A 41,015-nucleotide genomic window follows, 5' to 3' on the forward strand; every position below is an offset into this window, starting at 1 on the left:
AGGAGAAGGGGACGCAGGCGCGGCTCGTTTCGCTGCTCCGGCGCGTCGGCCTGAAGGAGGAGCACCTTTCCCGCCATCCGCACGAATTCAGCGGCGGGCAGCGGCAGCGGATCGCGATCGCGCGGGCGTTAATTACGGATCCCTCCTTTCTCGTGCTGGACGAGCCGACATCGGCGCTCGACGTTTCCGTGCAGGCGCAGGTGCTCAATTTGCTCAAAGAATTGCAAAAAGAGCGCAACTTGACCTATTTGTTCATTTCGCACAATATGGCCGTCATTCGCTATATGTGCGACCGGGTGGCCGTCATGTACAAGGGCCATATCGTCGAAGTCGGCCCCGCCCGGCCGATGTTCCGCGAACCGGATCATCCGTACACCCGCATCCTGCTGTCTTCGCTGCCGAGCGTGTATGAACCGTCCGTGCCGGCCGGCGGATTTGCCGAACCCGCTGCGGACGGAGGCGCGAACGCCTGCTCGTTTTATTCCAGATGTCCTTCCCGCCAGAACGCATGCCTGCAAGCCCCCGCATTCGCTGAGAAGGAGACGGGCTGGAGCAGCGCATGCCATTTCCGAGGGGGGCGGGCGCATGTTTAACGGGGAACGGGTGCGGGAAATCCGCAAGCAAAAAAATTACACGCTGAAACAATTGGCGGAAAAAACGGGTCTCAGCATCGGCCTCCTTTCGCAAATCGAAAGGGGGCTTGTAGACCCTACGGTAGGAACGTTCTGGAAAGTTTGCACCGCTCTCGACATTCCGATCCATCACTTTTTTCAAGGCATCGAGGAAGAGCATATCGTCGTCCGCAAAGACCGGCGCCGGCTCATGGATCTGTCCGATTCCAAGGTGCGGTACCATATCCTGTCCCCGAGCGCTCGGGAAGATCGAGTATTTGCTTGTGGAAATCCAGCCCGGGGAGATGGCCGAAGCCGAGCTGGTCAGCCATCCGGGCGAGGAATGCGGGTATATTTTGCAAGGGGAAATGAAGGTGATCCTGGGCGGGCAGGAAATTTATTTATACGAGGGAGACAGCATTTGTTTTCCAAGCACGACTCCTCACCGCTACGTCAACACCGGGGACAAAACGGCGCTCTCCATATGGGCGATGGTGCATTGACCCCCGCCGGCCTGGCCGGACGGTGATTTCGGCAGGCGCCTCATTGAGTCCCCGGCCATGCGGGAGTTATACTGAAAGTGACCGGACGTAAACGCGGGGAACCCTTTGCCCGATCAGGCAAACGACTTCGTAGTTGATTGTATTCATGTGCGCAGCGACTTCATCGATCGCGATGAACGCTTGCTCCGTGCCGCCGAACAGAACGACCTCGTCGCCGGCTTGCACGTCCGGGACGGATGTCGCGTCCAGCATCGTTTGATCCATGCACACTCTGCCGATAATCGGAACCCGCGTATGTCCGATCAGGGCGAAGCCTTTGCCCGAAAGCTGCCTTGACAATCCGTCGGCATAACCGACCGGAATCGTGGCGACGGTGCAATCGCTTGCTGCGGTAAACGTGCGTCCGTAGCTGACGGACTGGCCTGCGGAGATGCGCTTGACGGCGGAAACCCGCGTTTTGAGCTGCATCGCCTGCCGGAGCGGAAAGCCGGGGTGGTCGATGTCGGCGGATGGCTTCAGCCCGTACAGGGCGATGCCTACCCGGACCATGTCCAGATGCATATCCGGAAAATGCATCGCTGCCGCGCTGTTGCAGCAGTGCTTGAGCGGAACGTCGATATGATGTTCGTGCAGAAATTCGATATAAGAGCGGAACGTTTCGAATTGGCGGCGCGTGTACGGCGATTCCGGGTTGTCCGCTTCCGCGAAATGGGTGAACATACCTTCCAGATCGACATGGCGGGAAGCGAGCGCTTGTTGCGCCAAGGCTAGCGCCGCCTCTTTGCTCGTGACGCCGATGCGGGACATGCCGGTATCGATTTTGAGATGAATGGCCGCACGCCGCTGCAGCCGTTCCGTGCAGGCGATGAGCTGGCCAAGAACGTCAGCGGAGTATACGGTTAACGTCACGCGGTTAAGGACGGCGGCTTCGACGGATCTGGGAGGCGTGTAGCCCAGAACGAGAATCGGCAGGTCGATGCCTGCGGCTCTTAATTGCAGCGCTTCGTCCAAAATGGCGACGCCGAGCCAATCGGCTCCCGCTGCGATCGCCGCTGCGGCGACTTCGGCGGCCCCATGCCCGTACCCGTTCGCTTTCACAACGGCCATCAGCCGGCATGAAGCGCCTATCGCGGTTTTGAACAGCTCGGCGTTATGAGAGATGGCGTCAAGCGAGATTTCGGCCCATGTATCGCGGTGGCCGATCCGATTCTCGGGCGATAGTTGCGTTATCATCGTTGAATCCCCCTTGCTGGTTCTTACTTTAGTATAAACGGAATCTGCAAACGCTTGTTTGTCGGATTCGAAGAAAAACGCAAATCGCCTTTGTGCGCTTGCACAAATCGTGCTTCACCTTGGATAGTGGGGGGCAAGAAAGAATGCTTATGGACGAAGACCCGTTCGACAGAAGCTTTGAAAGTCTGGAAGCTTTGGCGGAAACGATGAACGAAGTGCTCGGATGTCCCGTTACGATCGAAGATGCGAACCATCGGCTCATCGCGTACAGCTCTCACGATCCGCAAATGGATCCGGCCCGCATCGCGACCATTGTCGGCCGCCGCGTGCCGGAGAAAGTGATCGGCGGGTTGTGGCGTGAAGGCGTCATCCAGCGGCTTGCGGAAAGCGACGACCCGGTCCGCATACCGGCGATCCGGGATATCGGCTTGAATGACCGCGTGGCGATCGCCATTCGCAAAAACGCGGACGTTCTCGGCTACATTTGGGTCGTCGAGGATGACAAACGGCTTGACGCGCGCGAGCTGATCCTGCTGAAAAAGGCGGCGGAAGCGGCGAGAACGAAGCTGGTCCAGCTTCAGACGCAGCGGCGTAAAGTGGAAGAGGGACACAAAGATTTTTTCTGGCAGCTGCTGACGGGGCATTTGAAATCCGAAGCGCAAATCAAAGAACGGGCGGACAGAGCAGCGGCGGTGCTCCCGCCTTCGTTTCACGTGCTCATGCTGCAGTTCGGCTCGGAGATTACCGACAAAAGGTACCAGCAAATTCTGGACATGATGGCTGCGGCCGGGCAGCTTCGGTTCGTTTTCCACGTTGTCGTCGAGAGCCAGCTGATTTTGCTGGCATCGCCCCTTCACCGGCATCCGGCCAAGGACCAATTCAGCCGGCAAGCGGCGGATTTCGTCGCCCAGGCGGAGCGCCGGTTCGGCTCCGCTCTGGCGGCAGCGGGCAGCGGCTCTCTGTACGAGCAGTATACGATGGTGGAGCAAAGCTATCAGGAAGCGCTCATGGTGCTGCAAATCAAAAGGCAATTCCCGCACGAAACGAGGAACATCCTCTGTTATCCCGACCTCGGCTATTACCGCTTCCTGCCCTTGATCCTCGAAGAAAAACGGAAGCGCAGCTTCAAAAATCCGTGCCTGGAGAAGCTGAGGGAATACGACCGCGAGCACCACGGCGACCTGCTGCATACGCTCGAGGTGTTTTTGGCAAGCGACAGCAACGCGAAAGAGGCGGCGGACGTTCTTCACGTCCATACGAATACGCTGAACTACCGGCTGAAGCGAATCTCGGAAATCGGCGGCATCGATCTGGTGAACATGGATCAGAAAGTAACCCTCTACCTGGAATTGAAGACGGAGCGGCTCGGCGGCGGCTGACGCTTTGTCGATTTTCACAATCCGGGCGGCGGTTTTTCATATTTCCCGACAAACAAAAATATCGTTCTATCTCCTATACTTGGCTTACACACCATCACCGAGGAGGAAACGATATGCGAATCGGCATACCGAAGGAAATCAAAAACAATGAAAATCGCGTGGCCATCACCCCGGCGGGCATCATGGCTTTCGTCCAAGCAGGGCATGAAGTCGTCATCGAAAGCAATGCCGGTCTCGGCAGCGGCTTCCTGAACGAAGAATATGCGGCGGCCGGCGCGCAAATCATCGATGATGCTGCAGCCGTATGGGCCGCTGCGGATATGGTCATGAAAGTGAAAGAACCGCTCCCTGCGGAATACGGGTATTTGCGCGAAGGACTCGTTTTGTTTACGTATCTGCACTTGGCGGCCGAGCCGAAGCTCGCTCAGGCCCTTGTCGACAAAGGCGTGATCGCCATCGCTTATGAAACGGTCGAGGTGAACCGCTCGCTGCCGCTGCTGACGCCGATGAGCGAAGTGGCCGGTCGGATGGCCGCCCAGATCGGCGCGCAGTTTTTGGAAAAGCCGAACGGCGGCAAAGGAATATTGCTCGGCGGCGTTTCGGGAGTCCGGCGCGGCAAAGTGACGGTGATCGGGGGCGGCGTCGTGGGCACGAACGCCGCGAAAATCGCCGTCGGACTCGGCGCCGACGTCACCATAATCGACGTGAGCGCGGACCGGCTGCGCCAGCTCGAGGATATGTTCGGAGCAGGCGTGCAAACGTTGATGTCCAACCCGTTCAATATCGCCGAAGCGGTCGCCGAATCCGATCTCGTGATCGGCGCGGTGCTCATTCCCGGGGCCAAAGCGCCCAAGCTCGTGACCGAAGCGATGGTCAAAGCGATGAAGCCGGGATCGGTCATCGTTGACGTTGCCGTCGATCAAGGCGGCATCTTCGAGACGGTCGACCGGGTGACGACGCATGCCGAGCCGACGTATGCGAAGCACGGCGTCGTGCACTATGCCGTCGCCAACATGCCGGGGGCCGTGCCGAGAACGTCGACGATCGCTTTGACGAACGTGACGATCCCGTATGCGCTGCAAATTGCGAACAAGGGCGTGAACCAGGCGATCATGGATAACAAGGCACTGCTGCTTGGCGTCAATGTGGCGTGCGGATCGGTCACCTACGAAGCCGTGGCGAAAGATCTCGGCTACGAATACGTGCCGGCCGAAAAAGCGCTGGCCAAACAGAAGGCCTTATCGTAAAGCCTCGAGTGCTCGCATAGTGCGTACACCGCTTGCGCGGTCCGACTTTTCCAAGTCGGGCCGCGTTTTTTTATGGCGTTAAACATGGCAGCGGGTGGACGGCGGTCGTGCGTATTGGCGGAACTATAATGTTGCGAAATAGTCTAGGGGGCGTTTCGGAAGAAGGGGCTTCCGTGCAAATGGAAAAAGTATCCACCACCATCACCGGAGTGCGCCAAGCGGAGTTGATCGATGTGCCGACTCCTGTTCGAGATGGCACTTGTGAAAATTCTGGTGATTGCTCCGGGGCGGTACCCGCCCGCCGTGACGGTCATTGGCACATGTACATTTACTGGTAGCAGACAGGGATGTCTTACACGACACGGGGCGGGTGGAACGAATGAAGTGGAGCGACTGCGCGGGTACATATAAAGCGTTTGTCAGTTTAGGTTCAACTTGTCAAACCGCTTATCAGCTGAAAAGGTTAGGTCTGCGAAAATTTGCCGGACCGTTGGATTGGTTTGTCTCGCCTTCGGTTCCGGATGTAGCCCGGTTGATCCAGAACCGTTTTACTAATTTCTTCGAATTGAACAGGCTGCAGCTACTCGGTACGGACCTGGATTGCTACGTCGTCAGAGATGCCGGTTACGGTATCGTTTCTTATCACGATTTTCCGCTTAGTTTGCCGGAATACCGCTGGACCGATGCCTACTACCCTTTTAAGCAAAAGATGGATCGGCGTGTAAAAGCGTTTTTATCGATGGCAGCGGTCAAGCCAATCTGCCTGATCAGAACCCAAACATCTCGTTCGGAAGCGGAGCAACTTCGCGCAGCACTAAATAGCGTCATGCCCGGTAAGTTTCGGTTAATCATAGTCAACAATGCGGATGTTCATGAAGTGAGACACGAAGACTGGGGGCTAGCCGACGTCTGCTCTGTATCGGTTCCTAAAGGGGCGGATTGGAAAGGCTCCGATCGGGCGTGGGATGAAATCATGAAAGGTTTTAAGCTGGCTCCAGGACCTAGGTCATAAGGGTGTCGTAAAATGTAGTATACGGTCAGAATGTATTCTACTATAATAAGGTTGGTTGTAAGATATAGGCAACTAAGAGAGGAGTGGAGGCATTGAAATACAAAATCCTTACTTTAGTTTTCATAAGCCTGTTCATGTTGACAGGCTTCATCCAACCCGCAGCGTTCGCGGGAACTTTCAATATCAAGATCGAGGACCCGGCGCTGGAAAAGGCCATACGGGACGAATTGAAGTTGGATGCCGGCGCGGCGCTTGATTTTACTGCCTTACAGAAGCTGACCTCCCTATATCCGAAGGGGCAGGAAAAGATCAAAAGCCTGAAAGGACTGGAGATGGCATTTAATCTTCAGAGTTTGTTTTTGCCGAATCAGGAAATTTCGGATGTAAGTCCTCTCGGCGGGTTGTATAAATTAACGTTCCTTGCACTGAACCACAACCGCATCCAGAACGCATGCCCGCTCGGTAATCTGTTTCAATTACATAAGCTTGTGATCAGCGATAATCAAATCGAGGATATCAGCTGTTTCTCGCGACTGACCGGTCTGACCGACCTGCTGGCAAGCAATAATAAAATTCAAAGCATTGCTCCTCTTGCGAAGCTTAAACTTGGCTGGCTGGATGTTGCAAAAAACCCTGTTGCCGACCTGGCTCCTGTTGGTTCTATGAAAAAGCTTCATCATATTTTCGTTGATCAAGATACGTTGAACGACCCGTCTAAATTACTGCAGGAGAAGCTCGGGCAATCAGGCGTAGCGGTGAATCGCGCTTCAGCCGCGTCGGATGGCATATCCGGAATATCGGTTCTCGTGAATAACGATAGGGTTTTGTTCGACCGGGCTCCAGTGGTGGAGGAAGGAACGACTTTGGTCCAGTTCCGGCCTTTGTTTGAAAAATTGGGGTTCGTCATTCATTGGGATGAAAGTACACGGACGATTCAAGCGGAGAAAGACCATGTGCAAATTTCGCTGCAGGTCGATAATCCGAGCGCCAGTTTGAACGGTACTCCGTATACTCTGCCTGTTGCGCCCAAAGTCGTTGACGGCAATGTGTTTGTGCCGATTCGTTTTGTAGCGGAAGCGTCGAAATACGATGTAACGTGGGAGAGTCAAACAAAGACCATTTATCTTATGCCCGTACATACGGTTATTAGCCCGGACGGACGATCCAAGTTAACCGTTGGCGGAAAATGGCTAAGCAAAACGCCGCCGTCGTCGACTGCTTTTCAAATTTATGTGGAAAATGGAAACAACTCAATCTTATCCATGACGGATTCTAAAGCAAGAATCGGCAAAGCGATGACAATCGAAGATTATGAAGCTGCCGTTAAGAAGGCGATGGAACCTCAAAACATAGCCGAATATTCCGCAGACCAAACTATGAAAATCAACGGCATGGAGGCCCGGCAATTTTCTTACACGGTTACCGGAAAGAACGGGGTTAACTTTACGGTAATCCAAACGCTGATTGAAGGCAAGTACAGTTATTTTCGAGTTATCCTATTAACCGGAGACCCGGTATTTTCCGAAGTCAATCAGGATTACCAGAACATCGTTCAGACGTTCGAAGAAATAAAAACGGACGACGAGCTGAGCAAGGAAAAGTTCGGGGCGATGAAGCCTGCGGAACGTTTGCTGGATGCAGCGCATTACTACAGGGGGCTAGGCTTTTTTGACCGCGATAAGGGATTGACGGATCAACAATTTGACGATAAGTTTTTAGGGTTTTACAAAGGATTTGTAACCAAAGATTGGGATCCGTTTGACTCTTCCGAGTACTATGACGAGTTTGCCGAACTGTATGTATTACAGCAGGACCAAGACCGTGTCTGGCTAAAGGATACCGAGGCGGATGTCGGCAAAGGAAACGATGTATATGTCGCTACATTGGAGAAATGGAGCTGGATATCCCGCGGAGCCTTCCAACCGACCGATATTACGGAAACATGGGGCTCCGAAGAGGGACCGGTCACTGTCAGCTTTACGCTGAACGGCCAAAAGAAAGTGCTGCATCCCCAATATATGAATGATTTTATAGATACGGGAATTTTGGCGGAGATCAATGAGATGATTAAAGAAAGCGGATACCAGTTCGAAGCCGTGGAAATCGACCAGCAAGTTTTTGTAACGGTATTGACGGCCGAAGAGAAGTCCAAGATCCGAAAAGACCGTTATCTTCCATTTGTCTCCTATAATTAAAGATGAGGCCATTCTTCCGTCGGGAGGAATGGCCGTTCTCTCATTTCGATACGATGCTGACTGTTTTTCTCCATCTGGATGGGATTTCCTGCCGGGGTGGAGCAGAGCATATTTCCGGCATAATAGGCATAGCGAAAAGAGAATGAGCATGAACATGAACCAAGGAAGTGACACAGATGAACAACGTCGCAAATGAAAAAATCGTCTATGTAGATCCGAGAGTCCCGCTGCGTGAAAAACCTCGATATAACGTGAGGCCGTGGCATAGATACTGGGCGAGAATGATTGATGTGTTTGTTTTCTCGCTTATTCTTGATCTTGCGTTATTTTTCGCAATTGATCTCTTAAGTCTGAGCAGAGCCGAGAGCATCGGGCTCGGTATATGCTTCTTACTGGTGTGGGTGCCTGTTGAGGCAATACTGCTATCGACTGCAGGATCTACGCTCGGAAAGTGGTTGTTTAACATCCGGGTCAGAGACCTGAACGGAGATAAATTGAGTTTGCGGGCGGCTCTGAAGCGCGGGTTCAAAGTTTTTTTACGCGGTATGGGCGGAGGTATTCCGCTAGTGTCATTTTTTTGTATGCTCAGCGCCCATAGCAGACTAGTTGACCAGGGCGCAACAAGTTGGGATCAAGGTGATCTGAAGATTGAACATATTCCGCTTGGACTATTTAAAAAACTGATTTGCATAGCGGCGGTTATCGGGTATTTATATCTTAGATTCATTGAAAAAATACATTTATTCTAGCCGGAGACGCGCAACAGCAGACGGCAGGGGAATGGGAGATTATGAATTTCGATAAGATCGACAAGCTAAAAATAGAGCTAGACTCGCTTAGACCTCTCCCGTCGGCTGCTGTCAGCATTGTATCGGGAAGAAGCGGCACTGAGCTTGCTTCAAAGGATTACATTACCAGGACTGAGATTGCGGTTATGATTCAAAGATTATTACAAAAATCCGGTCTGATTTAAGTAGAGAGCGTATGACAAAACAAAGATCCGCAGACGCCAAGTTTGCGGATCTTTGTTTTGTCGAAACAGGCTGCGTTGTTTAGAATTTGTTTATCGACGAGCGCTATGATGATTTTTTTTGTTCATGATCAGGTTGGCAGGTCTGCATTTATTTACGCGTGATGAATACGAGGCATAGGCATCGGTTCTTTCCCAAGCTCGGCCCAAACGTATTTGAGCAGAAGCTCGGTTTTCAGATTCGCGTATTCCCGGTTCGTCCCACAGGTTGTGAAGCTCGCCGGGATCGTCATGCAGGTCGAAGATTTCACCGTAGGTTTGGTTATAGTACACGGTGATCTTGTACCGGTCATCCACATACGTTTTCTGATTGATCGTCGTCGGCTCGTGCCTGAATTCGCAGATGGCGTGCTTCCTGATTCGGTTCTTGACGCCTTGCCACACCTCCTTCTGGTCCACTCCCGTCATGGCGTACGGAATCGGAATGCCGCAGAAGGAAAGGAAGGTGGGGGCGAGATCGACCAAGGATTGGATGGCGTTCGACCGCTTCCCCGCCGGCACGATGCCGGGATATTTGACGATAAAGGGGAGCTTGATCAAATCCTCGTAATGAAATCCTCCTTTGGCCTGCAGTCCGTGCTGTCCGAAGAAATGGCCGTGGTCCGTCGTAAAGACGACGATCGTATTTTCGGCCAACCCCAGCTCATCCAGCTTATCCAGGATTTTGCCGATATATTTGTCCATCATGCTGATCATGCCGTAGTAAACGGCGACCAGCTTCTTTTTGTCATAGTCCGTCAAGCGGAATTTCGTGCCGTATTCGTAAAATTGATGGGAGCGGTAGCCGTGGATCCCGTACCCGGTTTCCATCAGGTTCGAGAAATCGGGGTTCTCCTGTTGCGTCAAGCCAAAATGGGGCGGATTCCGGTCATGCTCTCCTTCAGTGACGGAAGGAATCGTAAGCTTGTCCGGATCGTACATCGTATCCCAAGGCTCCGGTACCAAATATTCCGGATGAGGATCGAAGAAGCTGGACCACAGGAAGAAGCTTTCATCCGAGCTTTTATATTGCTCCAGAAGGGCATTCGTCCGCTCCGCAATCCAAGTGTTGTAGTGGTATTTTTCCGGAATCGGCCATTTGTACGTGATCGATGGATCCATCGTACCTGTCGGCGGCAGGAAGTAGTCCCGCCAGTTCGAGCAGCCCTTTTCTTCCATCCATAGCGCATAATGCTGCCCGACATGCGCTTCGTTCGTATGGTTGCGCGCCAGCTCGACGTGATCGAATCCGTAAAACGGGCAGTTGAACTGCTTCCAATACTCCAAATCCTGAAGAACCGGATACGCTTCTACCGATGGGAACTCCTCCGTCGTTTTCAGAGGCTGAAAATGCGCCTTCCCGATGAGCGCGGTCCGATACCCCGCATCCATGAAATCCTCCCCTACGGTATGGCGGTCCTCGAGCAGCTTCGTCCCCAAGGTCCATGCGCCATGCTGGCTCGGATACATGCCGGTGATGATGGAGGCTCTGCTGGGAGTGCAGGTAGGATTCGGACAATAGGCCCGTTCGAAGGTGGTCCCCTCGCGGACGAGGCGGTCTAAATTCGGCGTGGAAATTTCCGGATTGAATGCGCCGATGGTGTTCCAATGCTGTTGATCGCTGGTAACTAACAAAATGTTAGGTTTCTTGGCCAAATTGAATCGCCTCCTGCCATGATAATATGGGGTCAAGAAGTATATTAGAGTTGTCATTTTGTTAGATTAGGAGGAGAGCCGTGATACAGGAATACTGTCTCTCGGTTACCCGAACTTTTACGCGTTTACCAGAGCGTTCCAGAGCTACTATAAGCATTCCCTCCTTTCCATACGAAAAACCGCCTTTAAAATCGGGGTTCCCGCCTAAGAGGGGGAAGTGGATGAGGGGATCCGATTTCAACGAAGCCGGAGAGCCCATGTCCAAATCAGCAGTTGCGCACAGTAGCGAGCATTTTGTCAAAAAAGTACTAAAAAACTTCAAACTTATTCAGCTGCATGAACGGCGCTATAATGAAAACGTAATCAGAAAACGTTATCAGAAAACGGAAAACGCTGTCAGAAAGCGCAACCATGGTTTGGGAGGTTTTTTCCAAATGAGAATTATTTATTTCGATATCGATTCGCTGCGGCCGGACCATATGAGCTGCTACGGATACGAAAGAAAAACGACACCGAATATCGACCGAATCGCCGCTGAAGGAGTGCGGTTTGAATCGTGCTATACCGCTTCGTCACCTTGCGTGCCTTCGCGTGCCAGCTTCATGTCCGGCCGTTTCGGCGTCAATCATGGCGCGCTGACCCACTGGGGCCCCGGCTGTGAATTCGATTATCCGGATGGAGACGGACACAGCGAAACAGTTCCGTTCTTCACCAGATATTTGCGCAACGCAGGCTATCGGACGGTTACGTTCTCTTCGTTCGGAGACCGGCACCATGCTTGGTGGTACTTTGCCGGCTGGAACGAAGTGCACACGCATTCGCTTAAGGAAGGCAACGAGAATGCGGACGAAGTGAACGCCGCGATCATCCCGTGGCTGCGTGCCCACGGCAAAGAGGACAACTATTTCCTCCACATCCAGTACTGGGATCCGCACACGATGTACACGTATCCGCAAGAGTACGCGGACCAGTGGAAGGATTCTCCGGTCAAAGCGTTCCCCGATGAGGAGACGATTCAGAAGCATCGGCAAGCAAGCTTCCCACGTTCAGCAACTTTCCTGCACACGGCAAGCAAGCTTCCGGGAACGATGCCGGAGCAGATCCGCAGCCGCGACGATGTCGCTCATCTGATCAACGGCTATGACGGCGGCATCAACTATATGGACAAGGCAATCGGCGAGATCCTTCAAACGCTGGAGGAGCTCGGCATTCATGATGACGTCTGCTTCGTCATCAGCGCGGACCACGCCGAATCGCTCGGCGAGCACGGGGTCTACATGGAGCATGGCAACGCGACGGAATCCGTGCATCACATTCCGCTTATCATTAAGGCGCCGGATATTACGAAACCGGGCCAAGTGGTGGAAGGCTTCGTTTACAATGTCGACGTCATCGCCACGATTACGGATATGGTCGGTCTTCCGGTTCCATCCGGGTGGGACGGGAAATCGTTCTTGCCGGCGCTGCGATCGGAACAGTGGGAAGGCCGCGAATATCTCGTCATGGATCACGCCTTGTATGTATGCCAACGCGCGGTTCGCGACAGCAAATGGTATTTCGTCCGCACGTACCATACCGGACTGTACGATTTTCCACAAGTTTCGTTGTTCGACATGGAGAATGATCCGTATCAAACGAACAATGTGGCGGATCAATATCCGGAAGTCGTCAAAGAAATGGATCACCGCCTGATTGAATGGATGCAGCAGCACGTTTACAAAGCCGGGCACAAAATCGATCCGCTGCAAAAGGTCATTGAAACCGGCCCTTGGAAATACGTCACCGTCGAGGGTTGGGTGCAGCGGCTGCGGCGGGACGGCTGGCACGATGCGGCGAACAGGCTGGAAGCCAAGTACGGCGGCTCCGGTGTAAAATCGGCGTACGGCGTGTAAGGCGAATGAACAGGAAGGAGCGGTTCCCATGGCTGAAATGGCTGTAACGAAGCCGAAAAAGAAAGCAGTTCAAACATCCGCATGGAAACGAATCCATCCTAATGTGATGGTACTCATTTCTCTCATCGTCGGAGTCGTGTTCTGGGCGCTCATTTCGCTCATACCGACGGTAGGTAATATTGTCTCCAATCCATGGACGATTATGAAGACGTTCGTGGACGAACTGACCAGCGGCCGGCTCGGGGCCAATATTTTCGCAAGTATTTTCCGGGTGCTGAGCGGGTTTTTGCTCGGTCTTGTCGTCGCGATTCCGGTCGCTTTCTTGATGGCCTGGTATCGTCCGGTGCGCGGGCTCATCGAGCCGTGGATCCAGTTTTTCCGGACAGTTCCTCCGATCGCGCTGATCCCGCTCGTCATTGTGGCGTTCGGCGTCGGCGAAGGCGCCAAAATTTCGGTCATTTTCGTAGCGACATTCCTGGTGATGGTCATCTCCATTTATCAGGGCGTGCGCAATGTGGACCCGACCTTGATCAAGGCGGCGCGGGTGCTTGGCGCAACGGATAAAGATATTTTCCTGGAAGTCGTCGTTCCCGCTGCGTTCCCGTACATTTTGGTCGGCGTTCGCCTCGGTCTCGCCAGCGCTTGGACGACACTTGTCGCGGCGGAGCTGACGGGAGCTTCGAAGGGTCTCGGCAACATGATCATGGAAGCAGGGCTGTACTTCCGGATGGACATCATCATTCTCGGCATCATCATTATCGGCATTATCGGTTTTGCCATGGATAAAGGCGTACTTTACTTGGAACGGAGGCTGACAGGATGGCAGGAACTGCGCAAATCTTAACCCCGGCGCCAGCGGCAACCGGCGTACCTAAAATTCAAATTTCGGGCTTGCAAAAAGTGTACGCAGGTCGGCAAGGGGACGTCGTCGCTCTGCAAAATGTGAATCTGTCTATCGAACCTAACGAGTTTGTGTGCGTCGTCGGACCGAGCGGCTGCGGCAAATCGACGCTGCTCAACATTATCGCAGGACTGGAGGATGCGACATCCGGCACCGTGCAAGTCGACGGCAAGGACGTCACCGGTCCCGGCAAGGAAAGAGGCGTCGTATTCCAGCAGTACGCGCTCTTCCCTTGGAAAACCGTCATTCAAAACGTTGAATTCGGACTTAAGCTGAAGGGGATGAATAAGAAAGAGCGCCGCGAGAAGGCGGAGTTCTACCTGGAACTTGTCGGACTGAAAGACTTTGCGCATGCGTATCCGAAAGAATTGTCGGGCGGCATGAGGCAACGGGTGGCCATTGCCAGGGCGTATGCCGTTCAGCCTGAAGTGCTTCTGATGGATGAGCCGTTCGGCGCGCTCGATGCGCAAACGAGGGCCCAGCTGCAGGAAGAATTGCTCGCGACGTGGCAGAAAGAACAGAAAACTTGCTTCTTTATTACCCACGACGTCGAGGAAGCGGTCATTCTCGCCCAAAAAGTCATCATCATGAGCGCAAGACCGGGGCGAGTCAAAGAAATCGTCAATGTCGACATTCCGTACCCGCGCAACCAGGAGACAAAGCTTTTGGATCGGTTCTCGGAAATTAAGAACGAGATTTGGGCAAAAGTATACAAAGAATACCTGGAAGTCAAAAAATAAAATCGAAAAGAGGGTTTACGTATGTTCAATAGAACAAAAGCAACGACTAAAGGATTCGCAGTTACGGCAGCGCTTTCTTCCTTGCTCCTTTTGTTAAGCGCTTGCGGCGGCGGTGCGGGCAATGCCAAGGGCAACGCTCCGGCTCCGAGCCAAGGCTCCGCTCCGGCCGCATCGAAAGATTTGGCGAAAATCAATGTCGCTTATATGCCTGACATTCACGGCGCGGCTCCGATCGTCATCGGCGAAGAAAAGGGATACTTTAAAGATGCGGGCCTTAACGTCAACGCCGTCAAATTTTTGAGCGGTCCGCCTGAATTCCAGGCTATGGCGTCCGGCGACATCGATATCGCATATATCGGACCGGGGGCGACTTTCCTTGCCGCTCAAGGCAAAGGAACGATCGTAGCGGTCGACAGCTTGAACACGGGAGACATGGTATTCGCCACGCAAAAGTCCGGCATTAAAGAGTGGAAAGATTTGAAAGGGAAAACCGTCGGAGTTCCGAAAGGTACATCGGGCGAAATGATTTTGAATCTCGGTCTTGAAAAAGCCGGCTTGAAGCCGACGGACGTCAACATCATGAACATGGACGTAGCCGGCGCCGTATCCGCGTTCGTATCCGGCAAGGTCGATGCAGTGGCGATCTGGTCGCCGTATACGGCGGAGATCGAGAAGCAGGTCGGTGCGGATAAAATCGTGAAGCTGGGCGATAATAAGACGTTCTTCCCGGACTACGTGTTCCCGCAAAGCTGGGTCGTCAATCCGAAATTCCTGCAGGAAAAGCCGGAGCTCGTGCAAAAGTTCGTTCAGGCGTGGACCAAAGCCAACGACTACCGGATTAAGAACATCGACGATACTATTAAGATGACAGCCAAGTTTACGCAAGTTCCGGAGGATTCGCTCAAAGTCCAGGTCGGAACGACAGAGTGGATCGACAATGCCAAGCAAGTTTCCTACTTCAACGACGGCACTGTAAGCAAATGGTTTGAGAATCTGGAAAAACTGTTCGTAGCGAACGGCAAACTGACCGAAGTCGTCCCAGGCGACAAATTCGTGAACAAAGATCCTTTCGTGAAGGCAGCCAAATAACAAACCGTAATGAAGGGGAAACGACTCAGTTTCCCCTTTTTATAGTGTGAAACAAATGCGTCATCTGCAGATCCCGGATGAGCCGGATGACTTCCTTCGTCCGGGACTTGCCGAATTTTTTGAGAATGACGTTGATTTGCGATTTGATGGTGGAGATTTCGACGCTGCGTGCTTCGGCAATTTGCGCTATTTTTTGATCCTTGAGCAGTAAATCGATAATTTCCATTTCCGAAGGCGTCAGCTGCGATAAGATGGCCATAATATCGAACATTTTGCTTTGATTGCGGCGGATTCGCGTAAATTCGTTGCGGATTTTATAAGCGATTTCCGGGCGAATTGGAGCGTTGCCTAGCTTTGCGGTGCGGATGCTCTTTACAATTTCGCTTTCCGGAGCCGTTTTCAGGACATAATCGACCGCCCCGGCATCGAAGGCGTTAAAGACGGTTTCGTCGTCCTCATGAACGGTCAGAAAGACGATGCGGACTTGCGGCTGCTCCTCCAAAATTCTTTTGGCCGCGTTGATGCCGTCGTGCTTTACGTCCATTTCAATATCCATCATGATGACATCGGGGTTGCGGGCTTGGGCCAGAAGATAGGCTTCCGTCCCGCTGGCCGCTTGCCCCACCACCTGCAAATCGGGTTCGCGGTCGATCAGTTGAACGAAATGCTCCCTTAGTACCTGCATATCTTCCGCCACAATGACGCGCAAGGTTCCGTCCATGGGGTTCACGTCCTTTCTTTAGGTCTGGTTCATCGCTCGGCATTCAAATAAATCGGAATCAACACCTGAAAGGTGCTGCCGACGCCCGGCCTGCTGTCCACGTGAATGTGGCCGAAGTGCCCGTGAACGATTTGTTTCACGTACGAAAGCCCGACACCCCAGTTTTTGTTCGTATTTTTGCTCGTATAAAACGGATCGAAAATGACGTCCAGGTGCTCGGCTTGAATGCCGGGGCCGTTGTCTTCCACGGTGACGATCAGCCAACTGGCCTCCGTATACATGCGCACGGTCACCTGGCCGTCTTTTTCTTTGCCGATCGCTTCGAAGGCGTTGATGATAATATTGGCCAGCGCTTCGGCAAAATGGGCTTCATCCGCCAATATCATCGGATTGTCCGATGGCTTTACGGCGAGGAAATGAATTCGTTCCGGAATCTGCAGCTTGCCTATGATTTGCTTGAACAATTCATGGGCTTGTACGGGCTTTAACTGCAAATAAGTAGTCTTGAACGATTTATAGAGCTGATCCAGCCGCTGCTGCGTCTCGCCCACGATGGAGGACAATTTCTCCAGGTTCTCGGACATTTCGTTCGAGGAAGCGGCGGGGGTTGCGGCCAACTGGCGCGTTTTGCCCAACAGCAGCTGCATCATAATCAGTTGGTTCTTGATGGCGTGCGTAAACACTCTCGAGCCATATTGGCCGTATTCAGCTTGCGCTCCAAATGCAGATCCGGCTTTCCCAGTTTTTTTTCCACGGCCGTATATCTCCAAATGAACACGATGCTGATCAGGGAGAGAAGTCCGGTGAAAAAGATGCTGATATACCATTCGGTGACCGTAAGCGGCGGATTGTAGTTGGTAAAGTCGGAGTACAGCACGTAATAGGTGCGGATATCCGTCACCTGCAACGGCCCGAGGAAGCCGAGGTAGAAATAAAATAACACCAGCGCAAACACGCCGAGCAAGATGTACTTCACCTGCTTTTTAAGCCATGGAACCGTAATCCGGCGGTACCGCCAAAGCATCAGCCCAATGGAGACCAGACCGGAAACGATCAGCCATCCCCTGGTGATCCAACCGATCGCATACGTCCACTCCGGCTCGATTAATCCGAGGGCCCACCTGTAGACGATCGGATCGTAAAAAATCATATTGGCCAGCGGCAGGATGGTATTGAGCAAATATAATCGCCAGATTTGGCGAAACGGCCGGTAATAAAATAAAGTGATGGACAGCCCGAGTAGGCTGTAAATAAACAACGAACGGCCGACCGTAATGAGGCGGCTGATCGTGTCGATCGAAATCGGAGAATACAGCAGCAGGTTGCGGATGGAATCGGTGAAAAATAATACCGTGTTGATCCGATAGTAAAATCCTCCGTATTTGGCGATGAACAGGATGAGCCCCGACATGCTCAAAAACCAGCCGAACAGGACGAGGCCTGTCCAGTAGGCGGATGGATGCTTGGCCTTCGTAATAAATAAAGAGATGGACGCCGCCATCAGCATAAGAAGTAAGATCGTCATAAGGTTTGATCCTCGTCGTCCGCAATATTTTCTACATGAATTATATGATATTTCTTCTTTTTTTACCGGTAAAGAATGATCATTTTTCGATTTCATCGAAATCATAATTCTTTACGGCGATAAAAACAACCGCTAACGCGGTCGATCATCTCTCGAGCGCCAGCGACTATTGTTCAAAATGATAACAACAACTCGCATATAACGGAGATATCAGGCGAATATTGCAGAATTCCACCTTTTGAATGGATCGAAATAAAGAATCTTTATACCAAAATGAAACAAAGTGAGTTATAATTGAAGCAGTCGGTTGAGAGCGGATAAGACATATCTGGAACGTTAGGAGTGCATTTCAATATGGCTAAAGCTCAGGTCAAACAGCTGTGGGAGATCTTCTGGACGTTTCTCAAAATCGGCCCGGCCACCTTCGGCGGAGGCTACGCGATGATCCCTGTCATTGAAAAGGAAGTCGTGGGGGCAAGACAATGGGTAACTCCGAATGAGATGACCGATGTGCTTTCCATAGCGGGTTCCGCCCCTGGAGGAATCGGAGTTAACGCTTCTGCGTTTATCGGTTATAAGATTGCCGGTATTCCGGGTGCCGCCGCTGCGGTGTTCGGCATTACCTTGCCCACCTTCATGATCGCTTTCATCCTTAGCCTTATTTTTGTACAAATCGAGCACAATCCCAAAATTGCTGCGGCTTTAGAAGGAATTCACGCCGCGATCGTCGGTCTAATTATCATTGCAGCTTTCAAAATGGGGAAGTCGGCCGTCTTCGATAAAACAACGCTCATTCTCATGATCGGTGCCGTCGTTGTTTTATTGACGACCGGGATTCACCCTCTGATTGTGATCTTGTTCGGATTATTCATCGGAATCGTGTGCGTTTCGGCGAAGGAGAAATTGGGGCTCCAGGTAAAGCTGGAGAAGGAAGAAGCGTCTTCAGCCTTCGTTTATCCCGATTATTTTATCGCGGACGGGATTTAAGAAAAAAAGGGGGGGATACCCTATGCTGTGGAGTTTATTTCTTACATTTTTCAAAATTGGACTCATCTCGTTCGGCGGCGGGTATGCCATGATCCCGATTATTCAGCATGAGGTGTCATCCCATCATTGGCTCAGCGACAAGTCGTTCGCCGATGCGGTCGCTTTGGCGGGGATGGCTCCGGGGCCGATAGCTACCAATACCGCAACGCTGATCGGTTATAAGACGGCAGGAGTACCGGGGGCTGCAATCTCTACACTGGGCATGGTTCTTCCATCCTTACTCTTGATGATCCTCATCACTGCCTATTTTTATAAAGTCAGTCGCACCAAATGGGTCAAATCGTCTTTTTACGGCTTGCGCCCGATCGTGACGGGGCTTATTATTTATGCCGCCATCCATTTCGGTTTTTCCGGTATGGGAATGGGAAGCGTAACATGGAAAACGTTGCTGTCGCTTCTGATTACATGCGGCGTCGTGATAGGAGTTATGAAATACAAATTGCACCCGATGGCCGCGCTATTGCTTTCCGGTTTAGTGGGTGTCGTGTTCTTTCAGTGATTGTGCAGGAAATCCGGGCTTCAAAGTTGAATTAATGAAACGACTATCGTTTCCAGAGAAAGCACTGCCGGAACGAAAGTGACGGTCCGGATTCCCGCCGAATCGGCGTTTGCGGAAAAGGACGATGCGTATATAATGGGATAAAAAGACCGATTCTGGTCCGTGTCTCTAAATATGGGTCATGGGCCGGCCGATTTGATTGAAGGAGCTGCGCAAAAGTTCATGCCATCTTCCGCAAACCTTATCCCAATAGGCATCCTCGGGGCCGAAGCAATGGTCGACAGAGTGGTCAAGGTGGCTGCCTCCACCTTCCCTTCGTTCCGTCCGATTCCTCTGCTTTGTCCTAACGAGGAAGAGATATCGCGCATCGCCTTGGAGGCGATGCCGGACATTGAAGTTTTGCTGCTGACGACTCCGGGCTTATATCGCCGGCTGAAGGCGGAAGTGCACTTCGGGAAGCCGGTTCACCATTTGCCCTTGACGGATACCGGCCTCTACAGCGCGCTGTATAGGCTAAGAGCGGATCTGCCAAGCACGGAGCCGGTGCTGACGATCGATTCGTTCTCCAAACAGTCTCTGGCCCGCATTGCGGCGGAAATCGGGGAACGGCGCACGCTGTTTATTTCCTACGACGGACGCACTCATCCGTCCGCGGCCGACTTGGCCGAATTTCACGCTGCAGCTTATCGGTCCGGGCGCTCGCATGCGGCTCTTACGACCGAGCCGGAGGTAGCGTGGGAGCTGCGGCAGCGAGGAGTGCCGCATGAATGGGTGGCGCCGACCGATTCCAATATCGTGGTAGCGCTCGAGCGGGCGCTGCTGGCGACGGAAACGAGGCGCAGCAAGGAGGCGCAAATCGTCGTCGGCATGCTGAGTGTGGACGATTTCGGCAAGCATGTGCAGCTGCGCAGCTCCGAGCACGACATTCAGCGGTTAAAGCTGGATATTCACCGTCTTCTTATCGACTATGTGGAATCGCTCGACGGCTATTTGACTCAGTTAGGAGGAGACGAGTATTTGTTTGTTACGACGCGGGGCATTTTCGAGCGGGAAACCGCAGGATACAAGACGATTCCGCTCGCCCGCGATCTTAACAAAATGCTCGGCTTGTCGCTCAGCATGGGAATCGGCTTCGGACGCTCGGCGAACGAAGCCGGCACCCATGCGCGCATGGCTTTGCACAGGTCCAAGGAAGCCGGCGGCAACACGTGCTTTATCGTGCGGGAAGACGACACGCTGATCGGGCCGCTGGAAATGAGCGATCCGCTCAAGTGCGATCTGTCGCTCACGGACAGCGAGCTGCTGCGCCAAGCGGAGGACGCAGGGATGACTCCCGCGTATTTAAGCAGGCTGCTGGCCGACGCAGCGAGAAGCGGAAAGCTCGACTACGAGGTGCACGAGCTTGCTTCCGTGCTCGATATTACGGTGCGTTCCACGCACCGGCTGCTGCTGCAATGGATCGATCACGAGCTGGTCGACGTTGCCGGTTATGTCAAGGTGCCGAGGGGCAGACCGAAGCAGAAGTTTCGGCTGCGGTTTCTGGAGCGGCATCTCGGGGATAGGGGCCACAACTATACGTAAAGGCGGGGGCGCGAGCTTCCGCCTTTTAATATGTCGATTTAAAGACGATTTAAAGATTTGTCTTTAATACTGCGGGCAAAGTAAGATAAACAATAAGTACCAATTCACTTGAAGGGAGCATGTGGATGAGAACGTTGGAACAGCTGGAGCAAGCGATGACGACGCCATCGTCACGATTGATCGAGGACATGAAGAACATCGAGGGCGACTTGATGCTGCTCGGGGTAGGCGGCAAAATGGGCCCTTCCCTGGCCAAATTGGCGATGAACGCCATAAACGCAGCCGGGGTAAGCAAGAACGTGTACGGAGTTTCCCGGTTTTCCGAGCCGGGTTTAAAGGAGGAGCTTGAGGCGTGCGGGCTGAAGATGATCGCCTGCGACCTGCTTGACGACGCATCCCTTCAAGCGCTTCCCGATGTCAGGAACGTGATTTATATGGCCGGCACGAAATTCGGCACGACAGGCAAGGAGCATTTTACATGGGGGATGAATGCGTATTTGCCCGGAAGAGTAGCGGAAAAATACCGCAATTCCCGCATCGTCGTCTTCTCTACCGGCAATGTGTACCCGCTCTCTTCGGTACATTTGGGAGGAGCGGCGGAAGATGCCGCGCCTGCCCCGGTTGGCGAATACGGCCAGTCGTGCCTTGGGCGCGAGCGGGTCTTTGAATTTTTCAGCCACCGCTACGGGACGCCGATACTGATTTACCGGCTCAATTATGCGATCGACATGCGCTACGGCGTGTTGCTGGAGCTGGCCAAATCCGTAAAGGAGGGCAGGCCGATCGACTTGACCATGGGACATTTTAACTGCATCTGGCAAGGGGACGCCAACGAAATCGCGCTGCGCGCGCTGCTTCACTGCTCAAGCCCGGCGGGCAAGCTGAACGTAACCGGACCGGAAACCGTGGCCGTGCGTTACGCCGCTGCGGAATTCGGCAAAAGGCTCGGCGTCGAACCGCAATTTACCGGCAAGGAAGCGGAGACGGCTCTGCTCAGCAACGCCTCGACATGCATGCAGCTGTTCGGCTATCCCCGCGTTTCCTTGCTGCAGATGATCGACTGGATCGCCGAATGGGTGGAGCACGGCGGAGCGATGATCGATAAGCCGACCCATTTTCAGCAGAGAGAGGGGAGGTTTTAAGATGGCGGCAAGACGCGATTTGACTGCCGAGCAGACGCGGGCGCTGCATGAAGGGCTCGTCATACCGGCGCATCCTCTCGCGCTTCGGGAAGACCGCAGCCTCGACGAGAGAAGCCAGCGCGCCCTGACCAGGTATTATGTTGCTGCGGGAGCGGGCGGCGTGGCGGTAGGCGTGCATTCGACCCAATTCGAAATTCGCGACCCGAAGTTTGGCCTCTTCGAAAAAGTGCTGCGGCTGGCGGCGGAAGAAGTGGATCGGGCGCGGATCGCCAGGCCGTTTCTGAAAATTGCCGGCATTTGCGGGGGAACGGAGCAAGCGTTGGCGGAAGCCGATACCGCGGCCGCACTCGGCTACGACGCAGGACTGCTGAGCATGGGCGGGCTAAGCGGCTGGACGGAGGCGCAAATTCTCGAAAGGACGGCGCGCGTCGCCGAACAGATGCCGGTCGTCGGCTTTTACTTGCAGCCTTCGGTCGGAGGGAGAGTGTTCAGCTTCGACTTCTGGAAGCAATTCGCCGCTATTCCCGGCATCGTGGCGATCAAAATAGCGCCGTTCAACCGCTATCAAACGATCGATGTCGTACGGGCGGTGTGCTGTTCCGAACGGCGCGACGACATCGCACTGTATACCGGCAACGACGACAATATCGTGAACGATCTGCTCACCGTTTACCGCTTTCGGATTGGCGAGCAGACGGTCGAGAAGCGCATTGTCGGCGGATTGCTCGGCCACTGGGCGGTATGGACGCGGAAAGCGGCCCTGCTGCTGGAGGAAATCAAACGGGCGCGCGCGTCCGGCAGCATCGCTCCCGAGTGGCTTACCCGTAACATCGAAGTGACGGACTGCAATGCGGCGTTCTTCGATCCCGCGCACGGTTTTGCCGGCTGCATCCCCGGCATTCACGAGGTGCTGCGCCGCCAAGGCTTGATGCAAGGAACATGGTGTTTGAATCCGCACGAAACGCTGTCGCCCGGTCAGATGGAGGAAATCGACCGCGTCTACCGGGACTATCCCCACCTGCATGACGACGAATTCGTTCGCGCGCATGTGCAGGAATGGCTCGCGGAGTAGCATCCGGGCTGCGACCTGAACTTGGACCTGACACAGGCCCGGGCTATGGCTCGGGCTTGGCCCTGGCCCCGCGCGTCTCTCACGGCGCCACCTGCTTGCGGAATTCGCTCGGCGTAATGCCGCAAAATTTTTTAAACATCCGGTTGAACGAGTTCATGTTCTGATACCCGGCTTTGCGGGCGACATCCTGGATGCGGCAGCCGGATTCCAGCAGCATTTCCTTGGCTTTGCGGATGCGCAAATCGTTCAAGTAATCGATGAAGTTGACGCCGGTTTTTTCCTTGAAATAAGTCGACAGGTAACCGCTAGAGATATTGAGCTTATCCGCGACGATCTCCAGCGTCACGTCCCCGCTGTAATGCTTCTCCACATATTCGATCACGAAGCTCGTAATCGGATCGCGCTCCCCCTTCTTCCGGCCCACGAGCTCGATTGCCGACGCCAGGAAGCCGTCCAGAAACGACGACAGCTGTTCGTAAGTATGGCAGCCGGCGACCTGCTCCCGCAGCCAGGCTTCTTCGCCCAGACAGTGGTGATCGGCTTGCAGAGCCGTCAACGTTTTGATCGTCTTGTAAACGATTTCGTCGGCAAAATGATAATACTGCAGCGCCGACACCGACCGTTTGTGCAGCTGGGCCAGAAACCGGTGCACGATCTGGAGCGTTTCGGCCTTATTGCCGGCTCTCAGATTGACGTCGAACTCCTGCTCCTGCTGCGGCGACAGGGACATCGGCGCCAGCTCCAGCTTGTGATGGCTTTCGATGATTTGCGTCTCGTCGTTCAGCCGGCGCCTTTTGCTGAGCTGGAGCGTTTCCTTGTAGGCATCGGTCATCTGCGCAGCGTTTGTGTAGAAGGAGCTGATCGCTATCGTCACATAGCCGTCGTCTTTATCGAAATCGAGAATTTGCTTCATGCGGCCGATCAGTTCCTTCAAAGCCGGATAGCCGGACTCCTCCAGGAAGGCAAAGCTCAGGATCTGGTTCGATTCGATCTGGAACGTGAGCGATTCCGGATATTGCTGCTTAAGGTAATAATTGATGAACTCCTTCAAATAGTACGCCCAGTTCTGCTCGATCTCTTTCCGGTTCGCGCTCTGCTTCTTGTAGGTCAATTCATAAAAAACGAATACGTACGGCCTGTCGGTGAAATCCATCTCGATGTTGCCGCGTATTTTTTTGACGGCGCTGATGTAGGCGAAGCTTTGCAGCTGCGTCGTTTTGCGGCTCAAATCTTCGTGAATGAGGTTGATTTGATTGCCGAGCTGATTGAATTCGTTGATGCGGCTATGCACCGGAACCCGCGAGTTGTTTTGCTTGATCTGGGCGATGATGCGCCGGATCGGATGATGGAAGCCGAAGCTGAACAGCAGCGACGCCACGATGCTGATTCCGATCGTGATCACGAGCAGGGAGACGAGAGATACGTTCAGCTTCACCTGCGAGGCGATGAACGAGTCGGGGACTACATTCACGTAAGTAAGGCCGGATACCGCACCTTTACGGTAAAAATAATAGTTGTTGTCCTTCTTGACGTACTCCTTCGCGCTGTCGTAGGCCGGCAGCGTCCCGAGGGTGCCGCCCGCGGAGGAGGCGAACAGCTCGCGGCCTTCCCCGTCCAGTATGAAAAAATTGTCGTTGATGGACAGGTGGAACGCCTGGAACATTTTTTTTTACGTCGAGGAAGGCCGCCATATAGAAGTCCGGGGCCCAGTTGTTTTTGACGACGACGGGGAACGCCCGTCCCAGCAAGTTATAATCGTTCACGAAAGGAATATCGTAAAAGTTGGAGGGCGCATAGACGCGGAAATGTTCGTCGCTCTGAAATTGTCCCTGCCAGAAGGCGAGCGGATACTCTTTGCTGGAGTAAAATTTATTGAAGAAGATGCTGTCTTGGGTAAAGGAGCTGGCGTCCAGCACGAGAGAAGCTTTCTTATAATAGATGATCACGTTGTTCAAATATAACCTCGGGTTCGTCGTAATCTGACGAATGTCCTTCACCGTTTTGTCGGCGATTTCGTAATTGACGGAGCGGCCGTCGGCATACATCAGCTGCACGTTTTCGTTGAAATACAGATTCAGCAGCAAGTTTTTGACCAGCTCGAATTCTTTCTCGTAGCTGTCCGTCGTCGCTTTCAAGTTCAGCGTGTTGTACCTGATGACCTCGTCCCGCACTTTGTTTTTGGAGTACGAGAGCGAGAAGTAGGTAAAGGAAACAAGAATGACGATGACGATGAGGAAGCTGGCGAACAGCCGGATGAACAAGGAGTTTGTCGTTGTCCGGATTTTGGGGACGAGATTCGAGAGCGACATAAGTTAGGAACTCACTCCTTCGACAGCTGATGGAAATTCGCTCACCAAAAATTATAACGGATAGCGGTAAGCTTGAGAACGTGCCTTAGGGGGCGAATACTCACCACATTTTCGGAATCTTCACTGTTTTGCAGATTTCTGCAATAGCGTGCAAAAGACGAAATAGTGGGGATAGGCAAGCGCCGGACCGACGCGTACAATCAAGGCATTCCAAGCAACGCGAGCGACACCGGGAGGAGGGGGACACAATGCTGCGGGTCGTCTTGATCGGAGCCGGGAAAATTGCCCACAGCCATCTGCAAGCGATAGCGCAGATTAGCCGGATGCGGGCGGTTGCCGTCGCCGACGTGCAGGAAGAGCGAGTCCGGGAGACGGCAGACCGTTACGGGCTTCGCGCTTATACGGATTACAGGGAAATGCTGGAGCAGGAAAAGGCCGACGTGGCCATCGTCGCTTTGCCCCATTTCCTTCATAAGCAAGCTGCGCTCGACTGCGCCGAAAGAGGCTGCCATATATTTATGGAGAAGCCGATGGCGCTGAACGCCACCGAATGCGACGAGATGATCGCCGCCGCCCGGCGCGGCGGGGTGCAGCTGATGGTCGGCCTGACACAGCACTATTTCCGCGAGAACCGGATGGCCAAGCGAATCGTGCAAAGCGGCGATTTGGGCGCGCTCGTCATGATTAACGACACGCGCCATCAGCATTATTTCGTCGAGTCCAGGCCGGGCTGTTTTGTCCAGGGAGAAAGCCGGAGGCGGCATCATCATGAACCTGGGCGCCCATTCGATCGACAAAATCCAGTGGCTGCTGGACAGCCGCATCCGCACCGTCAAGGCACAGCTAACCTACTATGCGGAGCGCGGAGACGTCGAGGGGAGCGGCAGCATTTTTGCCGTGACGGAAGCAGGGGTTCCGGCCGTTATCGTGCAATCCGGGTACAAAGGGGTTCCCGCTAACGTTACCGACCTGATCTTTACCGAAGGGATGCTGCGCCTTGTTACCGGCCGGGGGCTGTGGATCAGCGAGGCCGGCAGCTACCGCGAGCTGCCGCTCCCCGAGGCGGCGGATCCTTTCGTGCTGCAGCTGCTCGATCTCATCGATGCGATCGACGGAGTTCGGCCGCTGGAATGCTCGGGCGAATATGCCAAAACCGTCAACGAAGTGCTCGCGGGCATTTACCTCTCCCATATGACGGGAAAGGAACAGGCGATTTAGGCCGTTCGAGAAAGGCGGAGCGGAGAATGGGAATGGGGGGCGGAGAGCGAAGCGTGCGCCTTTGAACTCGTGTTCCAACCTAATTTTCGAATTCTTTGGAACGCGAGTTCAACGAAGCCGTAGCCCCCCATTCCCAATTCGCAGCGCAGCCATTCTTCTCGACAGATAGAAACCATATTACGAGGTGATTGACTATGTCGAAAATACGTTTTGCCATCGTCGGCGCGGGGGTCATCTCCCCTTTCCATGCCAGAGCGATCGCCCATCATCCGGAAGCTGAGCTCGTCGCCGTCTCCGACGTCGCCATCGACAAGGCGCGCCAGTTGGCGGGCGAATACGAAATTCCTTACGTATACGCCGATTACGAGGAAATGCTCAAACGCGGCGACATCGACGTCGTGTCCATCTGCGTGCCGAGCGGCATGCACGCCGAAGTTGCGATTGCGGCGGCGCAGGCGGGCAAAAACATGCTGTGCGAGAAGCCGCTGGACATTACCGCCGACAAAATGTCGCGGATGATCGCCGCCGTCCGAACCCATAACGTGAAGCTCGGCTGCGTCTTTCAGCGCCGCATGATGCCGTCGGTGCTGGCGGCGCGGCAGGCGATCGCGGACGGCAAGCTCGGCAAGCTGGTGCTCGGGGACGCTTACCTGAAATATTACCGCAGCCCGGAGTACTACAAGAGTGCGGGCTGGCGGGGCACATGGCAGTGGGACGGCGGCGGCGCGCTGATGAATCAGGGCGTGCACGGCGTCGACGTGATTCAGTATTTGATGGGCGGCGTCGCCTCCGTTTTCGCTTATGCGGCACCCCTGCTGCGCGACATCGAGGTCGAGGATACGGCGGTGGCCGTGCTGAAGTACAAGAACGGCGCTTTCGGCGTCATTCAGGGCACGACGTCCGTTTATCCGAACCAGGAGACGCGCTTCGAGCTGCATGGGGAGAAAGGCACCATCATCGTCGCCGATAGCGGGATCAAGCAGTGGAAGATGCTGGATTCCGGCGAGGAGGCACCGCAGGTGGGCGCGCTGGCCACGATGAGCTCCACGAAGCCGGACGATATGTCTTCGGACGGACACTACATTTTCGTCGACGATATTTTGCACGCGGTAAAGGAAAACCGGGAGCCGCTGGTGAATGGCGAAGAAGCGAGAAAATCCGTCGATCTCATTCTGGCCATTTACGAATCGGCGCGAACGGGCAAGGAAGTCCATTTGGAGTAACCGAAGAAAGGGGTCGTCAAACAATGGAACAGCAACTCAAAATCGGCATAATCGGACTCGATACTTCGCACGTCTCTGCTTTTGCCAAACTGCTTAACGATCCGGCTCAGGAGTATCACGTGCCGGGAGGGCGGGTGGCCGTCGCCTATCCCGGCGGATCGCCCGATTTCGAAATGAGTTGGTCGCGCTTGCCGGGCTTTCAAAAAGAGCTGGTCGACAGCTACGGCGTCAGCATCGTCTCCTCTCCGGAGGAGGTGGCTGAGCAATGCGATGCGGTGCTGCTGCTGTCCGTCGACGGCCGCGTCCATATGGAACAGCTGCGGCGAATCGCCCCTTACCGCAAGCCGGTATTCGTCGACAAGCCGTTCGCGGTGCGCTCCGACGATGCATGCAGCATGGCTGCGCTCAGCACGGAATTCGGCTTCCCGATGATGAGCTGCTCCGCGCTGCGTTATGCCGAAGCGCTTACCGAAGCACTTCATAACGCGGAGCAGGGCGCCGTCATCGGAGCCGACTATTACGGGCCGCTGGACATTCAGCCGACCCAGCCGGGCTTTTTCTGGTACGGCATTCATACCGCGGAGATGCTGTACCGCACGCTCGGCACCGGCTGCCGGTACGTGCAGACGACGACAAATGCGGACCACGATCAGGTGGTCGGCGTATGGGGCGACGGACGTGTCGGGACGATCCGCGGCAACCGCAAAGGAAACAAGACGTTCGGCGGACTCGTGCACCGCGAGAAAGGTACCCAGTTTGTGAACACAGGCGCCTATGCCAAACCGTATTACGCCAGCTTGCTAGAGCGCGTCATGGCGCTTTTCGCAGGCGGCAAGCTCGATATTGCGGTGGGCGAAACGCTGGAAATTATCCGGTTCCTCGAAGCCGCCAACGAGAGCCGCGAAACGGGGAAGGCAGTAGAGCTATGAGCCGGTTCCGCCTGGCCATTTTGACGGACGAGGTATCTCAGGATTTAGGCGAAGCGATCGCTTTCGCCAAGCGATTCGGTATGCAGGCGCTGGAGCTGCGCTCGGTCGGCGACAAGCTGCTGCACCAGATGGAAGAGGACGAAATCGAAAGCATCCGCTCGCTTGTCGAGCGGGGCGGCTTGGCCGTATGCGGCTTATCGGCGCCGATCTTCAAATGCGAGCTTGACCGGGACGAAGAAGTCGAGAGCCACATCGCGATGGCGCAGCGGTATATCGCCATCGCGCAGCGCCTGAACGCGCCGTTCGTGCGCGGCTTCAGCTTTTGGGCGAGAACCCCGTTCGAGGAGGCGCTGCCGCGGATCGTATCGCAGATCAAGCGGATCGCGCCCTATTTCGAGCACGCGGGCATTACGTTCGTGCTGGAATTCGATCCGAGCGTCTATGCCAGCAACGCCCGCAAAGTCGCGCGAATCGTTGACGAAGTCGGTTCGCAGGCCGTGCGAGCGCTTTACGACCCGGGCAACGACATGTGGGACCCGGACGGCGAAGTTCCTTATCCGGACGGCTACGACTACTTGCAAGGCCGCTTGCGCCACATTCATCTGAAGGACGCCGTCAAGACCGCAACCGGAGTAGAGGCGGTGGCGATCGGAAGCGGGCAAATCGATTACCGGGGACTGTTTCGCCGGCTGCTCGATACCGGGTACGACGGTTACCTCGTCTTGGAGACCCATTACCGGCTCCATGCGGCTTTGACGGAGGAGCAGCTGAAGCGTCCGATGGGGCAGTCGTTCTCGGACGGCGGCAAGGAAGCGTCCGAGCAGTGCGTGCGCAGTCTGCTGGCTTTGCTGCGGGAGCTTGGCGCCTGGGCGTGATATAGACATTGGGGGAGGAAAGAAAATGAAGCTGCATGCTCAGCCGATTTTATCGGCATCCGCGGACCGTTTGAAGGTTCAAGTGTACGCCGATCGCCGGTCTCTCGGGGAAGCGGCTGCGTCGCAGGCGGCGGCCGTCATGAAGGAGCTGCTCGCCGGCGGCCGGGAAGAGCTCGTTATGGTGTTTGCGGCGGCTCCTTCGCAGAACGAATTTCTGGAAGCGCTCGTGCGCGAGGAAGGAATCGATTGGACGCGGATCACCGCGTTTCATATGGATGAGTACATCGGGCTACCGGCTGGCGCGCCGCAATCGTTCGGCAGCTTCTTGACGGAGCGGCTTTTTTCCAAAGTGCCGTTTGCCGCCGTGCACCGGATCGACAGCACGAACGATATTGGCGCGGAATGCGCCAGATACGAAGCGCTGCTGCGGGCGAAGCCGATCGATATCGTCTGTCTCGGCATCGGCGAGAACGGGCATATCGCCTTCAATGATCCGCCCGTGGCCGATTTTCACGATCCCGTCTGGGTCAAGCCGGTCGAGCTCGACGACGCCTGCCGCCGGCAGCAAGTGAACGACGGCTGCTTTCCCGCGCTGCAGGACGTGCCGACGCATGCGCTGACGCTGACGATTCCGGCGCTCATGTCCGGCAAGCAGCTGTTTTGCATGGTGCCGGGCAGGGCGAAGCGGGAAGCGGTGCGGAGAACGCTGCGCGATCCGGTATCGCCGGCTTGTCCGGCCACGATTCTGCGCCGCCATCCGTCGTGCCGGCTGTATGTCGATACGGATTCGTATTCGGAAGAGGCGCATGACGGGAGAGGGGATCCGTATGGAGTCCGCTAGAGCTTCAACGGAGCGCACCGTGCCGCTGACCGCTGCGAGGAGCCGAGCGACATTCCTCAAACGGCTCGGCCGCAGCAAATACTTGCTCATCCTGTTTCTGCCGTGCCTCGTTTACTATGTGCTCTTCAAGTATTTGCCCATGTTCGGCCTCGTCATCTCCTTCAAGGACTACAACTTGTTCCGGGGCGTGTGGGCCAGCAACTGGGTCGGGTTGAAGTATTACCGGATGTTTTTCGAGAGTCCCGATTTTTTGAAGCTGTTCCGCAATACGTTTCTGCTCGGCGTGTACAACGTCGTGTTCGGCTTCCCGATGCCGGTCGTTCTGGCGCTTTGTTTGAACGAAGTCAGGCAAGCGTTGTTCAAACGGTTCGTGCAGACGGTCAGCTACGTGCCGCATTTTATCTCCAACGTCGTCGTCGTCGGCATGGTCGTTATGCTGCTGTCTCCTACGACCGGCGTCGTGGCCCACTTTTTCAAGCTGCTGGGCTGGCAGCCGGTCAACTTCCTCGTGCAGCCCGAATGGTTCCGGCCGATTTACGTCATCGCGGACATTTGGCAGCACGCCGGCTGGGGCTCGATCATTTACTTGGCGGCGCTTACGGCGATTGATCCGCAGCTGTACGAGGCTGCCGAAATCGACGGCGCCAGCCGCTGGAAGCAGCTCTGGAACGTGACCATTCCCGGCATTATGCCGGCGATGGTGATCATGCTCCTGCTGAACATCGGCCATATTATCGACATCGGCTTCGAGAAAGTGTTCCTGCTCATGAACCCGGCGACGTACGAGACTGCCGATATTTTCAGCACCTTCGTCTACCGGATGGGGCTTACGCTGGGCAATTACAGCTACGGCACCGCGGTCGATCTGTTCACCGGCGTCGTCAGCCTCATCTTCATCTGCACGGCCAACTATGTCAGCCGCAAAGTCAGCGATACGAGCTTGTGGTAGAAGGGAGGAAGCATGGTGAGAACGAGACTGAGACGCAAATGGACGCTGCCCCGCCTTCTTATCGCCTTATTCCTGTTAGCCGTTACTGCAGCTACGGTGTATCCCTTTCTGTACATGATTTCGGTATCGCTTAGCGGCGACGTGTACGTCATCAAGAACGAAATCAGCCTGCTGCCGAAAGGCGTGAACTTCCGCGCCTACGAGGTGGTGCTGCAGGACGCCAGAATCTGGACCTCTTACCGCAACACGATTCTGTATGTCGGGATCGGGGCGCCGCTTTCCCTTCTCGTCACGGCCGCCGGCGCGTATTCGCTGTCCAAGAAGGAAATGGCGTTCAACAAAACGTTTACGCTGATGATCGTGTTCACGATGTTTTTTAACGGAGGCATGATCCCTACGTTCCTGGTGGTCAAAAGCCTCGGCCTCGTCGATTCGTTCTGGTCGATGATCGTGCCTTCGGCCATCAGCACGTGGAATTTGATCATTATGCGCACCTTCTTTCTCGGCCTGCCCAAGGAGCTGGAGGAGTCCGGCAAGCTGGACGGGCTGACGGAGATCGGCATTTTCGCCCGCATCGTGCTGCCGCTTTCCACCGCGTCCCTGGCTACCATCGGCTTGTTCTATGCGGTCGGCATCTGGAACAACTTTTACTCCGCCCTGCTTTATTTGCGCAACGATCAGCTTTACCCGCTGCAGGTCGTGCTCCGCAACATCGTCATGGCTTCGCAAATGGTGCTGAACGGCGGCAGCAACGTCGGGGACAATCAAGTGCTGGACGAGCCGCTCAAGTACGCCACGATCATCGTGTCTACGGTTCCGATGCTCTTGGTCTATCCGTTCCTCCAGAAATATTTTGTTAAGGGAGCGCTGATCGGATCGGTTAAGGGCTAACGATACAAATAACGAAAAGGGAGATTGATCGCCATGAGAAAAAGCTTCACTTGGGCGCTGACCGCAGCGCTGACTGCGGCTGTCGTAACCGGCTGTTCCAGCAAGGGCGGAAGCACAGCCGCACCTTCCGGTCCGGCGCCTGCACCCGCCGACAAAGCTGCCGCTTCGCCGCCAAAAGAGCATACGTTCACGTTCCTCACGTATTCCAACGCCAGCTGGCCGTACAACAAAGATTGGCCGGTGTGGAAATATATCAAGGAAAAAACGGGCGTCACCCTGAACATGCAAGTGCCGCCCGACGCCCAGCTGGACAACGCCTTGAACTTGACCGTTGCTTCCGGCAACATGCCGGACATGCTGTATACGCAAAGCAAGAAAACGGCGGACAAGTTCGGCCAGCAAGGTGCGCTCGTCAACATTCTCGATTATGTGAACGAAATGCCCAACCTGAAAAGCTGGATGACGCAGTTCCCGACCGATACGCAGAACGCGATGTCCGCCGACGGCAAAATGTACGTGTTCCCGAACCACGGCATCGGCGAAACGAACCGCATGAACTGGATGTACCGGGAGGATGTGTTCAAGAAAAACGGCTTGAAGCCGCCGGCCAACTGGGACGAGCTGTACACCGTCCTCAAGCAGCTGAAGCAGGCGTATCCGAACAGTTACCCGATGGCGTGGCGGCAAGGGCTTCAGTATTTGCGCAACTTCTCCCCGGCGTTTGCTACCGGCAGCGACGACGGGTCGAGCGATGTCTATTTCGACTTCGACAAGAAGGAATGGCGGTACGGCCCGATCGAAGATAATTTTAAGAAGCTTATTACTTATTTGAACAAATTTTATAAGGAGGGGCTCATCCCGCCCGATTTTCTGACGATCGATACGAAGCAGTGGCAAGATCTCATGTCGACCGACCGGGCTTTCGTGACCGTGGACTACATCAGCCGGGTCGACTTCTACAACTTGCCGATGCGCAAGCAGAACCCGCAGTACAACTTGCTGTTCATGCCTACTCCCGCCGGCTGGCCGGGCGGTCCGCAGAAGAACGCCTATACGCAGTTTTTGGAGAACGGCATCATGGTGACGTCGACGTCCAAACAAATCAAAGACATCATGCATTTTATGGACTTCTATTATTCGAAGGACGGGCTCAATCTCGTCAGCTGGGGCAAGCAGGGCGAAACGTACAGCGAAGAGAACGGCAAAAAGAAATTTATCGGCGGCTATGCGACGTATCCGACATGCGCAAAAAGACCGGCCTCTCGACGGACGGCACGTATACGTGGTTCGACTACGATTCCCACCTGTCGCTATCTTCGCCCGAGCTGCAGGACGCCTACAAGCAAGCGGTGAATTACGACAGCCAGCAGCAGCCCCGCCCGGCGATGACCCAGCAGGAGCTGGAAATTTTGTCGACGACCGGCCAGACGCTGCAGAAAACCCGCGACCAGGCTTTGGCCAAGTTCATTACCGGCCAGCGGGATATGAGCGAATGGAACAGCTACGTCGACGAGCTGAAAAAAATCGGCGTGGACAAAGTGGTCGGCGTGTACAAGACGGCCTATGAGCGCTCGCAAAGCGCCAAGAAGTAGGGGGCTTTGATTATCCGGTTGCTCTAGGCGCCAGTAGCGTAGCTGCATTGGCGATCTGCCTTAAGCAAGAGCGTTAGAGGAACAGTGTTCCGCTATTGCTGGTATTTCCCGTTATTGCCCGGAATTAGCGGCAGGGAGTTCCGTTATATTGCGAAGGAACAGGGCAAAATCGGGCCCGAGCGAGTCATTTGCCTCGGATAGCGGAACGCTGTTCCGTTAAGATTCGGGATTCACTCTGAATTTCCGGAATAACGGAACTTGGTTCCGCTATTGATTGGACACGCGTGCAGGCAACCTGCATAATCGCAAATTAGGCTGCAACAGAACCCGGTGCGGATCGCGCTGGGTTCTGTTGCAGCGTTTGGAAAGGAGCAAGACGGACATGGAGAACGAGAGTCCCGACTTACAACTGCAAGGGCTTCACTACTTGACTGGAGCCCCGGTTCGAATCGCGATACGGCAAGGCCGCATTGCAGGCGTCGAGCCCTTGAACGATCCGCCGGCTTCCTTGCGGCAGCTGCCGTGGATCGGGCCCGGCTTCGTCGACTTGCAAATTAACGGCTATGCGGGTATGGACTTCAATACGCTGCCCATTGCGCCGCATACGACGTCCCGTTTATCGCGCGCGCTGTGGAGCGAAGGCGTGACCAGCTTCTTTCCTACGGTAATTACGAATAGTGAAGACGCGATTTTGGAAGCGGTCTCGGCGATCGCGCGGGAATGTGAAGAAGATGAAGCCGCAGGCAGCGCGGTCGCTGGCATTCATTTGGAAGGGCCGTTCATTTCCCCGGAAGACGGGGCGCGCGGCGCACATTCCCGGGCTTATGTGCGGGCGCCCGACTGGCCGCTGTTCCAGCGGTGGCAGGAGGCTGCCAGGGGACGGATCAAGATCGTGACCGTGTCTCCCGAATGGCCGGAAGCGGAAGCGTTTATTCGCCGCTGCGCCGACTCCGGAGTTCTCGTCTCCATCGGGCATACGGCGGCGGCCCCGGACCAAATCGCGCGCGCCGTCGCCGCCGGCGCGGCGATGTCCACGCATTTCGGCAACGGCGCCCATCCCGTGCTGCCGCGCCATCCGAACTATTTGTGGGAGCAGCTTGCCGCAGATGAGCTATGGACTTGTCTCATCGCGGACGGCTTTCATCTGCCGGACTCCGTGCTCAAAGTGGCGATGAAGGTCAAAGGGGACAAAGCGCTGCTTGTCAGCGACGCCGTCATGTTCAGCGGCATGCCGGCCGGCACGTACGAATCGCATATCGGCGGCAAAGTGGTGCTTACTCCGCAAGGGAGGCTGCAGATGGCGGATCAGCCGCAGCTGCTGGCAGGCTCCGTCAAAATGCTGCCGGCAGGGGTGAGCCACCTCGTGAAACGGGGGCTATGCAGCCTCGGCGAAGCGTGGGAGATGGCTTCCGTGCGGCCGGCGAAGCGGGTCGGACTGCCATTCTCCGCCGGCTTGGAAGCCGGAGCCCCGGCGGATGTGTTGCTGATCGAATGGGGCGACGCCGGCGGCGACGGGTCGGAGCCTCGCATCGCCGGTGTGTACAAGAACGGGGTGAGTGTCTGGCCGTGACGATCTTATTGGAGAGAGCCCCCCAACGGACAACGGAACCAAACGAATGGTGCTGCTCGTCGTCAACATGGGAACGTTCATGTCCACGCTCGATGTCGGCATCGTCAACGTCTGCCTGCCTACATTGTCCGCGGAATTCGCCAAATCGCTCGTGCAAATCCAATGGGTTGCCGCCAGTTATTTGCTGACGATGGCGGCGCTTCTCCCTTTTATGGGGAAGCTGTCGGATCGATGGAAGCGCCGCAACATCTACAGCTTCGGCTTCGTCGTATTCGCCCTTGGCTCGCTGTTCGCCGCGCTGTCGCACGGGCTGACGGCGCTCGTCGCTTCCCGCTGCATACAAGGCCTGGGTGCGGCGATGATTATGGCCAACAGCCAAGCGATGGTGCGTCAAGCGTTTCCCGATCGGGAACGGGGAAGAGCGCTCGGACTTAACGCCGTCGTCATCTCCGCCGGCACGCTGATGGGGCCGGCTGTCGGCGGATTCATGCTGCAATGGGCCGGTTGGCCCGTGCTGTTTTGGATCAATGTGCCGATTGGTTGCGCAGCGTTTTTCCTCGGTTTGAGACATTTTCCGCGCGACGGTGCCGCCAAGGGAGCTTCTAATCTGGACATTGCCGGTTCGGCGCTGCTTGCTGCCGGAACCGTCTTGCTGATGCTCGCGACGGACGGCTTCAGGAGCGAGTCCGGCGTGACGGCTGCTGCGGAAGCGGCAGGAGGAGTGGCGCTGCTCGCCGTCTTATGGTTCTACGAGAAGCGTGTCAGAAACGGCATACTGGACCGTGGTCTTATCGGCTTGAGGCCGGTCTGGGCCGGCAATCTCAGCTCGTTCTTCATCAATATGGCGCAGACGGCGTCGCTCATCTCGATAACGTTTTACTTGCAGGGGCCGTTAAGCCAGACCGTCGCCGCCGCCGGCGGCTTTCTCATGATTCAGCCGCTGCTCGTCGGCCTGGTCGCGCCTTGCGCGGGCTGGTTTCGCGACAAATACGGAGGGGCTGTGCCGATCGCCGGCGGGGCGGCTTTGTGCGCTTTGTCCATGCTGTTCGTCGTCTGCAGCCCGCATGTGACGGCGGTAACGATCGGGCTGCAGCTGGCGCTGTTCGGCATTGGCAACGGCTTGTTCCACTCCACCAATAACGCCGACATTATGAGTGCCGCCCCTGGCGACAAAGCGAGCCTCGCCGGAAGCCTGCTGGCGACGATCCGGTATCTCGGGCAAATCGCCGGCATCGGGCTGTGCGGGTTGCTGCTAGGACGGATGAATGTCCACGTGCCGGCCTCCGCCGAACTCGACCTGGAGCTGCGGATATTGTTCGGGCTTCTGTGTGCCGGCTGCGGAGGGGGTGCTGTCATGGCATATCGCCTGAAGCAAGCGAATTATTAAGCCGTGCCGCTCTCTATGCCGGCGGTGACGATGTTCCGCACAGGACGCCGCAGGTATACGCTTTGAAAAACGTGAAGTTTTGCTTGTTTCGGTAATTCCGGGGCTTGCGGCATTTTCCCTGTTGAGTGTAAAATAGTACTGGCATTAGCACTCTTGTTGTCGGAGTGCTAACAACACTCGAAAGGAGCCCCGACTCATGGCGAAGAAACAGTTTCAAGCCGAATCGAAGCGACTGCTGGAGATGATGATCAACTCCATCTATACACAAAGGGAAATTTTCCTCAGAGAGCTCATTTCCAATGCCAGCGACGCCATCGACAAAATTTATTACAAAGCGTTAACCGACGATACGTTGGAGTTTGACAAAGACAGCTATTACATCAAAATAACGGCCGACAAGGCGAACAGAACTTTGACGATCTGCGACACGGGAATCGGGATGACCCAGGAGGAGCTGGAGAACAACCTCGGGGTTATCGCCAAGAGCGGATCGCTCGCGTTCAAGCAAGAGAACGAGGCGAAGGACGGGCATAACATTATCGGCCAATTCGGCGTTGGCTTTTACTCGGCTTTCATGGTTGCCGATACGGTGACGGTGATAAGCAAGGCGCTCGGCAGCGAAGAAGCTTACAAGTGGGAATCGCAGGGCGCAGACGGCTACACGATCGAACCGTGCAAGAAAGATATGGTCGGCACGGAAATTATTTTGAAAATCAAAAGCAACACCGAAGACGACAATTACGACGAGTTTTTGGAAGAGTACCGTCTGCGCTCCATCATCAAAAAATATTCCGATTTCATCCGCTATCCGATCAAGATGGACGTGACGAGCCAGCGGCCCAAGGAAGGCAGCGACGGCAAAGAGTTCGAGGAGGTCGCCGAAGAGCAGACCGTCAACAGCATGGTGCCGATCTGGCGCAAAAACAAGAGCGAGCTGAAGGACGAGGACTACGAGCGGTTTTATTTCGACAAGCATTACGGCTTCGACAAGCCGCTGAGGCATATTCACATCAGCGCCGACGGGACGGTTTCGTATCAGGCGATCCTGTTCATCCCCGAAAAAACGCCTTTCGACTACTACACGAAGGAGTACGAGAAAGGGCTGGAGCTGTACTCGAACGGCGTGCTCATTATGAACAAGTGCGCGGACCTGCTGCCCGATTATTTCAGCTTCGTCAAAGGGATGGTCGATTCGGAGGATTTGTCCCTGAACATTTCTCGGGAAATGCTGCAGCATGACCGGCAATTGCAGCTCATCGCCAAAAACATCAAGAGCAAGATCAAGAGCCAGCTGCAAAGCATGCTGAAGGACGAAAGAGAGAAATACGAGGAGTTCTACAAGTCGTTCGGCAGACAGCTGAAGTTCGGCGTATACAGCGACTACGGCATGAACAAGGACGTGCTGCAGGATCTGCTCATGTTTTATTCGTCCAAGGAGAAGAAGCTCGTTACGCTTGACGAATACGTATCGAGAATGCCGGAAGAGCAGAAGTATATTTACTACGCTTCCGGGGACTCGATCGAGCGGATCGACAAGCTGCCGCAAACCGAGCTGGTCGCCGATAAGGGCTACGAAATTCTTTACTTCACCGACGATATCGACGAGTTCGCCATTAAGATGCTGATGAAATACAAAGACAAGGAGTTCAAATCGGTATCGAGCGGCGACTTGGGCATCGAATCGGATGCGGCCAAAGATGCTTCGGCGGACGAGAGCGAGCACAAGGAGCTGTTCGAAGCGATGAAGGGCGCCCTTGGGGACAAAGTGAAGGCCGTCAAAGCGTCCAAGCGGCTCAAGTCCCATCCGGTATGCCTGTCCACCGAAGGCGAAGTGACGATCGAGATGGAAAAGGTGCTGCGCGCCATGCCCAGCGGCCAGGACATCAAAGCGGAGAAGGTGCTGGAGATCAACGTGAACCACGACGTGTTCCGCTCCTTGCAGGCTGCTTATCGGCAAGATAAAGAGAAGCTGGACTTGTACACTCACCTGCTGTACAACCAGGCGCTGCTGATCGAAGGCTTGCCGATTCAGGATCCGGTAGCGTTCACGAACGATATTTGCAAAGTGATGGTGTAAGCAAAAAGCAAACCGCCGCCGGCGTAAGCCCGCGGCGGTTTGCTTTATTGCGCCGGTTCCGCTGTTTTGAACACGCACATCCGAAGTAGCGCGATAGCCGGTGATCCGCTTCGGTGTCGTCGTGCATGCGGGATTTGCCAGTGTGGTTATCTGGAATTCTTCCCGTTAATGATGGCGTTTCCGGCGATTTCATTCGAATACATGGAAAATGTAACGCTAATTGTCGCTTACTACTCTATCTCAGGGATATATGGACGATTTAACATGATGTTTCGGCTAGGCGCGCCTAAATTCGAGATTGTGATCGAATTAACGGGAGGTTTTCCCGGCAGCCCGAGAAGTTATGGCTGCGCCGCGGATTGGGAATGCGGGTCTCCTACATTGTTGGACTCGCGTTCCAATTGAATTTTGAATATGAGCCGGGCGGGAACACGAGTTCAACGGCTGATTCTTTCGAAGCGAATTTTGCTGCGCAGATATTTAACTACGAAAATTCCGATGGAGCGCCTTTCGAGGCGGTGAGGGCCCATTTCCTCGTTAGCGGCCTAAAATCAGCGTCCGAAAAGTCTTTGATTAGCGTACATGGGCTCTATTACAACGTTCAGCGACACCCGTTCGGGGCCAATGGCCGGATTCGGGGCGAGTTCTTTCGACCGTTTATCTTTGTGGAGCTTATTGTCGTTGCTGTTGCACCTGCGGGTTGATGATGAAGGAGATAAGTCCGCCATGGTTCCGGCATGCAGGGCTGTTTAAGAACTGGGTCGCTATCCAGCGTCTTGCGGGGCGCTGTTATGCGACGATTTGACGAAATGAAGGTGCAAGGACCTGTTGTTCCATCTATAGCGACGAAAATTCCGATGGAGCGCCCTTCGAGGCGCTAAAGGCCCATTTCCTCGGTAGCGGCCTAAAATCAGCGTCCGTAAAGTCTTTGATTAGCGCACATGGGCTCTATTGCAATGTTCGGTGACGTCTGTTCAAGCCAATGGCCGGATTCGGGGCGAGTTCTTTCGACCGTTTATCCTTGTGAAGCTTTTTGCAGTTGCTGCTGCACCTGTAGGTTGATGGTGAAGGGGACAAAGTGCCATGGTTCCGATAAACAGGTCTGTTTAAAGGAGTGGTTAGCTGATATGAGGTATTGCAGGCGGATGGCGAAAGAGGCAAGCCGCCATGGTTCCGGTAATCAGGGCTGTTTAAGAACTTGTTCGCTATATAGCGTCTTACTGGGCGCTGTTAGGCGACGATTTGACGAATTGAAGGTGCAAGGACCTGTTGTTCCATATATAGCGACGAAAATTCCGATGGAGCGCCTTTCGAGTCGGTAAGGGCTCATTTCCTCGGTACCGGCCTAAAATCAGCGTCCGTAAAGTCTTTGATTAGCGCACATGGTCTCAATTGCATCGTTCAGCGACACTTGTTCGGGGCCAAGTGCCGAATTAGTGGTGCTTACTTTCGAGCGATTATGCTTGTGAAGCATTTTGTCGAGTGTGGCGGCACCTATGTAAGCTTTTTGCGAGCTGTTGCGGCAGCCTATAAATGCTCAATGATGTCGCCAGCGATGAGTGAGGCAGCTTCAATGCGGGCTGCGGCTGCCCGGTCGCCGGCTAGGCCGTGCCACCAGACGCCGAAAGCAGCCGCCTTCTCGGCGCTCCAGCCTTGGGCGAGCAGGCTGCCGATGATGCCGGCGAGCACGTCGCCGGTTCCGCCTGTGGCCATGCCGGGGTTGCCGGTCGAATTGACGTAGACGGTTCCTTGCGGCGTGGCGATGACGGTGCCGGCCCCTTTCAGCACGACGTATACGCCGTGCGTTTCGGCATAGAGACTGGCTGCGCCGATCCGGTCGCGCTGCACTTCGGCGACCGTGCAGCGGAGAAGGCGAGCCATCTCGCCCGGATGCGGCGTCAAGACAGCAGGGGCGGAGGCCGGCCGCTTCGCCCACGAGGCGAAGTCGTCCGCATCGGCCAACATATTGAGCGCGTCAGCGTCCAGCACAAGCGGGAGCGGCACGGGCGAAGCCGAGGCCCCCGCGCAAGTGGCCGCCTCGGCAGCATCGGCCCCGTTAAGCGTCGGTGCCACCGATGCAAGCGGCGCAGGCGAAGCGAG

The 41,015-nt window shown here is 55.0% G+C and carries 36 protein-coding genes and 3 pseudogenes (1 of these 39 cut by a window edge); 31 read left to right on the forward strand and 8 right to left on the reverse strand.

From position 1 onward, the window contains the following. From SD70_RS14085 to SD70_RS38035, 3 genes and pseudogenes are all read left to right on the forward strand, one after another. Window positions 1–593 carry the 3' portion of an oligopeptide/dipeptide ABC transporter ATP-binding protein gene (locus SD70_RS14085; protein ID WP_082053359.1) on the forward strand. Its footprint begins 358 nt before the window's first position, so the window shows 593 of its 951 coding nt (coding positions 359–951); the start codon falls outside the window, past its left edge; the stop codon is at window positions 591–593. Next, window positions 586–723: pseudogene (locus SD70_RS38030) on the forward strand (helix-turn-helix domain-containing protein); the annotation flags it as partial. The gene SD70_RS14085 and the pseudogene SD70_RS38030, both read left to right, overlap by 8 nt. Before the next feature lie 172 nt (window positions 724–895). Then, window positions 896–1,114 (forward strand): cupin domain-containing protein, encoded by a 219-nt coding sequence (locus SD70_RS38035; RefSeq protein WP_231571214.1) that lies wholly within the window; start codon window positions 896–898, stop codon window positions 1,112–1,114. 66 nt (window positions 1,115–1,180) lie between these two features. On the opposite strand, the gene alr is transcribed toward SD70_RS38035, so the two are convergent. Beyond that, entirely contained in the window at window positions 1,181–2,347 is a 1,167-nt protein-coding gene (gene alr, locus SD70_RS14095) for an alanine racemase (protein ID WP_052487423.1), read from the reverse strand. A 143-nt stretch (window positions 2,348–2,490) separates the two neighbouring features. Here alr and SD70_RS14100 point away from each other — a divergent pair, with 143 nt between their 5' ends. From SD70_RS14100 to SD70_RS14125, 6 genes are all read left to right on the forward strand, one after another. Continuing rightward, window positions 2,491–3,726, forward strand: a complete 1,236-nt coding sequence (locus tag SD70_RS14100) for a PucR family transcriptional regulator (RefSeq protein ID WP_041048170.1) — start codon at window positions 2,491–2,493, stop codon at window positions 3,724–3,726. A 113-nt stretch (window positions 3,727–3,839) separates the two neighbouring features. Beyond that, the gene (gene ald / locus SD70_RS14105; protein ID WP_041048171.1) at window positions 3,840–4,973 is read left to right on the forward strand and encodes an alanine dehydrogenase; all 1,134 of its coding nucleotides are present in this window, start codon (window positions 3,840–3,842) and stop codon (window positions 4,971–4,973) included. 379 nt (window positions 4,974–5,352) lie between these two features. Beyond that, window positions 5,353–5,985: a DUF1796 family putative cysteine peptidase gene (locus SD70_RS14110; RefSeq protein ID WP_041048172.1), complete on the forward strand. Its 633-nt coding sequence runs from the start codon at window positions 5,353–5,355 to the stop codon at window positions 5,983–5,985. A gap of 92 nt (window positions 5,986–6,077) precedes the next feature. Beyond that, a complete protein-coding gene (locus tag SD70_RS14115; protein ID WP_041048174.1) occupies window positions 6,078–8,180 on the forward strand; it encodes a stalk domain-containing protein in 2,103 nt (700 codons plus the stop codon). A 176-nt stretch (window positions 8,181–8,356) separates the two neighbouring features. Beyond that, window positions 8,357–8,929: an RDD family protein gene (locus SD70_RS33310; RefSeq protein WP_052487424.1), complete on the forward strand. Its 573-nt coding sequence runs from the start codon at window positions 8,357–8,359 to the stop codon at window positions 8,927–8,929. 41 nt (window positions 8,930–8,970) lie between these two features. Then, window positions 8,971–9,153, forward strand: a complete 183-nt coding sequence (locus tag SD70_RS14125) for a hypothetical protein (RefSeq protein ID WP_041048175.1) — start codon at window positions 8,971–8,973, stop codon at window positions 9,151–9,153. 152 nt (window positions 9,154–9,305) lie between these two features. Here the strand turns inward: SD70_RS14125 and SD70_RS14130 are convergent. Beyond that, window positions 9,306–10,845, reverse strand: a pseudogene (locus SD70_RS14130) (sulfatase family protein). A gap of 434 nt (window positions 10,846–11,279) precedes the next feature. On the opposite strand from SD70_RS14130, the gene SD70_RS14135 reads away from it, so the two are divergent. The 4 genes from SD70_RS14135 to SD70_RS14150 are packed head-to-tail and all read left to right on the forward strand — an operon-like array spanning window position 11,280 to window position 15,467. Further along, window positions 11,280–12,737: a sulfatase family protein gene (locus tag SD70_RS14135; protein ID WP_041048205.1), complete on the forward strand. Its 1,458-nt coding sequence runs from the start codon at window positions 11,280–11,282 to the stop codon at window positions 12,735–12,737. A 28-nt stretch (window positions 12,738–12,765) separates the two neighbouring features. Further along, window positions 12,766–13,581 carry an ABC transporter permease gene (locus SD70_RS14140; RefSeq protein ID WP_197081041.1) on the forward strand — a complete coding sequence of 272 codons (816 nt, stop codon included), beginning with the start codon at window positions 12,766–12,768 and terminating at the stop codon, window positions 13,579–13,581. Beyond that, window positions 13,557–14,378 carry an ABC transporter ATP-binding protein gene (locus SD70_RS14145; protein WP_052487425.1) on the forward strand — a complete coding sequence of 274 codons (822 nt, stop codon included), beginning with the start codon at window positions 13,557–13,559 and terminating at the stop codon, window positions 14,376–14,378. The genes SD70_RS14140 and SD70_RS14145 overlap by 25 nt, the downstream gene beginning before the upstream one ends. A gap of 21 nt (window positions 14,379–14,399) precedes the next feature. Further along, complete coding sequence (locus tag SD70_RS14150; protein WP_052487426.1) at window positions 14,400–15,467, forward strand: aliphatic sulfonate ABC transporter substrate-binding protein; 1,068 nt, start codon at window positions 14,400–14,402, stop codon at window positions 15,465–15,467. 25 nt (window positions 15,468–15,492) lie between these two features. On the opposite strand, the gene SD70_RS14155 is transcribed toward SD70_RS14150, so the two are convergent. From SD70_RS14155 to SD70_RS36935, 3 genes are read right to left on the reverse strand one after another with little or no spacing between them, the layout of a single operon-like run. After that, the gene (locus tag SD70_RS14155; protein WP_041048177.1) at window positions 15,493–16,188 is read right to left on the reverse strand and encodes a response regulator transcription factor; all 696 of its coding nucleotides are present in this window, start codon (window positions 16,186–16,188) and stop codon (window positions 15,493–15,495) included. 29 nt (window positions 16,189–16,217) lie between these two features. Continuing rightward, window positions 16,218–16,838 (reverse strand): sensor histidine kinase, encoded by a 621-nt coding sequence (locus SD70_RS14160; protein WP_041048178.1) that lies wholly within the window; start codon window positions 16,836–16,838, stop codon window positions 16,218–16,220. 2 nt (window positions 16,839–16,840) lie between these two features. Next, the gene (locus SD70_RS36935) at window positions 16,841–17,713 is read right to left on the reverse strand and encodes a hypothetical protein (RefSeq protein WP_041048179.1); all 873 of its coding nucleotides are present in this window, start codon (window positions 17,711–17,713) and stop codon (window positions 16,841–16,843) included. A 354-nt stretch (window positions 17,714–18,067) separates the two neighbouring features. Here SD70_RS36935 and SD70_RS14170 point away from each other — a divergent pair, with 354 nt between their 5' ends. From SD70_RS14170 to SD70_RS14190, 5 genes are all read left to right on the forward strand, one after another. Beyond that, window positions 18,068–18,700: a chromate transporter gene (locus SD70_RS14170; protein WP_041048180.1), complete on the forward strand. Its 633-nt coding sequence runs from the start codon at window positions 18,068–18,070 to the stop codon at window positions 18,698–18,700. Window positions 18,701–18,722: 22 nt separating this feature from the next. Next, window positions 18,723–19,259 (forward strand): chromate transporter, encoded by a 537-nt coding sequence (locus tag SD70_RS14175; protein ID WP_041048181.1) that lies wholly within the window; start codon window positions 18,723–18,725, stop codon window positions 19,257–19,259. Window positions 19,260–19,532: 273 nt separating this feature from the next. Further along, window positions 19,533–20,840 (forward strand): hypothetical protein, encoded by a 1,308-nt coding sequence (locus SD70_RS14180; RefSeq protein ID WP_231571212.1) that lies wholly within the window; start codon window positions 19,533–19,535, stop codon window positions 20,838–20,840. Between the two features lie 125 nt (window positions 20,841–20,965). After that, window positions 20,966–21,982 (forward strand): NAD-dependent epimerase/dehydratase family protein, encoded by a 1,017-nt coding sequence (locus SD70_RS14185; protein ID WP_041048182.1) that lies wholly within the window; start codon window positions 20,966–20,968, stop codon window positions 21,980–21,982. Window position 21,983: 1 nt separating this feature from the next. Continuing rightward, window positions 21,984–23,054: a dihydrodipicolinate synthase family protein gene (locus tag SD70_RS14190; protein WP_041048183.1), complete on the forward strand. Its 1,071-nt coding sequence runs from the start codon at window positions 21,984–21,986 to the stop codon at window positions 23,052–23,054. Between the two features lie 79 nt (window positions 23,055–23,133). On the opposite strand, the gene SD70_RS39815 is transcribed toward SD70_RS14190, so the two are convergent. Next, complete coding sequence (locus SD70_RS39815) at window positions 23,134–24,207, reverse strand: helix-turn-helix domain-containing protein (RefSeq protein WP_331436784.1); 1,074 nt, start codon at window positions 24,205–24,207, stop codon at window positions 23,134–23,136. Window positions 24,208–24,550: 343 nt separating this feature from the next. Then, window positions 24,551–25,363: a hypothetical protein gene (locus SD70_RS38045; protein ID WP_041048185.1), complete on the reverse strand. Its 813-nt coding sequence runs from the start codon at window positions 25,361–25,363 to the stop codon at window positions 24,551–24,553. A gap of 248 nt (window positions 25,364–25,611) precedes the next feature. On the opposite strand from SD70_RS38045, the pseudogene SD70_RS38050 reads away from it, so the two are divergent. The 13 genes and pseudogenes from SD70_RS38050 to htpG form a co-directional block, all read left to right on the forward strand. Beyond that, window positions 25,612–25,908: pseudogene (locus tag SD70_RS38050) on the forward strand (Gfo/Idh/MocA family protein); the annotation flags it as partial. 223 nt (window positions 25,909–26,131) lie between these two features. Further along, window positions 26,132–26,581 carry a Gfo/Idh/MocA family protein gene (locus tag SD70_RS38055; protein ID WP_231571216.1) on the forward strand — a complete coding sequence of 150 codons (450 nt, stop codon included), beginning with the start codon at window positions 26,132–26,134 and terminating at the stop codon, window positions 26,579–26,581. A gap of 194 nt (window positions 26,582–26,775) precedes the next feature. After that, entirely contained in the window at window positions 26,776–27,804 is a 1,029-nt protein-coding gene (locus SD70_RS14210; protein ID WP_041048186.1) for a Gfo/Idh/MocA family protein, read from the forward strand. Between the two features lie 23 nt (window positions 27,805–27,827). Next, a complete protein-coding gene (locus SD70_RS14215; protein ID WP_041048187.1) occupies window positions 27,828–28,733 on the forward strand; it encodes a Gfo/Idh/MocA family protein in 906 nt (301 codons plus the stop codon). Then, window positions 28,730–29,608 (forward strand): sugar phosphate isomerase/epimerase family protein, encoded by an 879-nt coding sequence (locus SD70_RS33315; RefSeq protein ID WP_052487428.1) that lies wholly within the window; start codon window positions 28,730–28,732, stop codon window positions 29,606–29,608. The genes SD70_RS14215 and SD70_RS33315 overlap by 4 nt, the downstream gene beginning before the upstream one ends. Before the next feature lie 25 nt (window positions 29,609–29,633). Further along, window positions 29,634–30,449, forward strand: a complete 816-nt coding sequence (locus tag SD70_RS14225) for a glucosamine-6-phosphate deaminase (protein ID WP_052487429.1) — start codon at window positions 29,634–29,636, stop codon at window positions 30,447–30,449. Continuing rightward, window positions 30,436–31,398: an ABC transporter permease gene (locus tag SD70_RS14230; RefSeq protein WP_052487430.1), complete on the forward strand. Its 963-nt coding sequence runs from the start codon at window positions 30,436–30,438 to the stop codon at window positions 31,396–31,398. The genes SD70_RS14225 and SD70_RS14230 overlap by 14 nt, the downstream gene beginning before the upstream one ends. 12 nt (window positions 31,399–31,410) lie before the next feature. Further along, a complete protein-coding gene (locus tag SD70_RS14235; RefSeq protein WP_156158021.1) occupies window positions 31,411–32,289 on the forward strand; it encodes a carbohydrate ABC transporter permease in 879 nt (292 codons plus the stop codon). Between the two features lie 33 nt (window positions 32,290–32,322). After that, window positions 32,323–33,642 carry an extracellular solute-binding protein gene (locus tag SD70_RS14240; protein ID WP_052487431.1) on the forward strand — a complete coding sequence of 440 codons (1,320 nt, stop codon included), beginning with the start codon at window positions 32,323–32,325 and terminating at the stop codon, window positions 33,640–33,642. Continuing rightward, the gene (locus SD70_RS38060; protein ID WP_052487432.1) at window positions 33,639–33,881 is read left to right on the forward strand and encodes a hypothetical protein; all 243 of its coding nucleotides are present in this window, start codon (window positions 33,639–33,641) and stop codon (window positions 33,879–33,881) included. Before SD70_RS14240 ends, SD70_RS38060 begins: the two co-directional genes overlap by 4 nt. Window positions 33,882–34,263: 382 nt before the next feature. Further along, window positions 34,264–35,451 (forward strand): N-acetylglucosamine-6-phosphate deacetylase, encoded by a 1,188-nt coding sequence (locus tag SD70_RS14245; protein WP_041048188.1) that lies wholly within the window; start codon window positions 34,264–34,266, stop codon window positions 35,449–35,451. 46 nt (window positions 35,452–35,497) lie between these two features. After that, window positions 35,498–36,838, forward strand: a complete 1,341-nt coding sequence (locus SD70_RS14250) for an MFS transporter (protein WP_052487433.1) — start codon at window positions 35,498–35,500, stop codon at window positions 36,836–36,838. 196 nt (window positions 36,839–37,034) lie between these two features. Then, window positions 37,035–38,915, forward strand: a complete 1,881-nt coding sequence (gene htpG / locus SD70_RS14255; protein ID WP_041048189.1) for a molecular chaperone HtpG — start codon at window positions 37,035–37,037, stop codon at window positions 38,913–38,915. A 1,527-nt stretch (window positions 38,916–40,442) separates the two neighbouring features. Here htpG and SD70_RS14265 read toward each other — a convergent pair. After that, on the reverse strand, window positions 40,443–41,015 hold a 573-nt coding region (locus SD70_RS14265), incomplete at its 5' end, for an NAD(P)H-hydrate dehydratase (protein ID WP_156158022.1).

This window comes from Gordoniibacillus kamchatkensis, from assembly GCF_000829455.1.
GTDB classification, from domain to species: Bacteria; Bacillota; Bacilli; order Paenibacillales; family NBRC-103111; genus Gordoniibacillus; species Gordoniibacillus kamchatkensis.

Coding starts and splice junctions, on each gene's coding strand:
- alr (WP_052487423.1), bottom strand. CDS start 2,347: ATGATAACGCAACTATCGCCCGAGAATCGGATCGGCCACCGCGATACA.
- SD70_RS14100 (WP_041048170.1), top strand. CDS start 2,491: ATGCTTATGGACGAAGACCCGTTCGACAGAAGCTTTGAAAGTCTGGAA.
- ald (WP_041048171.1), top strand. CDS start 3,840: ATGCGAATCGGCATACCGAAGGAAATCAAAAACAATGAAAATCGCGTG.
- SD70_RS14110 (WP_041048172.1), top strand. CDS start 5,353: ATGAAGTGGAGCGACTGCGCGGGTACATATAAAGCGTTTGTCAGTTTA.
- SD70_RS33310 (WP_052487424.1), top strand. CDS start 8,357: ATGAACAACGTCGCAAATGAAAAAATCGTCTATGTAGATCCGAGAGTC.
- SD70_RS14125 (WP_041048175.1), top strand. CDS start 8,971: ATGAATTTCGATAAGATCGACAAGCTAAAAATAGAGCTAGACTCGCTT.
- SD70_RS14135 (WP_041048205.1), top strand. CDS start 11,280: ATGAGAATTATTTATTTCGATATCGATTCGCTGCGGCCGGACCATATG.
- SD70_RS14140 (WP_197081041.1), top strand. CDS start 12,766: ATGGCTGAAATGGCTGTAACGAAGCCGAAAAAGAAAGCAGTTCAAACA.
- SD70_RS14145 (WP_052487425.1), top strand. CDS start 13,557: ATGGCAGGAACTGCGCAAATCTTAACCCCGGCGCCAGCGGCAACCGGC.
- SD70_RS14150 (WP_052487426.1), top strand. CDS start 14,400: ATGTTCAATAGAACAAAAGCAACGACTAAAGGATTCGCAGTTACGGCA.
- SD70_RS14155 (WP_041048177.1), bottom strand. CDS start 16,188: ATGGACGGAACCTTGCGCGTCATTGTGGCGGAAGATATGCAGGTACTA.
- SD70_RS14160 (WP_041048178.1), bottom strand. CDS start 16,838: ATGATGCAGCTGCTGTTGGGCAAAACGCGCCAGTTGGCCGCAACCCCC.
- SD70_RS36935 (WP_041048179.1), bottom strand. CDS start 17,713: ATGACGATCTTACTTCTTATGCTGATGGCGGCGTCCATCTCTTTATTT.
- SD70_RS14170 (WP_041048180.1), top strand. CDS start 18,068: ATGGCTAAAGCTCAGGTCAAACAGCTGTGGGAGATCTTCTGGACGTTT.
- SD70_RS14175 (WP_041048181.1), top strand. CDS start 18,723: ATGCTGTGGAGTTTATTTCTTACATTTTTCAAAATTGGACTCATCTCG.
- SD70_RS14180 (WP_231571212.1), top strand. CDS start 19,533: ATGGTCGACAGAGTGGTCAAGGTGGCTGCCTCCACCTTCCCTTCGTTC.
- SD70_RS14185 (WP_041048182.1), top strand. CDS start 20,966: ATGAGAACGTTGGAACAGCTGGAGCAAGCGATGACGACGCCATCGTCA.
- SD70_RS14190 (WP_041048183.1), top strand. CDS start 21,984: ATGGCGGCAAGACGCGATTTGACTGCCGAGCAGACGCGGGCGCTGCAT.
- SD70_RS39815 (WP_331436784.1), bottom strand. CDS start 24,207: ATGGATTTCACCGACAGGCCGTACGTATTCGTTTTTTATGAATTGACC.
- SD70_RS38045 (WP_041048185.1), bottom strand. CDS start 25,363: ATGTCGCTCTCGAATCTCGTCCCCAAAATCCGGACAACGACAAACTCC.
- SD70_RS38055 (WP_231571216.1), top strand. CDS start 26,132: ATGAACCTGGGCGCCCATTCGATCGACAAAATCCAGTGGCTGCTGGAC.
- SD70_RS14210 (WP_041048186.1), top strand. CDS start 26,776: ATGTCGAAAATACGTTTTGCCATCGTCGGCGCGGGGGTCATCTCCCCT.
- SD70_RS14215 (WP_041048187.1), top strand. CDS start 27,828: ATGGAACAGCAACTCAAAATCGGCATAATCGGACTCGATACTTCGCAC.
- SD70_RS33315 (WP_052487428.1), top strand. CDS start 28,730: ATGAGCCGGTTCCGCCTGGCCATTTTGACGGACGAGGTATCTCAGGAT.
- SD70_RS14225 (WP_052487429.1), top strand. CDS start 29,634: ATGAAGCTGCATGCTCAGCCGATTTTATCGGCATCCGCGGACCGTTTG.
- SD70_RS14230 (WP_052487430.1), top strand. CDS start 30,436: ATGGAGTCCGCTAGAGCTTCAACGGAGCGCACCGTGCCGCTGACCGCT.
- SD70_RS14235 (WP_156158021.1), top strand. CDS start 31,411: ATGGTGAGAACGAGACTGAGACGCAAATGGACGCTGCCCCGCCTTCTT.
- SD70_RS14240 (WP_052487431.1), top strand. CDS start 32,323: ATGAGAAAAAGCTTCACTTGGGCGCTGACCGCAGCGCTGACTGCGGCT.
- SD70_RS14245 (WP_041048188.1), top strand. CDS start 34,264: ATGGAGAACGAGAGTCCCGACTTACAACTGCAAGGGCTTCACTACTTG.
- SD70_RS14250 (WP_052487433.1), top strand. CDS start 35,498: ATGGTGCTGCTCGTCGTCAACATGGGAACGTTCATGTCCACGCTCGAT.
- htpG (WP_041048189.1), top strand. CDS start 37,035: ATGGCGAAGAAACAGTTTCAAGCCGAATCGAAGCGACTGCTGGAGATG.